Below are 57365 nucleotides of genomic sequence, written 5' to 3' on the forward strand. Positions count from 1 at the left end.
GCCAACCACAACGTCAACGATCAAGGTTGCAAAAACGGGGGTGACCATAGATTTTTTTATGGCTCCTGGCAGATTCCCGGGATAGGTCTCTGTTCGAACCGGAAGCAGACCGCCGATTCACGGATCGGCACGTTCCCTGACAAATTCGGCACGGATTCTCATGTGCACGTCATCCCCGACTGCCGAGGACCATTTCGTCAGACCGAACGCTGCCCGGCTGAAATGGCCGTCGGCGGAGAAGGCCAGCGTCTCGGGAGCGCCCGGTGGATCGTCCGGAGCTGTGTCGAAGGTGACATCGAGCGTGACGGGGCGAGTCGTCGTGCGGATCGTCAGATCCCCTGTCAACAGGCCATTGAACGGACCGATCCGGACAAGGCGGGTGCTGACGAAGCGAATGGCCGGATAATGCGCCACGTCGAGCATGCCGCCGCTTTCGACGATTCGGGTGACAAACGGCGCGTTCGCTTCGAGGCTTGTCGCGTCGATCGTCACCACCACGCGGCCCGAAGCCGCGCCCTGGAATCCATCGAGCTCGGCACCTACGCGGCTAAAGCGCATCGTGAGATTCGAGTGCCAGGCGTTCGCGACGTCGAATGTCACACCGGAACGGGCCGGATCGAGCCGATACTGTGCCAGCGGTGCGGACGTGTCGACAGGAGCGGCGCTGACCCCGACAGCTGCAATGGCAGTGCAGGCAAACATTGCGATTGCGCTTGCGTGGGGTTTGAGACAAACCATGGTCACGCCACGCCGACGGATGGGGTTGCGACCCAGCACGCTCTTTTACCTCCACTTTTCCGGGCGGGAGCCGCCCGCGGCGAGCAGCAATCGCATGTGCTCGGACGCGCGCAAAAGTTGTGCCGCCACCGTACTGACAGGTGGAGCACCCCCTTTGGTTGCCGGCATGCCCCATTCACGCGGAAAGCATCTGTCGAGATAGCACCACGGCCTTGTGACGAAATGAGGACACCGGGAAACGTTCTGCATGCTCCCTTTATTTCACTGCGCTTGAAAGCCCGATGCGCTCAACGTGATTTCGGCGTTCGTGCCTGTCGGAAAACTGAAAGGAAAAAATTCCCGGCAGCAGTGGAATAGGGACGTGAGTAGGAGGTTTACCCACCAACAAGGAGCCGACCACGGAACGATCGGGCCAGATCCGATCGCAGACGAACAACTTCCACGAAACCTGCACATGAGCCGAACGATCATTCAGCCTCTCTGGGTCCGCGCGACACACTGGATCAACGCCGTCGCGGTCGTGCTGATGGTGACCAGCGGCTGGCAGATTTACGATGCCTCGCCTATCTTTGCCGGCCTGAAATTTCCCGCGAGCATGACCTTGGGCGGCTGGCTGGGCGGCGCATTGCAGTGGCATTTCGCGATCATGTGGGTGCTGGTCGCGAATTACCTCGTCTACGTGTGCCTCAATCTCCTTTCAAGGCGCTTGTGGAGAAAGCTTCTCCCGATCCGCTTGAGTACGCTACGCCGGGACCTTGTCGCCGCGCTGCGCGGCAAGCTGGCACACGAAGATCTGGCGCGCTACAACGCCGTTCAGAAACTGGCGTATGTCGTGGTTATCGTCGACATCGCAGTCGTGATCCTTTCCGGCCTCGCGGTCTGGAAATCGGTTCAGTTTCCCCTGCTGCGAACGCTCATGGGGGGGTACGACAACGCACGGGTCGTCCACTTCTTCGCCATGAGCGTTCTCGTAGCGTTTTTCGTGGTGCACGTCGTCATGGTCGCGCTTGTGCCGCGCTCGCTGCGCCTGATGGTTCGCGGACGGTGATCGAACATGCCCTCTCGCAAAAAACCACTCAATGCGTTTCTCGTTTCAAACGCGGATTCGATCATCAAGGACGCTCGCGGCGAATTGAAGAGTCCCGCTCGCAGGTTGCTCGGCAGACACATACTCACGCTCGGCGGCATTGCGTTGCTATCGGGCTGCGATCTCTCGAACGACAAGTCGGTCAATACCATGCTGCGCAAGATGTCGTTCTTCAATGACCGCGTGCAGGCGCTGCTGTTCGATCCGAACAAGATGGCGCCGACGTATCCGGAGTCGATGATCACGCGGCCTTTCCCTTTCAACGCGTTCTATGACATCGACGACGTACCGGAAGTCGATTCTGCGACCTATCGGCTGCAAGTGGGAGGACGTGCGAACGGCAAACGCATATGGACCCTCGACGAACTACGAGCGCTGCCACAGGAAAGCCAGATCACGCGTCATATCTGCATCGAGGGCTGGAGCGCCATTGGGCACTGGGGCGGTGTGCGTTTCTCTGATTTTCTCCGCCGTGCCGGGGCCGACACGACAGCGAAGTACGTCGCGTTCCATTGTGCCGACAACTATTGGACCAGCATTGATATGCCAACAGCGTTGCACGCGCAAACGTTGCTTACGCTGACCTATGACGGGGACGTGCTGCCGCCGAAATACGGCTTTCCGATGAAGCTGCGCATGCCGACCAAACTCGGCTACAAGAATCCAAAGCATATCGTCGCCATCACGGTGACGAACGAGTATCCCGGCGGTTACTGGGAGAACCAGGGCTACAACTGGTTCGGCGGTTCCTGAAGTGCAATCGACTCTTTCCTCAACGCATATCCGCTACATGGAGCATTCATGACCATTCGACTCAAAGTTGCAGCGACCCTTGCCGCAATGGCGCTTGCCGGCAGCGCGCTGGCGCAAACGCCTGACGCGAAGCCCGTGCGTATTCGCGGCAGTATCGTTTCTCTCGATGGCGATGTTCTCAAGGTCCATCGACGCAGTGGCGATACGGTGTCGATCGACCTTGCGGCCAACGTTCCCGTCTCGTCTGTCAAGGCGATGCAGCTATCCGACATCAAGCCGGGTACGTTCGTCGGCACGGCCGCGACGACCGGTACTGATGGCAGGCTGACGGCGACCGAAGTCGTGGTCTTCCCGGAAGCCGCGCGCGGCACGGGCGAGGGACACTACGCGTGGGACCTCGGCCCGAACAGCACGATGACCAACGCGAATGTCGATACTGTCGTGCAGGGCACGGACGGCCGCAATCTGAAGCTGTCGTACAAGGGCGGCAGCAATGAGGTCACGGTACCGCCCAATGTACCGATCGTCACCTTCGTGCCGGCTGCGCGCTCCGATCTGGCGCCAGGCAAGCAAGTGTTCGTGGTCGCGAAATCCGCGTCACAGGGTGCGTATGCCGCGCAGCGCGTGGTGGTCGAAAAGAACGGCGTCGTCCCGCCGATGTAAGCGAACGCGTTCGGGTTTCCCGGAAGTTCCTGGGCAACCACACAATCCGCGCGCCGGACCGGAACGCGAACGACTTTTCAGTCCGGCGTGCCTTGTGGGCCAGGAAGTTTGCGCCCGGCGACGTACCGCGCAATGCGGCTTGCGGTGCTCAATAGCCACCGCCTGAAGAGTTGGTTGAACTGCTCGACGCGCCGTTACCGCCTTGATTCATATCGCCACTCGCGGCAACGGACCCGGAAACCGCGGCCATGCCGAGGCAGACGAGACACGCAAGAACCATCCTGAATCGCTTCATGATGATTTCCTCCTGGGTAAGCTCGCAGGAAGTCCCGCGCAGGGGCATCCGGCGAAGCATTAGCCGCGCTATTGCCAACGACGCCGACCTGCGGGTGCATTGCGGACGCGTCGCGCGGCTTGTCGCGAACGCTGGCATCGACATAGTAACTAACGCCGCGCGCCTACGACTTATTCCCCGCGGCGGGGTTTGCGTTGCTCGTGCTTTGCGTACCTTGTCCCGCGTGCGCGCGCACGCTCTTGCGATGAAGCGAAACCGAAAGCGCCACGGCGGACGCTGCGGCGATCGCGGCGAAAAGAAACACCGACCCATAGCCGAACAGATTCGCCACGTAGCCTGCGAGCGGGCCGGTAATGCCCAGCGAGAGATCGAGGAACACGGAGTAGGCCGAGAGCGCCGCGCCGCGGCTGGCGGGCGGCACGAGCCCGACCGCCTCGACGCCGAGCGCCGGGAACACGAGTGCGAAGCCGAAGCCGGTGAGCGCCGCGCCCGCGAGCGCGACTTGCGGCGTGGGCGCGAGCCACAGCAGCAAGAGGCCCGCGCATTCGCACGAGAACGAGACGATGGCGACGCGGAAGCCGCCGAAGCGCTTGATGGTATTGGCGAACAATAGACGCGCGCCGATGAACATCAGACCGAACACCGTGAGCGTGAACGCGGCGTTGGGCCAGTGGCGCGCGGCGTAGAACAGCGTGATGAAGGTCGCGATGGAGCCGAAGCCCGCCGAGCCGAGCGCGAGGCCGATGCCGTGCGGCAGCACGCGCGTGAACACGCTGCGGTACGACATGCGCTCGCCGTGCACGACCGGCACCGGCGCGATGGGGCGCGCGAGCCAGAAGCCGAGCGCGGCCATTGCGATGACCGAAATGCCGAGCATCCAGTATCCGAGGGCGTGCGCCATCACGACGCCCAGCGGCGCGCCGATCGCGAGTGCGCCATAGGTGGCGATGCCGTTCCACGAGATCACCTTCGCGTTGTGCGCGGTGCCCACGCGGCCGATGCCCCAGAGGATCGCGCCGGTGCCGCACAGGCTTTCGCCGCAGCCGAGCAACAGGCGGCTCACCACCAGCAGCGCGAGCGAGAGGCCGGGCCAGTGATCGACGAGCGTGCCGAGCAGCAGCAGCACGCCGCTCGAGCCGCAGATCGTCAGGCCGATCGTCACGGTTTTCTTGGGGCCGAGCGTATCCGCCGAGCGGCCCGCGAGCGCGCGTGAGCAGAGCGTCGCGATGTACTGCACGCTGATGGCGGCGCCCGCCACCACGGTGCTGAAGCCGAGGTCGTTGTGCACGTAGCCCGGCAGCACGGCGAGCGGAATGCCGATCGTCAGGTAGCAGAGGAAGGTGAAAAAGACGACCGGAATGATCTGCAGGGTCGTCGACGCGGCTTTGCGCGGGGGCGCCAAATCAGCGGACATGGGGAAAATGCGGATGGAAAACGGCGGGAAAGGCGTGATTGTCCCATGGAACCGGTTTTTATGCAGAAACTGAAAAGCTGTTCCGGCCCGCGGAACACGGGTTTTCTGCGCTGATGACGGCCTTTTGCAACCTGGAAGCCAGCTGCGAAGATCCCGCGATTTTGCGCGACGTTGGCGGCAATTCGCGTTGCAGCGGCGCCTTGGCCCGACCGTGCGGGCGGAGAAATCAGCGTCCGAACGGGTTAATAGTCAGTCGAATATGTCCGATATTCGCAAATTGGCCCTGAAATCGCGCAATCGAGACGCTTCGACATAAGCACAGCCGCACTGCAGCACACCGATTTATCGACTCAACGATATATCCCCCATGCTCCTCTCGCTATGGGTTGCAAATATTGGCAGTGATAGTTTTCGAACCGTCCACTCGAGCGGCATACGCCTTTTGCGAGCCGCATCCAACGACGAGCCAGAAACCATGAGCCAGCCGATCCGCTTTTACCACCGCAACGCGATTCGCGAAGTCAGCGACGCGGGCGTCACCCGCACCGTTCTCCAGTACCTGCGCGAAGACGCGCGCTGCACCGGCACCAAGGAAGGCTGCGCCGAAGGCGACTGTGGCGCCTGCACGGTCGTGGTGGGCGAGCGCAACGAGGCGGGCGGCGTGAGCTTCAAGGCCGTCAACGCCTGCATCCAGTTCCTGCCGACGCTCGACGGCCGCGCGCTCTTCACCGTCGAAGACCTGCGCCAGCCCGACGGCTCGCTGCACCCCGTGCAGCAGGCCATGGTCGACTGCCACGGCTCGCAATGCGGTTTTTGCACGCCGGGCTTCGTGATGTCGATGTGGGCGCTCTACCAGAAGCATGGCCACGAGCACGCGGGCCAGCCCAACCACGCCTGTGCCACGAAGGGCGCGTGCAGCGTGCCTTCGCGCGACGAGATCGCCAATGCGCTCACGGGCAACCTGTGCCGCTGCACGGGCTACCGGCCGATCCTCGACGCCGCCGAGCAGATGTTCAAGGCCGATGCGCCGAAGCAGCCCATCGACGTGAAGGCGCTCGCCCAGACGCTCGCCACGATCGAGCGCAAGGACACCTTCCACTACGAGAGCCGCGGCCAGCAGTACGACGCGCCGCGTACCGTCGACGCGCTCGCCGCCATCAAGGCCGCGCGCCCCAACACGCGCATCCTCGCGGGCAGCACCGACATCGGCCTGTGGGTCACGAAGCAGATGCGCGAACTTGGCGACATCGTCTACGTGGGCCAGGTCGACGCGATGCGCCGCATCGACGTGAGCGACGACTGGATCGAGATCGGCGCGGGCGTAACCGTCGAGCGCGGCTATGCGGCACTCGCGAAGCATTACCCGGAACTCGAAGAGATGTGGCAGCGCTTCGCCTCGCTGCCGATCCGCAACGCGGGCACGATCGGCGGCAACGTCGCGAACGGCTCGCCCATCGGCGACTCGATGCCCGGGCTCATCGCGCTCGGCGCGCGCGTGGTGCTGCGCGGCGGCGAGATCGAGCGCGAAATGCCGCTCGAAGACCTCTACCTCGCCTATCAGAAGAAGGACATGGCCGAGCACGAGTTCGTGCTCGCGCTCAAGGTGCCCACGCGCACCGGCGCGCGCGCGAACCTGCGATTTCGCACCTACAAGGTCTCGAAGCGCTTCGACTCGGACATCTCGGCCGTGTGCGCCGCCTACGCCTATATCGCCGATGGCGACGTGATCCGCGAGCCGCGCATTGCGTTCGGCGGCATGGCCGCTACACCAAAGCGCGCGACTCACGTGGAAGGCGTGCTCGCCGATGCGCAGTGGCACGAAGCCACCGCCCAGGCCGCGATGATCGCGCTCGGCAAGGACTACGCGCCGCTATCCGACATGCGCGCGACGAGCGACTACCGCCTCGAAGCCGCGAAGAACACGCTGTACCGTTTCTGGCTCGAAACGCGTCCGCATAACCCGCTCGCGCCGCAAGCGCTCAATGTGCGCAACGTAGCCGCAGAAACCGCTTGAGACATTCGGGAAACGGAAAAGACATACGGAGAACGAAACAATGAACCAGCAAGCCGAACCGTTCCTGGACGAACTCAAGGCACGCGAGCCCTTCGCGCAAGTGCACGTCTCGCGCCCGCACGAATCCGCGCATCTGCACGTGAGCGGCCGCGCCACCTATACCGACGACATTCCGGTCGTGGCCGGCACGCTGCACGCCGCCCTCGGGCTTTCGCAGAAGCCGCACGCCCGCATCGTGTCGATGAACCTCGCGAAGGTGCGCGCGACGCCGGGTGTCGTAGCGGTGCTCACCGCCGAGGACATTCCCGGCGTGAACGACTGCGGCCCGATCATCCACGACGATCCGGTGCTCGCCGACGGCGTCGTGCAGTACGTGGGCCAGCCCATGTTCATCGTGGTGGCGACGTCGCACGACACGGCGCGCCTCGCCGCGCGCCGCGCCGAGGTGCAGTACGAAGAGCTGCCCGCCGTGCTTACGGCGCAGCAGGCGCGCGCCGCGCAGCAGTCGGTGCTGCCGCCGATGAAGCTTGCGCGCGGCGAGGCGTCCACGCGCGCGGCACGCGCCGCGCATCGGCATGAAGGCGAGATGCTGCTGGGCGGCCAGGAGCAGTTCTACCTCGAAGGCCAGATTGCCTACGCGGTGCCGAAGGACGACGACGGCATGCACGTGTGGTGCTCCACGCAGCACCCGAGCGAGATGCAGCACCTCGTCGCGCATGTGCTGGGCGTCGCCTCGCACAACGTGCTCGTGGAATGCCGCCGTATGGGCGGCGGCTTCGGCGGCAAGGAATCGCAGTCGGGCCTCTTTGCCTGCTGCGCGGCGCTCGCCGCCTGGAAGCTCCTGTGCCCCGTGAAGCTGCGCCCTGACCGCGACGACGACATGATGGTCACGGGCAAGCGCCACGATTTCCACTACACCTACGAAGTGGGCTACGACGACGAGGGCACGATCGAAGGCGTGTCGGTCGACATGACCTCGCGCTGCGGCTTTTCCGCGGACCTGTCCGGCCCGGTGATGACGCGCGCGGTTTGCCACTTCGACAACGCCTACTGGCTGCCCGACGTGTCGATCGCCGGTTTCTGCGGCAAGACCAACACGCAGTCGAACACGGCGTTTCGCGGCTTCGGCGGCCCGCAGGGCGCGTTCGCGATCGAGTACATCATGGACGATGTGGCGCGCACGCTCGGCCTCGATTCGCTCGACGTGCGCCGCCGCAATCTCTACGGCAAGACGCAGAACAACGAAACGCCCTATGGCCAGGTCGTCGAGGACAACGTCATTCACGAACTGATCGACGAGCTGGTGGAAACGAGCGGCTATCGTGCGCGCCGCGCCGCGATTCGGGAATTCAACGCGAACAACGATGTGCTCAAGAAGGGCATTGCGCTCACGCCGGTCAAGTTCGGCATTGCGTTCAACGTCACGCACTTCAACCAGGCGGGCGCGCTCGTTCACATCTATACCGACGGCTCGGTGCTCGTGAACCACGGCGGCACCGAAATGGGCCAGGGCCTGAACACGAAGGTCGCGCAGGTGGTGGCGCACGAACTGGGCATCGAGTTCGGCCGTGTGCGCGTGACCGCGACGGACACGAGCAAGGTCGCGAACACGTCCGCCACGGCGGCATCGACGGGCACCGATCTGAACGGCAAGGCGGCACAGGACGCCGCACGCCAACTGCGCCAGCGCCTCGCCGCGCTGGCGGCGACGACCTACGGCAAGGGCGAAATCAGCGCCGCGGACGTGGGCTTTGCCAACGACTCCGTGATCGTGGGCGAGACGGTCGTGCCGTTCGAGACGTTGGTGTCGAAGGCCTACCTCGCGCGCGTCCAGCTCTGGTCCGATGGCTTTTACACCACGCCCAAACTGTACTGGGATCAGGCCACGCTGCGCGGGCGGCCGTTCTACTACTACTCGTATGGCGCGGCGGTATCGGAAGTCGTGATCGACACGCTCACGGGCGAAATGCGCGTGCTGCGCGCCGATGCGCTGCACGACGTGGGCGCGTCGCTGAATCCGGCGCTCGACGTGGGCCAGGTGGAAGGCGGTTTCATTCAGGGCATGGGCTGGCTCACCACGGAAGAACTGTGGTGGAAGCCGGACGGCAAGCTCATGACGCACGCGCCGTCCACCTACAAGATCCCGACCGTAAACGACTCGCCAGCGGAATTCAACGTGCGGCTCTTCAAGAACCGCAACGCGGAAGACAGCATCCACCGCTCGAAGGCCGTGGGCGAGCCGCCGCTGTTGCTGCCGTTCTCGGTGTTCTTCGCGATTCGTGACGCCGTGGCGAGCGTGGCCGATTACCGCTTCAATCCGCCTATGAATGCGCCGGCCACCGCCGAGGAAATCCTGAAGGGCGTGCGCGCGGTGCGGGCGATGGCGCGCGAGGGGGCTGCAAAATGAATCGTCATCCTCAGCATTGCGTGCGCGTCGACGAAACCGGGCGCGTGATCATCGGCCGCCACAGCACGCCGGTGCCGCACTACGGGCCGATGCACATCGTGCTGTTCGGCGCGGGCCACGTGGGCCATGCGCTCGTCACGCTGCTCGGTATGCTGCCGTGCGTGGTGCAGTGGGTGGACGAGCGCGACAAGCTGTTCCCCGACGAGGTGCCCGCCAACGTGCAGATCGAAGCGACGGACACGCCGGCGGCCATCGTCGACGAAGCGCCGGCGGGCGCGTACTTCCTCGTGATGACGCACAATCACGCGCTCGACTTCGAGTTGAGCGAGCGCATCATGCGGCGGCGCGATTTCGCGTGGTTTGGCCTCATCGGCTCGAAAACGAAGCGCGTGAAGTTCGAGCGGCGGCTCATGGAGCGCGGCGTGGAAGCCGAGCGCATGGACGAGATGACGTGCCCGATCGGCGTGACGGGGATCGTCGACAAGGCGCCTGCGTCGATTGCGGTGGCGGTCGCCGCGCAACTCATGCAGATGCGGGTGGTGCAGCGCCCGGCGGTGGTGAGAACGGTCGCGCTCGAGCGCGCCTGATTCCACGCGCCATACAAGCGAAACGGGCGCGCCTCGATGATGAGGGCGCCCGTTTGCGTTCGCTTTGCGTTATTTCAGGCAGCTTCGAGCGGCGGCGTGGGCGTCGCTTCGCTCTTCGCGCTCGCGGCCTTCTTCGTCGCGGCACGCTTCGTCCCGCGCTCGGCGGTCAACGATCCCGACACCTCTTCGATCAATCCGCGCAGCCATCCGACATCGCTCGGCCTGTCCGGCTGCGGATGCCACATCTGATAGCAGTGAATGCGCGGAAACGCGAACGGCGTCTCGACGACGGCGATGGGCAAGAGCCTCGCGTAGTGCTGCGCGAAGCGCCGCGTCGTCGTGAAGATCAGATCCGATTTCAGCAAGACCTGCGGCACGAGTCCGAAGTAGGGCAGCGTCGCGACGATGCGGCGCTCGGCTTTCGCCTTCGCAAACCCCAGATCGATCGCGCTCGCATGGGAGCCCGTATAGGGCGTGGGTGCGAGATGGGGAGCTGCAAGATACGCCTCGCGCGTGAGTTCGCGGCGCGCGAGCGGATGGTCCGCGCGCATCATGCAGACGACCTTGTCGGAGAAGAGGTCGCTGCGCGCGAAACGCGCCTCGGGCTTCGGCCAGTTGCCGATCACGATGTCGAGTTCGCCCGCGTCCAGCGCGCCGTGATGATCGAGCGTGGGCGAGAGTGAGAGGATCTCCAGCCGCGCCGCCGGCGCCGTCTCGCGAAAGCGCGCGATCAGCGTCGGCATGAAGAAGTCGTTGAGGTAGTCGGGGGCGGCGAGGCGGAACGTGCGCTTCGAGCGTTCCGGGTCGAAGTCGCCGTGCGGCGTGGCCACGAACTCCACGTCGCGCAGTATGCGCTGCGCGTGCTGCAGCAGCGACGCGCCGTACTCGGTCGGCACCATGCCGGCCTTGCCTCGCACGAGGATCGGATCGCCCAGGATCTCACGCAGCCGGCGCAGTGCGGTGCTGATGGCGGGTTGGGTCTGGTTCAGGCGCAGCGCGGCCTGTGTGACGCTGCGCTCGACCAGCAGCGTGCGCAACACGCGCACCAGCCAGATGTCGAGGGTGAGGGCGTTATCGTCGTCCATGGGGTGTGGCGGGCAAGGGCGCGTGCGCGACGACGCATAGCGTTGCGCGCACGGATTCAGCCATAACCATATGCCTGCTCGCGCGCCACCGCCATAGGGTGCGCGGCATGACCGGCATCAGAACGGCACGCGTTGGATGGTTCCGCGGCGCGCAGCCCGTCACTCGGTAACCGGTTTCGCGAGCCCCGAAGGCAGCGTGCTGATGCGCTTGACCTCGCGCGAGTCGAGCCAGTTCGGGCTGCGTGCGCAGTAGAGCACCATCGGCAAGGCGTCTTCGCCCCAGAAGAGCTGCTTGTTCATCCAGAACGTCGGCACGCCGAATACGCCCATCGCGATCGCGTCGTTGGTGTTGCGGCGCAACTGCGCGCGCACGACTTCTTCCTCGATCAGCGACTCGCCGTGCGGAATGCCCACGCGCTCGCAAAGCTGCTCGAAGCCCTCGTCGCTCGACGGGTCGCGCCCCTCGCGCCAGATGAAGCGGAAGATCTCGCGCACGCACGCGAACTCGCCGCCCGCCGCAATGGCGAGCAGCATCGGCCTGACCGAGTCGAACGGATGAGCGGGCGGCATCTTGAACGGAATGCCGAGTTGCTCGGCGCGAAAGAGCGCGTGCCGGTACGTGAACACGCGCTTGGCCGGGACCGCGGAGCCGAACGGCTGGCCCCAGTGGCGGTATAGCTCGGAAAGCAGCACCGGCGTCGGCACGAAATCGAAGCCGGGCCACTTGTCTTGCTGCTCCAGCAACAGATACGAAAACGGCGACACGAAGTCGTAGAACCAGGCCGGCTGGCTGGCGTCGATGCCGTCGATCATGCTGTTCCTCCTCTCCAGGGCGATATCCGGGCCATTGCTTGCATGGCCCATTGTTCGGTTCAAAATGCGTGCAGCGGCGCTAATGCGTGCGCTCGCCTGTTTCATTGCCGCCGCTTTCGTTTGCATGGCTCGCCTCTGTACCCGCTGTGCCTGCGTCGTTGCTGCCGCCTTCCGGCGCCTCTGCCTCTTCTGCGCTTTCCGCTGTCTGCTCTTCTTCTGCCCCAACGCCTGCGTCCGGCGCTTCGCGCGTGCCGGACAGCCGCGCGCGCACGAAGCCGATATGCTCGCGCAGCACGTAGAACTGCTCCGCGTAGGCGAGCGGCATTTTCATGCCGTTCACCGATTCCTCGATCTTGTCGAGCTGGCGGATCAGCGCCCGGCGCTCGGTGGGCGAGTTGTCGGCCATCGCGGCGCGCTCGAGTGCGATGAGCGAGCCGTACCAGCGGTAGATGCGCGATTTTACCCGCCACGCGTAGAGCGAAGGCACGATCCGCAAGCCCGGGATCAGCACGACGATGATCGGCACGAGCAGCACCACGAGCCGGTCGGCGAGGCTCGCCACCCAGAAGGGCAGCACGCGGTAGAGGAAGCTCTTGCCCGACTTGTAGTAGCGCGCGGCGTCGGCGCTGATCGGGAAGTCCTGGGCGCGCGGCGCGGGGAATTCGCCCGCGCGCTGCAGCAACGTGGAGCGGCCGTGCACTTCCTTGGCCGCTTCGATCAGGAGGTCGGAGAGCGCGGGATGCAGTGAGTCGCGCGCGACCAGTTCTGCCGTCGGCGCGATGAAATGCAGGGGCGCTGCCGGCAGGTTGCGGCCGAAGTCGAACGCGCCCATCGGGATCGTGATGGCCGTGAGGAACGGAAAGCGCCGCGCGTAGGCGTCGGCCTGGACGAAGTCGAAGAAGCGCACGCCCGGCATGCGCATGAGGCGGCCCATGACGGGCGGCTGCGCGGAGTCGCCCGCGAGAATCGCGACGTCGATCTTGCCGGCCACGAGTTCGCGCGCGGCGTCGTCGCCGGAAAGCGGCAAAAGCCTGGTCGGGCCGCCGGGCTCGATGCCGTTCGCCTTGAGCAGCGTGAGCGCGAGCTCGCGCGTGCCGCTGCCCTCGGCGCCGATGGCGATGCGCTGGCCTTCGAACTGCGAGAGCCGCGTGGCGACGGGGCCGTGATAGAACACCACGAGCGGCACGTAAGCCACGCTGCCGAGCGACACGAGGCCGCCTGGCACCTTGCTCGCGAGGCCGTCCTGCACGAACGCGACGTCGACGTTCGACTTCGGGTCGGCGAGACGCTGCAGGTTCTGCGCCGAGCCTTCCGATTCGAGCACTATCAGCGTGATGTTGTTGCGCGCGAGGATGGCCTTGTACTTTTCCGCGGCGTTCCAGAAGGTGCTGCCCTTGGGCCCGGCGCTCATGGTCAGCGTGCTGGGCGGCGCGGGCTGGATGAGGCGCACTGCGAGCCAGATGGCCGCCGCGCTCACGAGCAGGATGGGACCGAACGTGACAGCCAGGTCGCGCCACGAGATCGCCACGAAGCGCGCGACGAGACGGGGAGGAGGTTTGCGGCCGGTGCGGGACTTCATCGGGGTGGGGCGGGCCTCGGGTAGTTCGGGGGAGTGCGGGTCGGGTCCGCGTCGGGTCCGGCGCTGGCGCCGGGTCGGCTCAGGCGCGCGCGCCGCGCGGGCTCTGTGGTGCCGATGGTACATGAGATTCGGCGTTGCGGCGGCATGCCCGCGTGCCTCGCGGAACAGCTTAAGCGCATGCCGCATGCGCCTGAGCTAAACTCTTTGCGCTTGCGCCACAGCCAGGCTAAATTGTGGTTCGCCTGCTGCGCTTCGCAAGGCGCGCCGGGGCCCGGGAGGGGTGGAGAAGTTGAACGAGCGGGCTCGCGCGAGCATCAATTCAAAACAACAGGAAACGGGCGCAGACCTGTTCCGGCGGGTGTAATTCGACGTCCTTTCATCCTTTTGCCTCTCGCATCGCGTCCAGACCCTGGCCGTGCACACACGCATTGCGCGCTGTGCACGGCCATCGGTAGTGGTAACAGCCGTCAGACCATGGCTGACGGGCGGCCTCCGAGCCGTCCTCCGGCAAGGCAGGCGGTCCTATTGCAGACAACAACCCGCAACAACGCGAAGACACAAGGAGAAAATATGAAATCGGTCGCTATTCTGAAGACGCTGGGCGTGGCGCTGTGCCTGTCGGTAGCTTGCAGCGCGTCGTACGCGCAGGACGAGTCGGCAAGTGCTCCCGCCGCCACCACGGCCGCTCCGGCCACCTCGGCCAAGAAGGCCGACCGCAAGCTGGGCTACACGGTGCGCAAGGCGCTCTCGAAGACCCAAGGCCTCGACGTTTCCAAGCTCAACGTGCGCTCGCACGGTGGCGCTGTCACGCTGACCGGCACGGTGCCGGATCAGGGCCAAATCGACAAGGCTGGAGAAGTCGCGAAGGGTGTGCCTGGCGTGACGTCGGTCTCGAACAAGCTGACGGTCAGAGTGGAGCAATAAACGCAGCAGCGCGCCCTGGAAACGGGGCGCCTGTGCTCGAGCGACAGCAAAAAGCCCGGCCGCTACAGGCCGGGCTTTTTTTGTGCGCATAGGTCTGGCAGGCGTAAGGTTGGCGTGTGCTTCGGGGCAGTTATCGTTCGAAGCCGGCAGCTTGTCCGCGTAACGCGTGAACCTGCAGCCTGCAAACGCAAGCGGCATGCGATTGCGTCATGTTGCACTGCAGCCGCCAAAGTGTAGTTTGACACACAGTCTTCCCGCCGTTGGGGGTATACCGTGGGTATCGCGCGTCTTTCCCGAGGTCGAGCGCGGCCTCATCGCTGGAAAGCAGGAAATCGCCATGACCATTCACACCTACACCGACTTGCCGCTCGTCGACCGGGCGGCCTTCGAGCTGGCCTGTGCGCGGCACGGCTTTGCGCCCATGCAGTTCGACATTCGCGGCGAAGCCGATCCCAACGACCCGGACCATGGCGACATGCTGATCGTGCGGCGCGGCGCCTGGGCGCAGGCTTACCGCATCGACGCCCGCGGCCAGTGGCTGCGCCAGTTCGAGGTTGATCTCAACGGGAGATTTTTCCGCCAGGCGCCCCACGCCTGAGCGTGCGCGAGGTGCGCGGCGGGCGCGGCGTGTGCCGCATTCAGGAGAGCACGAGCCGCACGCCCACGAGCGAGAGTGTCGCGGCGAGCAGCACGCGCAGCAGCTTTTCGGGAGCCTTGGTGGACAGCAGGCTACCGATCGCGATGCCGGGCAGCGAGCCGCACAGGAGCGAAAGCAGCATGTGCCAGTCGATCGAACCGAGCAGCCAGTGGCCGGCGCCCGCGAGGAGCGTGAGCGGCACGGCGTGCGCGACATCGGAGCCGACGATGCGCACCGTGGGCAGCGCGGGATAGAGCAGGAGCAGTACAGTCACGCCGATGGCGCCCGCGCCCACCGAGGTGAGCGAGACGAGCGCGCCGAGCACCGCGCCCGTGAGGATCGTGAAAAAGAGCGTGCGCGCTTCGCCCGGCTCATGCCGGTGGCGCGAGGCGAACGCGGCGAGCTGCGGGCGGAAAATGAGCGCCACGGCCGTAATGAGCAGCGCCGCCCCCAGCACGGCCTGGATCAGATGCCCCGCGCGCGGCGTGTCCATGCCATAGCGGTGCAGCAGGATCAGCGTGATCGTCGCGGCGGGCACGCTGCCGGCCGCGAGCCGCAGCGTCACCCGCCAGTCCACCGAACCCTTGAGCCCGTGCACGAGCGTGCCCGCGGACTTCGTCGCGGCCGCATAGAGCAGGTCGGTGCCGACTGCCGTGGCCGGGTGCACGTTGAAGACGAGGACCAGGATCGGCGTCATCAGCGAGCCGCCACCCACACCGGTCAGGCCGACCAGAAATCCGACGAACAGGCCGGACAGCGAATACAGCAGATCGATATGGGGGAAGGACATCGCGCGCGAAGAGGCCGGTTCAGGGGGCTACGCCGTCGCCTGCCGTGTCGAGAACAGCGCGCGCCGTAAGCGGCGCGTCAGGCTGGACAACGGCCAGGGCTGGCGGCGAAAATCCGCTATTGTCGCAAAACCGGCGGCTTGGCGCTGGGTTAAGCGAAATCGGACGCGTTGCGCCTGGCTTTCAATTACCTTGACTCCGTCCCACTGGCAGGATGCGGGCCAGATGCCGGCTCGCAACTTCACGTGCCGTGAGCGTCCTTCGCGCGCAGGCACGTGCCGAACAGCGCCGCGCAGCCCTGGCGCCACCATAACCAAAACCCGACATGAATCCCGGCATCCTCTACGCGTTCGCTGCATTCGTTCTTTGGGGGCTCTTCCCCATCTACTTCAAGACGCTGCATCAGATCCCCGCACTCGAAATGCTCGCGCACCGCATGGCGTGGTCGCTCGTGTTCGTGATCGCCGTGCTCGTCGTGCGCCGTCACTGGCGATGGCTTGGGCCCACGCTGCGCGACCGTCGCCTGCTCGGGCGCTTCGTGGCGAGCGCCGTGCTGCTCTCGGCCAACTGGGGCATCTATATCTGGTCCGTCAATGCCGGGCACATCGTCGAGGCGAGCCTCGGCTACTTCATCAATCCGCTCATCAACGTGTTGTTCGGCTATGCGTTCCTGCGCGAACGCCTGCGCCCACTGCAATGGGCCGCTGTGGCGCTGGCCACCGCGGGCGTCGTGTGGCTCACCTGGCAGAACGGTGCACCGCCCTGGATCAGTCTTGCGCTCGCCGTGACCTTCGGCGGCTACGGGCTTTTGCGCAAGACCGCGCAGCTCGGCGCGCTCGAAGGCCTCGCGCTCGAAACCGTGCTGCTCTTTCCCGTTGCGGTCGTTTATCTGACGATCGTGGGTCTCGCCGGCGCGAGCCACTTCACGCATGCCTCGCGCGGGCTGCAACTGCTGCTCGCGGCCTCCGGCCCGATCACGGCGGTCCCGCTGCTTCTCTTCGGCGCGGCCGCGCGGCGCATTCCGCTGTCGATGCTCGGTCTGATCCAGTACGTCACGCCCACGCTGCAGTTGCTCACCGGCGTGCTCATTTACGGAGAGCCGTTCGGCGCGGTGCGCGCCGTGGGTTACGGCGCGATCTGGCTTGCGCTCGGCGTGTATTCGCTCGAAGGCGTGCGCAGTCTCGTGGCTGAACGGGAGCGCCGCGCGGCGTGAGGGGCTGAGTGGTGCTGCCCTGTCGGGCATTGGCTGACCTGCCGGCGGCGCGGTAGGATGCCAGCACAATGCGCTGCGAGGTCGCGGCGAATCGCGTGCCGGTTGCGCGATCCAGTCGTGACCGGCAGTGCCTGAATCCGCAGCCAATCCTCAGTGGAGTGCCCCGCGCATGAGTATCGAAGCCGTCCGCCGGTTCGAGGAAGAATTCGCACCGCGCATTGCGGCGAAGCTGGCGAAACAGTTCGGCCCTTCGGTGCACGTCGATGTCGTGCCCAACGCCGGGCACGGCCACCCTACGCGCGTGCGCCTGCGCGGCGTCGCGAACGAGCACCGGCATCCGTATGTGTATCCGCTGAACGTCTCGCTGACCTGGGACACCGAGGAGATCGAGCGCCTCATGGAGCCCGGCGGCGAAGCGCGCTTCGAGCACTACCTTGAAGCGACCGGGCGCAAGCTTGCGTCATGGGAGTCGGCGCGCTCTGTCGATTTTGCTTCGCGCACGCAAGGCGAGCCCGAGGTGCTGCTAGGCGGGCTCGATTTCGAGGGCTAAGCGCGCCTTGGCCCTCGAGGTTCATCAGCCGCGCGCAGCCCGCGTGAGCCACTCGCGGCCCTTGAGCATGCCCCACCAGTAGAAGCTCGGCAGCACACTCGCCTTGAGCAGCCACATGAGGCGGCGGGGGCGCGTGGGGTCGAGCGGGAAGGTAGGCAAGAGACGCCCGCCATAACCGAACTCGGCCAGCACGACTTTGCCCTTCTCCACGGTGAGCGGGCACGAGCCGTAACCGTCGTAGCGATACGCCAGCGGTGCGCCCGCACGCGCGGCGAGCAGGTTCTCGGCCACGATCACGGCCTGCTTGCGCGCGGCCGCGCCGGTCTTGGCGTTCGGTGCCGAGCACACGTCGCCGAGCGAGAACACGTTCGGATAGCGCGGATGCTGGAGCGTGGCGTGATCGACTTCGCACCAGCCGGCTTCGTCGGCGAGCTGGCTGTCGCGGATGAAGTCGGGCGCGACCTGCGGCGGCACGGCGTGCAGCATGTCGAAGCGCTTCTCCACACGCGTGACGTTGCCGTTCGCATCTTTGACCTCGAAGGTGGCGATACGCGCCGGGCCGTCTACGGCCACGAGATTCGACGAGAACGCGAGGTTCGCGTTGTAGCGCTTCACGTACTCCATGAGCGGCGGCACGAAGGTCGCCACGCCGAACAGCACGGCGCCCGCGAGATTGAACTCCACGTTGACCTGGCCGAGTACACCCTGGCGTCGCCAGTGGTCGCACGCGAGGTACATGGCCTTTTGCGGTGCGCCCGCGCACTTGATCGGCATGCCGGGCTGACTGAAGAGCGCGGTGCCGCTCTTCATCTGCTGCACGAGCTGCCAGGTGTAGGGCGCGAGGTCGTAGCGATAGTTCGAGGTCACGCCGTTCTTGCCGAGCGTTTCCGTGAGGCCCGCAATGCGCTCCCACGCGAGCCGCAGTCCCGGCGCGACGATGAGCTGGCGGTAGGCCACGCGCACGCCGCTGTCGAGCTGCACGACGTTCGCGTCCGGCTCGACGCGCGTGGCGGCCGCACGGAACCACTTCACGCCGGCGGGGATGACGCTCGCCATGGGCCGGCGCGTTTTTGTCACGTCGTATGCACCGCCGCCGACCAGCGTCCACGCGGGCTGATAGTCGTGGTGATCGCTCGGCTCGACGATGGCGATCTTCAGGTTCGGCTCGCGGCGCAACAGGCTCGCGGTGACGGCGATGCCCGCCGTGCCGCCGCCGATCACGACGACGTCCCAGGTTTCGCCTTCCCACGCGCAGGCCGCCGTCGCGGCGCGCGCGGCATTCGCGGCTTGCGCGGCCCGAGTGGGCGCGCCTTGCTGCGCGAGCCGATAGAGGCTCGTGGCGCGGTTGCCGCTGCGGCAGTACGCGAGCACGGGGCCGGGCAGGTCGATCAGCAACTGGGCGAAGCGCGCAGCGTCTTCGGCGGTGATCTGGCCGGGCGTTACCGGCAGATACGCGAACTGCAGACCGAGCTGCGAGGCCGCGGCGCGCAGCGCCTGCGACGTGGGTTGCGAGTCGCCGCCCTCGCCATCGGGCCGGTTGCAGATGATCGAGCGATAGCCCGCCGCCTGGATGGCGGCGAGGTCGTCGGGCGTGATCTGGTCGGCGCTCCCGAAGCGCGCGTCGTGTTGCGTGATTTGCATGTAATTTTTGTCCCGAGGCTGGTGCGGCGTAGTGCTGCTTTTATTGCGGTTTGGTATGGATCGATGCGGCTTCTTGCGAGCGGCGGCGCTGCTCCAGCACGGCGAAAATTGCCATGCCCGCGAGCATGGCGGCGACGAAGAGCCAGGCGCGCGGCTGGCCGCCGCCCGCGGCGACGAGCGCGGGGCCGGGGCAGAAGCCCGCGAGCCCCCAGCCCGCGCCGAACAGCAAGGCGCCGCCAACCAGTCGGCCATCAATTCGACGCGACGTGGGCAGCTGAATCGGGGCGCCAGCGAGGCTCGACGCACGCCGGCGCGCGAGCCAGAAGGCGGGCGCGGCGAGGGCGATGGCGCCTGCCATCACGAAGGCAAGCGACGGGTCCCAATTTCCGGCGAGATCGAGAAAGCCGAGCACCTTGGCCGGGTTGGCCATGCCCGAGACGAGCAAGCCGATGCCGAACAGCAGACCGCACGCGAATGCGCTGAGTTTTCGCATCTCAGCCTCCGATCAGGTGACGCACGGCGAACACGGTGGCGAAGCCCGCCGCCATGAACGCGCCCGTGGCAACGAACGAGCGGCGCGAACCGCGCGCGATCCCGCACACGCCGTGGCCGCTCGTGCAGCCCGAGCCGTAACGCGTGCCGATGCCGACCAGCAGGCCCGCCACGACGAGCGTGAACGCAGACGCATCGATCTGCATGGCCGGAAGCGCTGCGCGCAGCCGCCACAGCAAGGGGGCGGCAACGAGGCCGATGACGAACGCGGCATTCACGCCGCGCTCGCCGCCCGAGCCCGGCAGCAACCCACCGAGCAAGCCGCTGATCCCGGCGATGCGCCCGTTCACGAGCACGAAAAGCGCGGCGGCCGCGCCGATCATCAGGCCGCCCGCCAACGAGGCGTAGGGCGTGAAGTGAGCGAGGTCGAGACTCATGCCGGATGGACCTTGAGCCGCCCGCAATAGAGGCTCGAGAGCGTCTGCATGACCTGAATGACTTCGGGGCTCGCGAGGCGGTAGTAGATGTATTTGCCTTCGCGGCGCGTATCGACGAGACCTTCGTCGCGCAGCTTGCCGAGGTGCTGCGAAAGGCTCGGCTGATGCACGCCCACCAGCTCCTCGAGCTCGCCGACGTTGCGCTCGCCTTCGGTGAGCTGGCAAAGCAGCAGGAGACGGTCTTCGTGGGCAAGCGCCTTGAGCAGTGCGCAGCACTTTTCGGCGGATTCGCGCAGGGCCGCGAGCGCTTCGGGAGTGAGTGGTGAGTTCATGGGTCGCCTCGTGGGACGAGGTAGCAAGTCAATGCGCCAGATTATACTTTGTCTAAAAACATTATATAAATTTATAATATGTGTTTCAATAGAGGGTCATCTTTGCGGAGTCGTTGATGTCCCACCCAGCCCAGCTACCCACACCCGAGCCCACCGTCGAGCCCTTTTTCGACCCCGTCACGGCCACGGTCACCTACGTCGTGCACGCCGGGCGCGGCAGCGCCTGCGCGATCGTCGACCCGGTGCTCGACTACGATCCGAAATCGGGCCGCACCTCCACGGAATCGGCCGATCGCGTGATCGCGTTCGTGCGCGACTACGAGCTTCGCGTCGAGTGGCTGCTGGAAACGCACGCGCATGCCGATCATCTCTCGGCGGCACCGTATCTGAAGGCGCAGCTGGGCGGGCGCATTGCCATTGGCGAGCACATTCGCGACGTGCAGGGTGTATTTAGCGCGGTGTTCAATCTCGCCGAGACGCTCAGCCCGGACGGCAGTCAGTTCGACGTGCTGTTCCAGGACGGCGAGACATTCCGGGTCGGCGCTTTGGAGGCGCGCGCGCTACACGTGCCCGGCCACACGCCTGCCGATCTCGCGTATCAGATCGGCAACGCCGTGTTCGTGGGCGACACGCTTTTCATGCCCGACGTGGGCTCGGCGCGCTGCGACTTTCCGGGCGGCGACGCGCACACGCTTTACCGTTCGGCGCGCAAGCTGCTCGATCTGCCGGGCGACACGCGCCTCTTCATGTGCCACGACTATCCGCCGGCTTCGCGCGGGCCGTGTTTCGAGACCACGGTGAGCGCGCAGCGCAGCGGCAATATCCACCTGAACGAGACTGTGAGCGAAGAGGCGTTCGTGCAGATGCGCACCGCGCGCGACCGCACGCTCGCCATGCCGAATCTGATCCTGCCGTCGATCCAGGTGAATATCCGCGCGGGTCGCCTGCCGGAGCCCGAAGCCAACGGCGTGCGTTATCTGAAGATTCCGATTAACGCACTTTGAATATGTGCGGCGTGAGTTCCGCTAAGTGCCTCTGGGAGCGCGGGAAAACGTCGCTTGCTGCCCGCGCGCTTCGCTGTTCAGTTAGCAGTGAGCGTCCTCGTTGACTGGCAAGTTGCCGGCCGGTTCCTCCTGCAAGCCTGTGCCTGCATCGCTCGCGCCGGCAGCGCGCGATCTGCGCAACCGTATGGCCGGCACAGCGTGCAACAGACGACGCGCGCGCCTATGCAGCGGCCAGTCGACGAACTGGTAGAGCGCGGCGCCCATCGCCGTAGCCACGATCATCGTGAGCACCACCCCGAGCGGCGCAGTCGGATCAAAGCCGCCGAGAGCGCCCGGCAGCAGCTTGCGCGCAGCTTCCACACAGTATGGATGGCTCAGATAGATGGCATAGCTCGCATCGCCGATGAATATGGCTGCGCGTGTCAACGAGCCCGAGCCCATCGCCGGTTCCAGGCTCAGTGTGCAGCCGATCAGTACGAAAGCCGGCAGGCCGTAGTAAAGCAGCGGTGCGTTGGAAAGGTTGTGCCAGTTGATGTAGGCCATCCACGCATAGGCCGCTACCGCGATGCACCCCGCAAGCGGCAGCTTGATTCGGACTCCGGATTTCCAGATCTGGTAGGCCATGAAGCCGAGCGGGAACTCGAATAAACGCTGATTCGCATAGAACGCGGTGAATACGCCGTGCGAGTTCGATGCCTTCGCCGCGCAAAAGATCGCAAGGATCAGCGCAGAAGTGAACAGCAGGCGGCGACGGCGCACCAGCATCAACGAAACGGCTGTGACCACGTAAAACAACATTTCGTAGTTCAGCGTCCAGCCGACGAACAACATCGGGAATATCTGGCCGCTTTCCTTGCGATAGGGAATAAAAAAGAGCGACTTCAGCAGATTCCCGAGGTCCGCTGTGGTCGAATTCAACAACTCCGGCGCAATGAGTGCCCCGGCGAATACACCGAACGTCAACACCCAATACAGCGGCACGATGCGGGCAACGCGGTCCGCGAGAAAGCGCTGTGTGGTCAAATTCGGGTTGTCCAGCACGAGGGCGATGACGAAACCGCTTATCACGAAGAAAATGTCGACGCCGAATTCACCGAGCGTATGTCCAGTCGGCGACATGATGTGAAAGAAGATGACCGTTGTCGCTGCAACAGCGCGCAGCACGGTAAGAGACTTTAGCTTTTGCATGGTGGATGCGCGGTCTGCGCGTTCGCCAATGGCGCGCGGGACGGATGCTCTGCGTTTGATCGAGGCTATTCTGACATCGCCAAAACGCACGCGTGTGCGTAGTTTTGTGTGTGACCGTACACAAGTCAGCAATTAGTTAAAGAGTTACCTTGTCCGAAATTCGAAAGCGTCTGTCCACACGACCGGCCTGCAGCAAACTACATTGACAGTTCGATAACGCGTTCGCGTAAGGCGTTGCGCAAAAACTGATTGCACGGAGTCCCGCCATGAAAGCCATCCAGTTCAGGACCTTCGGCAAGCCCGAGGTGCTCGAGTATCTCGATCTGCCCACGCCCGCGCCAAAGGCCGGCAGCGCGCTCGTGCAGGTGCGCGCCGCCTCGGTCAACCCGAGCGATGTGAAGAACGTCGCCGGCCATTTCGAGCACACGGTGCCCCCGCGCGTCCCGGGGCGCGACTTCAGTGGCGTGGTGGTGGCTGGCCCCGCGGAGTGGCTCGGCGCCGAGGTCTGGGGCACGGGCGGCGACATCGGCTTCACGCGCGACGGCACGCATGCCGAGTTCATCGAGGTGCCCGAGGCTGCGCTCGTACGCAAGCCCGCGGCGCTCTCGCACGCGCAGGCCGCGTCGATTGGCGTGAACTTCGTCGTGGCGTGGCTGGGCACCGTCGATTACGCGCGCCTCGCCGAGGGTGAGACGATCGCCGTGATCGGCGTGTCGGGCGGGGTCGGCGGCGCGGTTACGCAGATCGCGAAGGCGCGCGGCGCGCGCGTGATCGGCGTGGGCCGCGAGGCGCCGCTTGCCGGCTCGCCGGCCGCGCGTCTCATCGACGCCTTCGTTCCCATGAACGAGCACACCGCCGAGCGCGTGCGCGAACTGACGGATGGCGCAGGCGCGGACGTGGTCTACGACGCCGTGGGCGGCGTGGCGTTCGAACTGGCGCTCTCGCTTGCGAAGCGGCGTGGCCGCGTGGTCGAGATCAGCGCGACGGGCAAGCGGCGCGTGGAGTTCGACCTGATCGACTTCTATCACAACGAGACGCAGCTGCTCGGCGCCGATAGCGCGAAGCTCGGCGTAGCCGAATCCGCGCCGCTCATGCGCGCGATTGCCGAAGCGTTCGACGCGGGCCAGTTCGAGCCGCCCGTCGTGGCTGCGCACTTTCCGCTCGCGCGGGCACGCGAAGCCTACGAGGCGGTCGCGGCGGGCACGCCGGGGCGCGTCGTGATCGACATGGCGTGAGCGCCCGAAGAACGAACAGGAGATAGAGATGAAGGCCTATCTGGTGTCGTTCGCGGTCGGCGCGCTCGCGGGCCTGCTCTACAACGTGCTGCAGGTGAAGTCGCCCGCGCCGCCGACCATCGCGCTCGTCGGGCTGCTCGGCATGCTGGCGGGCGAGAACGTCATCGGCGTCGTGCGCGCATGCGTCGCGCATCTGGCGGGGTGAGCGGGGCAATCCTCACTCACCGCACCGGATATCGCCTTGCGGCGCGGATTTTACCGACTGACGGGCTGGCTCACGCGCCGGCCCGCACGAGCCGCTCAGGCAAGCGCGTGCGCAGTTCACGTGCGTCGAGCGCCGCGAGATCCTTGTCGAGTTCGAGCGTGACGAGGCTGCGCGTTTGTGCGTCGATTGCCTTGCGCAACGCACCGAGGAACGCGGGCGGCGCCGCGAGGACCAGCGTGCCGTAGCGCGCGTCGTTGCGGGCCTTCGCGAGCGTCGTCGCGATCTCGGCCGCGAACACGGTGGCTTCGTGGTCGTGCTGGCTGGTGTCGGGATCGGTCGCGCTGCGGCCGAAGCCGACGCGGTCGGTGGTGCGCCCCGGCTTGTCGGTCACGAGGTTCTCGTCCGACATGCGGCCTTGCAGATGGAGCAGCGTCTCGACCTCGTCGATGGCACCCAGCGGGCTTTCGGCGGCGAAAATGCGCGCGGTCACACGGTTGGCGACAACAATCCAGATCGTTTTCGACATGTTCGACTCCCTGCCATGGCACCCGGCGCATGCGGCCGCCGGGCGGTTGAGTGGACTCGGGCCTCGCGGCGTAAACGTCAAGGGTAGCGCGCTTCGGGCCGCACGGCACGGGAAGTGCCGCCACGCTCGTCGGCGCACCGCTGGCGCTCGCGCGGGACGCGAAAGTGTCGCAACAGCGAGCCGCGTGCCCGCAGGCCGCTTGCCCTCCCAGAATTCGGAAGGATGATTCTTGCTGGCGGTGGATTATCTTTTTCTGTGCAAGCGCCTAGCCTTTAGACTCCGCAGCGCGCTGCACAGGAGTCCGCCATGAGCCCGAACGACTCGACCGCCTCGACCGCCGATCGCATCCTCCGTTATCCGAGCGACATCGCCTTCACGCCGACGGTCAAGGCGATGCAGGAGCGCCTGGGTTCGCGCGAGCTCTATGCGAGCGTGGAGCGCGATCACGCCTGGGGCGTGGCGCTCACGCCCAAAATCCAGGAATTCATCGCCGCGCAAACGAGCGTATTCCTCGGCACCGCGAATACCGAAGGGCAGCCGTACATCCAGCATCGCGGCGGCCCGGCGGGCTTTCTGCATGTGGTGGACGAGCACACCATTGCCTTCGCGGATTTCATCGGCAACCAGCAATACATCACGCTCGGCAACCTCACCGATAACCCGAAGGCGCATTTGTTCGTCATCGACTATGCGCGGCGGCGGCGCGTGAAGATTTGGGGCCGCGCGCGCGTCGTCGAAGACCCGGCGCTGGTCGAGGAATTGATGCCTGCGGGCTACAAGGCGCGCGCCGAGCGGGTGATCGTCTTCACGGTGCACGCGTGGGACATGAACTGCCCGCAGCACATTCCGCAGCGCTTTGAGGCCGCGGACGTGAAGGCCGCGTTAGACGAGCGCGACGCGCGCGTACGCGAACTGGAGGAGGCCGCCGCGCAACGCGAGGCCCGCGTACGGGAACTGGAAGCGGAAGTCGCGCGGCTGCGCGAGGGCGCCGCAGTGTGAGCGGGTGCTCGCACCGCGATTCACGCGCAGGCGGCTTACTTCGCCTTTTCCGCCGAATTGGTGATGGCCTGACCGCCCTTCGAAAGGTCCTCACCCGCGCCTGCGATGGTGTTGCAGGCGGCGAGTGTCACAGCGAAAAGTGCAAGCGCAAACGCGAGATAACGGGTCATCCTGGCTCTCCCTGAATCGAATAGGCGGCAAATAAGCGTCGAATGGAAGCGGCGGCGGGCATGGAGAATGCGCGCCGTCCTTCCTTTCAATTCTACGCGCGAAGCGGGGACACATGCGCCGAGGCTGCGCGCCGACGCGTGCGTGACATCGAGCCGTTCTCAGCGCTTGCGCGTCCTGCGCACGACGAGCCACTTGGGCGATCGAAAGCGCACGATGCTCACATAGAGCCAGACATAGGTGAGCGCGAACAGTACGACGAAACAGAACAGATGGAGCGTGTGGCGCCAGAACAGCGTGGCCGGAATCACGGCGATCAGGCAGAGCAGCCACAGGTAGGGCGAAGTGAGCGAATTGCGCCGCGTGAGTTCTCGAGCATTGCGCGCGCCCACGACCCAACGCATGAGACGCTTGTACACGAGCATGTGCAGGTGCACGCCGTCGGGGATGCCGGGCGACATGCCGCGCACGAACTTCTTCCGGTAGATCGAGAAACATGTCTCGAAGATCGGATACATGAAGAGCAGCACCGGATACCAGGCCGACACATCGCGGTTGCGCATGACGAGCAGGATCGACAGCTCGGCGAGCATGAAGCCGATGAAATACGCGCCACCGTCGCCGAGAAAGATCAGGCCGGCGGGGAAATTCCACATGAAAAAGCCCAGCACCGCGCCCATCATGATGAACGACGCGGAGAGCACCACGGGGTCGTGCACCTGGAAGGCTACGTAGGCGAGCGAGGCGAACATCATGAACGCGACCATCGAGGCGAGGCCGTTGAAGCCGTCGATGATGTTGATCGCGTTGGCGAGCGCGGCGACCGCGAGCACGGTGATGACGAATGAAATTGCGGCGTAGGAAAGCAGAAAATCGAGCGGCGGCACGCTGATGCGCGTGACCGCGATGCCGAGGAACCAGAACGCGAGCGCGGCGGCGGCCATCGTGCACAGGAGGCGCGCAAGCGGCGAGACGCGCTTGGTCAGGTCTTCGATGAGCCCCGAACCGAACGCCGGCAACCCGCACGCGACAATCCCGAGTATGCCGCCGGAGACGGCCGGATACGCCCCGTGCAACTGCGCGGCCGCCACGATCAGCCCCGCGAGGATGCCCGTTCCGCCGATGCGCGGCACGGGACGCACGTGGAATTTCTGCACGCCGACGAGATCGGAATCGACGGAAAACCTTTCATGCAGATGCGCGTAACGCACGATCAGCAGCGTGACCAGCAAGGAAACGAGAAAGCCGAGGGCAAAACTGAGCATGAAAGGAAACCGCGACCGGAAGAAGGAATGCGCGATTATACAAAGGCGGACAGGCTGCCCGCCCCGAACCTCTTGCGGCCGGCGCCGCGCTCAGGTTCCCGGCGCGTTCGCGGGTGTGACTTCGAGCAGGATGACGTGGTCGGGTACTTCCACGGTGAGTTGGCGCACGTCGCGATGGATTTTGCGCGGCTCCGCTGAAGCGAGCGGATCGTAAAGCTCGACGCGTTTTGCTGTTTCGCCAAAGTCGAGATCGACGCGCGCGGGCGGGCTGGTGAGCGGCTTTCCTGTCGCACGGTCCCAGATGAGCGTTTCGTTCCAGAGCACCAGCACGAAGCGGCCATCCTTTTTCTGCAGCAGCAGACTATTCGCCGATTGCGGCATATCCGAAAGCGTATAGGCGAGCGTGTTGCTCGCCGCTGCGCTTGCGCGCCGTGAGATGTTGGCGTTCAGGATCGACGTGAGATTGCGAATGGCATAGGCCACCGGCTTAGGACTGTTGTCGTTGCGAAAGAGCCCGTAGTGCATTTCATCGTTCTTGTGCGCCGGATCGGGCTTTTGGTCGAGCAGTTCATAAACATAGAGCCGCTTCACGCCCGCCGACGCCGCATCCATATAACCGTTGAGAATGCCCTTGGCCTGCGTGTCCTCGTCGACGCCGAGCATGTACCAACCCGCTTGCGGCAATGAAAAGTAGCCGAACTCGGTGATGACGAGCGGCAACTGAAATCTCTGGCCCAGGTGAATCGCCGCAAGCATCCACTTGTCGCCGTTCGCGTTCCAGAGGGGCTGCTCGCCGTTTTGCGGGTAGACATGCTGATTCGCAAAGTCGGCCGAAGCTGCACGCGTCTCGACTGACTTGGGGTCGAAGCCGGTCGCGTCGTATACGGGCACTGCTTTGAGCTCCGGCATGCCGTGTACGCGTGCGTAGAGGTCGCGCTGCACAGCGAGCCCGGCTGCAGCGCCGGTCAGCCCCTGGTAAGCGACTGGAAAGTTGTTGAGTTCGTTGGGGCCTTCGATGGCCGCAACGCTGCCGGGCACCTCGGTATTCAACTGCGCGACCTGCCCGATGTGTTTCTCGAAGTCCGCGCCCATCAGGAAGTTGAATTTCACCCCGCGCTGCGCGAGATAGACATAGCTGGAGAACGGGATGGAAGAGCCGGGCGGGTAGTCGCGGACGTGGTGAATACCGAGCCACGCCATATCGTCGGCGACGTTGTGCACGTTGACGTACGCGCCGTCGGTATAGCTGACGTGGGTGTCGACAGCGAGCGTCTGGAGGAATTCGTCGGCTGGCATGGCGTGCACAGCGTCGCTCGCGTGCACCGCCGATACACATGCGAGTGCGCAGATACCTGCCGCCAGGCTTTCAATGGTACGTATGCCGAACGGCCAGGTCCGTTTCGCGTGTCTCGCGTCTCGCGAACGGGCGGTATCGGTGGGCAGACGATGGGTGCTTCCTGCGGAATGCATCACGGCGTATTCCTCGCGTGGAGCGGTTGCCGGCTACCGATTACGCGCGCTTGCTCGCTCCACGCCGGCATTTTCAATTGGCTTACCCCGGTTGGAGGCGCAGCCAGAAAGCATTTTGCCGTGTCATTGGCCACTTCATGTGTGCGACGGCGAACGGATAGGCACTCCGCGGGAGACTAGATTCCGTCTATCACAGATGTCGCGATCAGATAATGAAAATAGAGTCGATTGTCGCGATCTCCAGGGTAAACATTAAGGAATCCTTTATATCAATCAGGCGAACCGGGTCCGAGAGCCGTTGCGTTATGTGCGGTTGCGCACATAACGCAACGCTCGCATTGTGACTTGCAGAGCGTCCCCAGCGCGGTTCGCATCATGAGGCAGCGGCGATCGGAAACTGTTGGTGGGATTGCGCACGGTTCCTGCGTCGCTCGCGCCGTAATGTGTTGTCGTGGGTTATCGGGGCAGGCGGCACGTGACGTAGGGATCGCCTGAGACGGGGATTTCCGTGCGTTCGCCGATGGCGGACGACTGCCAGCCCATGAATGTCTGACGAACACGACACGCACTGGGGTAGGGAAATGTCAGAGTTAACGCAACGGTCAGAGTTTGCGCAACGTACGGTCGACATCGTGCTGCAACGTACGGTCGATGTCGTGCTGATCGTGCTGGGCGCCATTTGCGCCGTACACCTGAATCTGAATTCCGGACAGGTGGCCGAGGTGCATCACCCCGATCCCACGCTGGTGGCATTTTGCGCGGCACTCGCGCTCTCGGTCTTTCCCGCTTGCGGGACCTATGGCACGCGCGGCAGCCGGTCGCTTTTCAGCGTCGCGGGCCGCACGGCGTTCGCCTGGCTCGCGGTGCAGCTTTGCGGACTCGTGCTGCTTTATGCGATTCATCACGATCATCTGCTGGCGTTGCCGTGGTTCATGTACTGGACACTGACGACGGGTATTTCGCTGTTGCTGTCGCACACGCTGTTCTTTTCGGAATTCAGCGTGCTGCGAGTGACCCGTGAATGGTGGCGCGGGGAAGCTTACGAAATCGGTTCGCGCGACAAGGTTCGCAGCGCTGTCATCGGGCACGCCTTGAAACGCGTCTTTGACATTGTGGCGGCAGTGAGCGCGATCGTGCTGCTCTCGCCGCTGCTCGCCGTGCTCGCGCTGCTGGTCAAGCGCGATGGCGGTCCGGCGCTGTACGGCCATACGCGCGTAGGCCGCCATGGCAAGAAATTCCGCTGTCTCAAGTTCCGGTCGATGGTGGTGAACTCGGAGCAGGTGCTCAAGGATCTGCTCGAGCGTGACCCCGAAGCCCGCGCGGAATGGGAGCGTGAATTCAAGCTCAAGAACGACGTGCGCGTAACGCGGATCGGCCACTTTCTGCGCCGCTCGAGCCTCGATGAACTGCCGCAGCTCTGGAACGTCCTGCGCGGCCAGATGAGTTTTGTCGGCCCGCGCCCGATCATCGACCAGGAGCTGGAGCGCTATGGCGAGGCGAGAAAGTACTACCTGATGGCCACGCCGGGTATCACGGGTCTGTGGCAGGTGAGCGGACGCAACGATATCGACTACGCGACGCGCGTTCTGCTCGACGTTTCCTATGTGGAGAACTGGACCTTCCGGAAGGACATCGGGATTCTGTTCAAGACGTTTTTTGTCGTGATTCGCGGAACTGGCGCGTATTGAGCTGCGAGCGAGCCGAAAAAGAGGGTGAAAGCGGGCTGCAAACGTGTTAGCACGAGACGCGGTTGACATATCAGGTATCCGGTTCACACGGCATGACCCGGGACGCATGTAACGGATTGGGGGTGTTGCGATGGGACTGATTGCGATGAACTGGATCGGGAGTGCGCACGCGCGTGTCGGGCGGGATTTTGGACTCGCGGGCGCGCTGCGCCGCGGGGCTGCGTGCGCCGTTTGCCTGGCGCTCACGGCGCTGAGCGGCTGTGCTCTGGCGCCGGGCATGACCTACTCTTCCGGAGCGGCGGGCTCCACGGCGAACCCGGGTGCCGTTGCGGCATCTGGCGCAGCGGTGCCTGATAGCGTGGCGGCCAAGGGAATCGCTGGTGCACCGACCGGTACGCTCGTCGAGATCACGAGGGACCTCGTCGACAAGGAGGCCGCGGCGCGGCCCAAGGGCATTCCGGCAGACGTGCAGCAGATGTTCGCCAAAGCCACGCCGTATGAAATCGGCCCCGGCGATATTCTCACCATCGTCGTCTGGGATCACCCCGAACTCAACCTGCCCGCGGGCGGCGGCGGCGGCGACGGTCCTTCGGGCGCCAGTTCGGTTGCGTCCGGCTACACCGTCGATAACAACGGCTTTATTCAGTATGCCTATATTGGTCCGCTGAAAGTCGCGGGTCTTTCGGAAATGGGTGTGCGCGACATCCTCGCGGAGAAGCTCGCGAAATACGTGCGCCAGCCGCAGATCACCGTGCGCATCGAAACCTATCGCAGCAAGCGCGTGTATCTCGACGGCGAGGTCAAGACGCCGGGCGTGCAGGTGCTCAACGACCGGCCGATGACGTTGCCCGAGGCGATCAATCGGGCCGGCGGCTTCACGAGCAATGCCGACCGCTCGCATGTGTCAGTGACCCGTGGAGACACCACAGTGGATATCGATATGCCGGCGATGATCCGCAAGGGGTTCAATCCCGATCGGATCGTGCTACACGATGGTGACCTTGTGCGGATCTTCGCGCAGACGGACAGCAAGGTTTTCGTGGTCGGCGAGGTCGAGCGTCCTGGCGGCGTGATGTTCAATAACGGACGCATGTCGCTGAACGAGGCACTTGGCAATGCGGGAGGGATCAACCAGTCGTCGGGCGACGCCTCGCAGGTGTATGTCGTGCGTGGACGCGATACCAGCCAGCCGACCGTGTTCCATCTCGACGCGAGCAGCGCGTCGGCAATGGCCACGGCCGATTCGTTCGAGCTCAAGCCCAACGATGTCGTATTCGTCGATACGTCTACTCTCGTGAAGTGGAGCCGTGTCATCAGCCTGATTTTGCCGACGACCCAGGCCGCTGCGACGAGCCGAGCGATTGGATACTGATGCGTACATGAACGATATAAACCACACGAACCGCGTCGATCGACCTGTTCGCTTTCGGGGGCACAAGATGAATAACCGCGACTATCTTCTTGAAGGGCCTGCGGAGACGATCATGCCGATCGCCCCCGACGGCGGTCATATGGGCAATATGCTGGACACGCTTTACGCGGGCCGCAAGACGATTCTGATCGTTACGCTGATCTTTACGCTTATCGGCACCCTCTACGCGGTACTGGCGTCCCCCGTCTATCAATCGGACATGCTCATTCAGGTGGAGGAGAGCCCGAACGGTGCAAAATCGGCGCTGGCCGATCTTTCCTCCCAGTTCGCGGTCAAGACCCAGGCATCGGCGGAAATGGAGGTATTGCGTTCGCGGATGGTCGTGTCGTCCGCCGTGGATGCGACCAAGCTCTATATCAAGGCGACCCCACGCTATTTCCCCGTGGTGGGCCGCTGGGCTGCGCGACATCTGAGCCTCGGCAACTGGTCGGGATGGGGCGGTTACGCCTGGGGCGACGAGGCGATCGAGGTCACGCAATTCGACGTGCCGACGCGCCTCCAAGGCAGACCGTTTGTCTTGACCTACCGGGGCGAGGGAGCCTACACGCTCGAGGGGGGCGGCATCACGCTCGAAGGCAAAGTGGGAGAAGCGCTGCACGCGCCGACGGTGGGTGGCGCCATCGACCTCGTCGTCGGCAGGATCGACGGGCAGCCGGGCACGGTCTTCAACGTGATGCGCCTGTCCGAACTGAGCGCGATCCAGGGGCTGCAGACGGCAATCGCCATTACGGAAAAGGGCAAGGAATCCGATGTCATCGGCGTTGCGCTGGATGGCGAAGACCCGGTACTCACCAGCAACATTCTCAACGCGGTCGGCAACGAATACATCCGGCAGAACGCTCAGCGCACGCAGGAAGAAGCGCAAAAGCAGATTGCCTTCCTCGACCGTCAGTTGCCTCTGCTCAAGGCCCAGCTGGAGAAAGCCGAGGACGAGTTCAACGCATTCCGCTCGGCGCACGGCGCCGTCAATCTGGATGCCGAAGCTTCGGCACTGTTGCAGAGTTCGGCGCTGGCGCAGCAGCGTATCGCCGATCTACAACAGCAACGCGCGCAGGCGATGGCCCGTTTCACCGACGACAACCCGGCTCTCGTCGCCATCAATGGGCAACTGGCCGAAGCGCAGAAGTCGCTGGAACACCTGGCCGGCCAGACTCGCGCCCTGCCGCCGGTGGAGCAAGAGGTCGTGCGCCTGCAGCGGGAAGTGACCGTCGATACGAACATCTACACGAATCTCTTGAACAACCGCGAGCAGCTGCGTCTGATCAAGGCAGGCCGCGTGTCGAATGTCCGCATGATCGACGCCGCGGTGCCGCCTGAAGGACCGATTCGGCCGAAGCGAGCCATTATCGTGGTCGCGGCCGTGTTCACCGGCTTGTTTGCCGGCGCCGCGCTCGTGCTGCTGCGTCAGAGGCTCAACCGCGGCGTCTCCGTCGTGGACGAGATCGAAGCGGGCACCGGGCTGGCAGTCTTCGCGGCCGTACCGCGCAGCCGCATTCAGCATTCGCTTGCGCGCCGTTTGCCGTACGGCGCGCCGGGTGCGAACACGGTGCTCGCGCATACGGCCGTTTTCGACCCGGCGGTCGAGAGCCTGCGCAGCTTCCGCACCGCGCTCGAGCATTCGCTGGAGGACGCGGATAATCGTGTCGTGCTGCTGGCAGGGCCGACACCGATGGTCGGCAAGTCGTTCGTCTCGGTCAATCTGGCCGCCGTATTCGGTGCGTCTGGCAAGCGTGTGCTCCTGATCGACGCGGATCTGCGGCGCGGCTCGCTGAACCAGCATATGGCGGTGCCGAGCATGCCGGGCGTCACCAACATCTTTGAACCCTGCCAGAGCTACGACCACGTGGTGAATCGCGACGTGATGCCGGGCGTCGACTTCGTTGCGACCGGGGGTTATGTCACCAATGCCAGCGAGCTGCTGCAAAAAGATGCTTTCCGGAACTTCGTGGCGTGGGCCAATTCGACGTATGAGCTCGTGCTGATCGACGCGCCGCCGATTTTGCCGGTGGCCGACGCCGGGATCATCGGAAGATTGGCGGGCACCGTGTTCGTGATCGCGCGCCAGGGCGCGACGAGCGTGAGCGATCTGCGCGAGTCCGTGCGTCGCTTCGAACAGGTTGGCGTGCCGATTCGCGGCGTGATCTTCAATGACATGACATCGCGTCCGGGGCGCTATGGCAATGAATATGCCGCGTACGGCTATTCGAGCTACGGCTTTGCCAAGGATACGGGGAGCACCAAGGCGGAGTAGCGCACTGCGAGGTGTGCAAAATCGCCCGATCTTTTCGTCGATGACTGCGCCGCGGTCCATCGAATTGCCAGTCAAGCGGCGCCTCATGGGCTGGAGCGAATTCGCCCTGCTTCAGCCCGCTTCACCGGCGGCAGTGTGATTGTCCGCCCGCATGAGGCGCGAACTCATCACGCGCTTCAGTCGTCCGTGACTTGACCGTATCCGTCAATCGCATTAGCGGCGACTTTCCATCGCAATTCGCCACCGACTCTCCGGGACCGGCTTCGGATGCGTGAGTTGGCGTGACATGAGCGACGGCGAACATTCGCCGGTGCGAAGACCGGCCACACTTCAAGACATACGAATTGCATGGCGCGGCCCGTTGAATCCGGCCGTGCCTTCTACCTTGGGATGAATCACGTGCTTGCCCCCAATCTGATGATTAACGGCCGCTTCCTGGGTCGCCGCGCGACGGGTGTCGATCGCTTTGCGTTCGAGACGATCCGCGCACTCGACCAGCTGATCGAGCTGCGCGATCCACGCGTCGCCGGATTGCGGACAGAGATCATCGTTCCCGAAGCGCTGGCCGCCATGCCGAATCCGTTCCGGCACGTCGCGTTGCGCGCGAGCGGAAAGGGCGGTGGCCTGCGTTGGGAACAGCTCGCGCTGCCGCAAGCCGCACGCGGCCGGTTGCTGCTCAATCTCTGCAACTCCGGGCCCCTGTGGTATCGCCGTCAAATCACGGTGCTGCACGACGCGGCGCCCGCGCGCGTGCCGGACAGCTACAGCCGGTCCTTTGTTGCCTGGTATCGCCTGATGGCGCCGCGTCTTGGCCGCATATCGCGGCGTGTCATTACCGTGTCGGAATTCTCGCGGCGTGAACTAAGTGACGCTTACCGGATTCCGGTAGACAAGATCGGCGTTGTGTCGGAGAGCGGCGAGCACATGTTGCGTGTGCAACAGGATGCGGCTCCAACGTCAGTCACGCGCGACGAGCGTCCATTCGTGCTTGCGGTGGGAAGCCTCAATCGTCACAAGAATTTTCAGCTCGTGGCCGAGGCGGCGCGCCTCATTCGTGACGCGCAGTTCGACATCATCGTGGTAGGCGGGGGCGACGCACGAGTCTACGGTACGGGCCAGGATGCGTTGCCTGCGTTCGTGAAGCATCTCGGCTACGTAAGCGATAGCGAACTCGCGGCGCTCTATCGGCGCGCGGCGTGCTTCGTGTATCCGTCACGCTACGAGGGCTTCGGCTTGCCGCCCGTCGAGGCGCTGGCGCTTGGCTGCCCGGTCATCGCTTCGCGGCTGCCGGCTGTCCAGGAAGCATGCAGCGACGCCGTGCTCTACACCTCGCCAGACGATCCTGCGGAACTGGCGAGCTTGCTCGAGCGAATCACGCGCGATGCCGCGTTACGCGAGAATCTGCGCGAACGGGGCCGCGCACGGACTGCGGAGCTCACCTGGCGAGCGACTGCGACCAGGTTGATCGAGGAGATCTCGCCGTGGCTAATGTGACGCTTGCATCCAATCTTGCGAAGGACACTCGCCGTTTCGGCCGTGTCGCGCTCGTGCATGAGTGGCTTGTCACTTACGCGGGGTCGGAGAAGGTCGTGGGGCAGATTCTTCAGCTCTTTCCACAGGCCGATCTATACAGCGTTGTCGACTTCTTCCCGGAGTCGCAGCGGGGCGTGCTGGGCGGCAGGCATGCAACGACTTCGTTCATTCAGCATCTGCCGCGGGCGCGCAAATCGTTTCGCACTTACCTCCCGCTCATGCCGCTGGCGATCGAGCAGTTCGATCTCTCGTCCTACGATCTCGTGATCTCGTCTAGCCATGCTGTGGCCAAGGGCATTTTGACCGGTCCGAACCAGGTGCATGTCAGTTATGTGCACTCGCCGATCCGGTATGCGTGGGATCTGCAGCATCAATATCTGTGCGAAGCCGGGCTGCAGCGCGGTATGAAAAGCTGGATCGTGCGCGCGTTGCTTCACTACATGCGGATCTGGGACCAGCGTACGGCGCATGGCGTGGATGCGTTCGTCGCCAATTCTGCATTCGTGGGGCGACGCATTCGCAAAGCGTACGGCAGCGAGGCCACGGTGGTCTACCCGCCGGTCGATGTGGAGCGGTTCGAATTGGGTGACCAGCACGAAGACTTCTATTTGATTGCCTCGCGCATGGTGCCATACAAACGCATACCGCTCATCGTCGAGGCATTCGCCACGATGCCATCGCGGCGTCTCGTGGTGATCGGTGATGGCGCCGACTTTGCGCGTGTGAAGGCGTGTGCCACGCCCAATGTGACGTTGCTCGGCTATCAGCCCGATGAGGCTCTGGTCGACTACATGCAGCGTGCGCGGGCGTTCGTCGTCGCCGCGGAGGAAGACTTCGGTATTTCAGTTGTCGAAGCACAGGCCTGCGGCACGCCGGTCATCGCTTTGGGTCGTGGAGGCTCGCGGGAGATCGTGGTGGATTCGCCGGACCCCGAACGCGGCACGGGGCTCTTCTTCAGCGAGCAAAGCGTGGAATCAATTGTCGATGCGGTGGAGCGCTTTGAGCGTCAGCCGCCGCTCAAAGCGGAAGTTTGCCGTCGTAACGCGATGCGCTTTACGGAAGAGCGGTTCAAGCAGGAGTTTCTCAGTGTAGTGGAACGCGCGATGGATGCCGACAAAGTGCTCGCCGACACGCCACCTGTGGTGCGGCGCTGGCATTCAGCCTGAGTTGACACAATAACGAGATCGTTCACGCACGAATGCTGCGTGAACGCATAGGGGTTTCGGCAAGTGGAACTGACGATATTCGGAGTCATCGTGTTCGTCGCCGGACTGGCGGCGCTCTACGTGTCGTATCGCGGCGCGATTTACGGCATGGCGGCGTTTTCCCTGTTTGGATGTACGCTCGCGCTCGGCCTGGGCGGCATCGGCATTTTGCCGGCGCAAGTCTTTCTCGCGTTCTTCGCACTCAGGGCGTTCAATCTCGTGGGCGGGAAGGGGCTCGCTGACGCGGTCTCGCAGGGCAAGCCCGGCTTCTGGCTGTTCTGCACCTGCCTCTGGGGCGTTACGGGTGCCATCATGCTGCCACGCTTGCTGAGCGGCGCGACACTCGTGTTCCCTGTCGACCGCAGCAGCCAGTTCATCGTATTGCAGCCGCTTGGCCCTGTCTCCGGCAATCTGTCTCAGACGATCTATTGCATCGCCGACGTCATAGTGTATTGCTCCATGTTCGCGTTCCTGCAATATCGCGGTGTATACCGGACGCTCGCCAACGCCATCTTTCTACTCGCCTCGCTTGACGCGCTTGCCGGCGTGATCGATATCGTTGCGCACGCGGCGGGCCTCGACGTTCTCTCCGCTATCAAGACGGCGCAGTTCGCCGATTTGACCGGCCAGGAAATGGCCGGGATGGTTCGCATCAGCGGCACGTTCAGTGAAACGTCTGGCTTTGCGGCTTTTACGCTGCCGATCTTTGTCTTTTGCCTGAATCTCTGGCTCGTCGGCTATCGCCCGAAACTGGCCGGTCCGCTTTCGATTGCAACAGGAAGCCTGCTGCTGCTGTCGACTTCGGGAACCGCCTATGTCGGTTTAGGCGCGTATCAGCTGGTACTGCTCTTTAGCCGGCCCGCGGTGATCTCGCGTTTCGCCCCGGTACGCAAGCAACGGCTGTGTGTTATTTCGGCATGCGCGGGTCTGTTGGGCGTTCTCTACGTGATCGTCTTTTTGCCGGGGGTGGTGAAAGTGCTCAGTGATTTCGTCGATGCCGCGATCCTGAGCAAGGCAGGTAGTGACTCCGGTGTCGAGCGAATGGGCTGGAATTCGCAGGGCATCACCAACTTCTTCGATACGTACGGAATAGGCGTTGGACTGGGAAGCATTCGTGCGTCGAGCTTTCTGGTGGTGCTGGTGGCAAGCCTTGGCGTCGTGGGTGTGGTGTGTTACGGGACGTTCCTTGGCAAGACGCTGCTGACGCCGGTGCCTGGCCATTACCCGTTCGCGGAGCGGGCCATCGCCTATGCGGCGCGTCACGCCATGATCGCGACGTTGATCGTCGCCTCCGCTTCGCTTAGCGTCTTCGAACTCGGTACGTGTTTTTATTTATTTGCGGCCGCAGCGGGCGCACTCTCGCCGCGTGTGCCGCGACGTGTGCCCGCGCGCGGCGGATGGGTTGCCAGGGGGGCTCATGAATAAGGTGCATTCGTCGCTGTCAAAGCTTGAACTGCTGGCAGTATATTTTTCGTACGCAATACGCTACCTCTACCCGCTCGTTCTCATTCCTTATTACGGAAGAGTGCTGGGCTCGAGTGGTTACGGAGTGGTATTGGCCGGACTGTCGCTTTCCAGTGCTCTCTGGCTGCTCGTCAACTTCGGATTTTCTACCATCGGCGGGCGGGATATCGTCCACACCGAAGTCGCGAGCGAACGCGATACGATTTTTCGGGATCAATTCACGGCCCGGCTGCTATTGTCCGTTCCCGGTGCGATCGTCGGAGGCATCGCGGTTTGCAGGTCGGACATCATTGCCAATGTGCCGCTTGCGGGGTTTTTCGTCGTTGCCGGAGGGCTGCTGTCCGCCTTTAACATTGGCTGGTATTTCACCAGCACGGGACGCCCGCGCACGAATGTTCTGATCGAAGTCATGGGGCTCCTGCTTTCGCTCGCACTGATCTTTACCTTCATTCGCAAACCGGCTGATGTCGACCGGGCGTTTCCTGTGATTTTTACCTCCAGCATGATCCAGACGCTGGTGGCATATTGGCTTGTTCGAAAAGAATACACGGGCTTCATTGCACCCATGCGGGCGGCCGTGGGTCTGATCAAGCGGTCGGCCACGATCTTCATCTACAGCGGAACAGCGGTCCTGGTGCTGGATGCCTCCACCTACATTCTGTCGCTGCTGGCCGCGGCCCCGGAAGTGAGTGCCTTTGGTCTCTCCGAGCGCCTGGTGGGTGCCGCGTTGAGCATCATGGCGCCCGCCGCCCAGATTCTGGCGCCGAAGGTCATGTATCTGGTTACCCGTAACCCGGACCGAGCGAATCTGCTTGCCCGGCGAACATTTGCCGTCTTCTTTGTCGGCGCGGTGGCGGGAGTGATCCTCACGAGACTGCTCTCTGAATGGCTCATACCGCTGGTATTTGGACCGGAGCTCGGCCATGCCGTCCCGGTCCTGAATATCATGATCTTCATTCTGCCGCTTACCGTTTGCACGCGGGTACTCGGTATCTATTTCCTGATTCCCCGAAAACTCGAAAGGCAGCTTGCCTGGAGCGGTGTGATCAGCGCGGTGGTGAACCTGATGGTGGCCATTCCCCTTGCCAGCCACTGGGGGGCCACAGGTATGGTCTACGCGCGAATCCTCGCGGAAGGATCATTGCTGGTCATGCTGATTTTCGGAATCTGGAAAGCCGGCTTGTTTCGCGAGATTCTCGGAATCAACGAAGGTTTCTCTTTGCCGGGGAGATTTGGAAGATGGCTCGAATGACGAGCGCCGCGAATCGCTTTGCGCATGCGTTGTGGTGTACGCGCGAGATCTGCGGGTGCATGCGGCAGGCAGGAGTGCGATGCCTCGCGCGTCGATGCCGCGTCCCCCGCATTCCTGCAGGCAATGATCGATGAGGTCAATGATGGAATCGAGCTTCAGTTCACGAGTCACGATGGCCGAGCCGATGAGTCAGCCTTCACCTGACAAAGATCCGAGAATCTGCCTGATCTTCGCCACTCGTGGTCGCGCAGACATTCTCAAGGACGTCGTTGCCTTCGTCGACTTGCAAACGGTTAAACCCGATCTGATCATCGTCTCCTGCGTCTCGGACGAGGACGTTGGCGACCTGTCAGTCCAGCCTGGAATGATCGTGCTGAAGGGGCGGCCTGGACTGACGACGCAACGCAATCACGCGTTGAACCATGTGCCGGACGACGTCGACGTCGTGATTTTTCTGGACGATGACTTTCTGATGCACAGCGAGTGGATTGCGGAAGTCCTCAAGGCGCTGGATAGCGATCCATCCATTGCCTGCGTCACCGGAACCGTCATCGCCGATGGCATTCATGGGCCGGGTTATTCCTTCGAAGAAGGGCAGGCCATCGTTGCCAGGATCGGCGAACTTCCGGAACGGTTGATCGTCGCGCCGACCGGTGGCCCCTACGGGTGCAACATGGCATTCCGCGCCAGCAGCATCGCTGGTCTGCGCTTTGATGAGCGCCTCGTTCTCTATGGCTGGCAGGAGGATCGTGATTTCGGAGGTCAGATCTGGAACCGAGGCTATCTCGTCGTGCGTATCAATACAGCACTAGGCGTGCACATGGGAGTCAAACGCGGCAGGGTATCCGGATGCAAACTAGGTTATTCGCAGGTCATCAATCCGTTCTATCTGGTGAAAAAGAAGACGATGCCTCTGCGCCCGGCGGTCGACCATGTCATACGCAATATCGCGAGCAACATAGTGCGAAGCTTTGCACCGGAGCCATGGATCGACCGGCGAGGACGACTAATGGGGAATCTGATCGGATTGTGGGACTTCTTTCGCGGAAGGCTCACGCCTGAGCGACCCGAGAGCTTTTAGCAATCTGATGAACAAAGATTCTCATTTCGCGGTGCCCGATTGCCTGCGCGGCCTCGCAGCCATATCGGTCCTGCTCTTTCACTTTAATCACTGGCTGGGGATTCCGTGGTTGGCCCCCAACGCCGGTATTGCTGTTGACTTCTTCTTTGGCCTGTCGGGTTACGTCCTGTGCGTGGCGTATCGTGGCCGCTTCGAAAGAGGGCTGAGCGGTGCGCTTTTCGCGCGTATCAGACTCATACGGCTGATGCCGATGATCGTGATCGGAACGCTGTTGAGTGCATCGTATCTGGCGGCGAGATATGTTCTGCTTCGCGATTCCGACATCTCTCCGCGCTGGCTCGCGGCCGCCACGCTCTTTGGTCTATCGTGCATTCCGGTCTTCGGTGCTCCGCATGCAATTGGAGGGCCGCAGGTGTTTCCGCTCAATGGCCCCGAATACACGCTGTTCCTCGAGCTGGTGGTCAATCTCTTCTGGATGCTCACACGCCGAGTCGACGGAATAAAGTTCGCGCTCACCATGGCGATCGCGGGCTACGCGCTTACCGCGGTATCCGGTATGGGAGGCGATACGCCGCAGACTTTCCTTTCCGGCTTTCCACGTGTATTCGGCGCCTACTATCTGGGCGTCCTGCTTTATCACGCTCATATGAAATTCGGGCTGCTCTCGTTGAAGATCTGGAGGTCGCTATTTCTTCCAGCGTGCGTCGCAACGATGGTCATTATGGGGTGGAATGGCCAGATCCCATTTTTCGTACAGTGGCTGTGGGCTGCCGCTGTGATGCCGTTGCTGATCCTCGGCGGATCTTCGATTGCGCTCACCGGGCCCGTACGGACGGTCGCGCTCGTTCTTGGGGAACTGTCGTATCCCGTGTACGCGTTGCATTACCCCACGTTTGTCTGGCTCAACGGCGTCTATCAGGAGTTGATGCACAGAAAGGATCCGATTCTGGAGGCCGCCGTGTTCTTGCCCGCGATTCTGCTGACCAGTTATCTCATCATGCGTTTCATCGATACGCCCATCCGTGCGTGGCTCGTGTCCCGATTTGGCCGATCGACGCCTAAACCGGTTCTCGACGCCACGGCCGCCGATACACCCGTTTGAGCCGGTGCGCGGAGGCTGGCTATGCACGCGTTTGCGTGCGGTATCCAGCAGTGCTGCGCCGCGTGCGTCGATAGCATACCTGTCGAAGCAAGCGGCACTTTCCTGCGGAAGGACGGGAATCGCGTAGCGCGAATCTTGCTCGAAACCTCTGGGCTAACGTTGCTGCCGCTTGAGTTGGCATCTGATCGATTGCCGGGCCATTGACTGAAGAGCACTGACGCTTGAACGTGGAGGGGTTTATGAAAACGATCGCGTCGAAGACGATAGCGTTCAATGGCAAGTTCTTCGGGGCAGCGCCGACGGGCGTGCACAAGGTTGCCGAGCAACTCGTCGCCGCGACCGATGCGCTGATTGCCGGGCAGGCTGGCAGCGGCGTCGATTGCACCCTCGTCGTCAGAGACCGCGTCGAGATTCCGCGTTACCGAAACATTTCGTGCGTTCGCGAGAGTCGCTGGGTTCGCAGGATTCATCGGATCGCGTGGGAGCAATGCTATCTTCCACTGGCTCGCAGAAGGGATTTCATTCTTAATCTATGCAATCTCGGGCCTTTGCTTCATCGGGATTCGGCGACGATGATCCACGACGCACAGGTGTATTCGGCCCCAGAATCCTATTCGCTTCCTTTCCGGCTTTGGTACAAATCGCTCTACTTTTTTATCGGTAAACGTCACAAGATCATCTTTACCGTATCCGAGTTCTCAAAAGCCGAGCTTGTGCGCTATGGCATTGCCAACGCCGACAAAATTGTCGTCGTACATAACGGCTGCGACCATGTTCTGCAGGTCCAGCCGGACGCGCGACAACTCGCGGCGTTGAGCCTGAACCCGCGGCGCTACGTGCTCGCGCTCGCGAACACCCAGAAACACAAGAACGTCGGCATTTTGCTCAAGGCCTTCGCAAGCGCACAGCTGAGCGACGTCGAACTGGTACTGTTCGGCAATGCGACGCAGGCCGACTTCGAAGGTCTCGGGCATGTCGTGCCTCCCAACGTGCGATTTACCGGCCGCATTAGCGATGCCGAGCTCGTTGGGCTGATGACCCACGCCGGCGCACTTGCCTTTCCCTCACTGACAGAAGGGTTTGGTCTGCCGCCGCTGGAGGCAATGGCGCTGGGTTGCCCGGTCATCGCCGCACCGTTTGGCGCGCTTCCGGAAGTTTGTGGCAAAGCGGTGCTTTATGCGAATCCGTTCGACGCGGACGCCTGGCGAATGAATATTTTGGCGGTACTCAACGATGAGTCCGTGCGGCAGTCACTGATATCCGCCGGACGCCGGCAGGCTGGTGGCTTCACCTGGAGACAGGCGGCGCGCAGCATGTTCGAGACCGTGAAGGCCGTGAGCGGCTGAATTCCTTATAGAAAAGCGATGTTGGGGGGCACGTAATGTCTATTGATGTCGACTTCTCATTGGCGCTCAATGATCGAACCGGCAAGCTCTTTTTGGGGAAGGACATCATTTCAACGCTCGGCGCCAGGGTGACGAGGGTCCACTACGGCCGATTTCACGAATTTCCCCATAGTGATCTGATGCGCCGGATTGCGGGCCGCTTGACCCAGAAGGAAACCATTGCGCGAGTGAACAGGTCGCGGCTGGTTTCACTTTTGCCCGTTATTCGTGATCCACGCCCTACGCTGCATCTCGATCCGCTGAGCGTCGTGCGCCATCGCCTGGAAGCACGCGACATCGTGCTCTGCCACGATGTGGGTCCGATCACCCATCCAGAATATTTCGCGCCGGGTGTCAACGAACTGTACGTTCGGGCTTATGACGAGATCCGGCGAACGAAGCCCCATATGGTTTTCGTCAGCAAGACGTCGCAGCGGGAATTTCACGCGCTGTACGGCAATGACTTTGCCTCGTCGAACGTCATCTATATTCCAACCCGTTTGGGAGTCAAGAAAGGAGAAGGTCGTCCGGTGGAAGGCGTTTCGCGTCGTTTTCTGCTGACGGTGGGCAGTATCGGCGATCGGAAGAACCAGGCCCGTTCTATCGAGGCCTTCTCGGCAAGCGGGCTTGTGGAGAAAGGGTGGCAGTATGTCCTTGTCGGAGGGCGCGAGTCTGGCGCCGACGTCGCGATTGAACTCGCCAGGCAATCACCGGGTGTGGTGATGCCAGGTTATACGAAAGACGAAGAGCTTCGCTGGCTTTATCGCAACGCATCCGGCTTCGTTCTGATGAGTCTGCTGGAAGGATTCGGAATGCCGGTGATCGAGGCGATAGAGCACGACCTGCCATGCCTCGTTTCCCGCGGGAGCATTTTGACGGAAGTTGGCGGCGGCGCGATGCTGTGCGCCGATCCGCTTGCTCGCGAATCCATCGCGTATGGTATGCGGTCGCTAGCCGAAATGCCGGACGAGGAGCGTGGTCGGCGGATTTCGGAGGCGCGTGCGCATCTCGCGCTTTTTGCGCGCGAACCGATACTCGCTAGCTGGCGAGCACTGGTTGAAAAGGTCGGGTGATTCGCTGGGTCGGGTCCGCGGGCAGCATGTGCGTACAACGACAAGGCCCGCCGTGGCGGGCCAGGGCGACGTAAGACTAGTCGCTTCCTTGCAGGGGCGACTTCGCAACGCGGCGGGCGGTATTCACCGCCGAGAAAGCCGCAGCCTTGGCGCGATCCCGCACGCCGCTTCGTCCAGGCGGCGTGGGGTTGAGACCAAGCTTGCGCAGGTAATAGTTGGCCCGATAGACATCCGCGCGCAGCGTGTTGAGAAACTGAAAGTTCACGCTCAAGGTCACCGAGATATTGTCGCCGTTCTTCAACCAATGGGGGCAGTTGACAGGAACGTGAACGCCGTTTCCGGGTGCCAGTCTGTACGTCTTCGCCCTGTCCTGCAACTCGGGTCGATAGTTCGGCGCGTTGTGGTCGATCGTCCAGAATCGCTCGAGTTCTTCTTCCGGAAGCACCTGCCGGTCTTCCCGATCAAAGACGTACAAATCCTTTTTCCCGTGGATTTGAAGAATGAAATTGCATTCCCGATCGATGTGATACGCCGTCACACGCTTCGGTGACGTCACGAAAATGATGAGGTCTTCGCGCTTGATCTGCGATTCGATGTCACCGCCAGCCATACCCTTGATCTCCGCCATCGCATGCCTGTACAGCTCGGCGTAGGCCGGGTCTTGTTGCGGGCCTCTGAAAATGAACCAGGCGTTGGAGTCTTCCAGCTGCTTTAATGCGTTGAGCGGCGAGAACGCACGATTCGTATCTTTCCATTTCTGACCGGGCGCGACATCACCCATGTCGAAGTAGAGGTCATCTGGACGTGTTTTCAGGGTTCGCTCCGCCAATTCCAGCAATTGAGGAAGCTCAAAGAGCGGATGAGACGCCAGGTGGTGGGAGACGTCGAAGCTCTTCCGCTCGAAATTGTCCCGAAACACCGAGGAATCCGCGTCGATCCATTTATCCGGCAATTCCGCTTCGAGAGCGGGGGGAACCGCAGTAGTCTCCATGTGATCGCTCCTCTTGGTCAAATGGGGGATAAGCAATACCCCTTGGCACCGTCGAGACGTCGGATAACGAATTACTTGCGATCGTGGATTTATTGACCACATCGTCGAACTTGTAAAGCCACGCGGGCGTTCCCTTCAGGGCTACCCAGCCAGGACCGGGCTGAATATTCGGCATTGCGAGGGACACGACCGCTCGCGCTCCGGTTTGATGGAACGCTTGCATGATCTCTTCACGCTGTTGCGCCGTAAGCTTCGTCCAGAATGTTTCACTAAAATTCGGCCAGAGGACTTCGTCTTTGCGATCAAGGCGGTTGCGATCCTGCGGCTCGATACGGTACGGGAGACCGCCGAACTCGGCGACGATGCGCAAGCGTGAGACATAGGCCCAGCTGACCCTGACAGTGGGATAGCTATCCCGGATCACGGCAACTGGATCCCCCGGCTGCAACCCTGAGGCAGTGAGCGCGTCAGCAATCCGCCATTTCGGGTCGTCGTGAAAGTCCGATCGATTAATCGCCGCCACGAACGAAGGCCCATCGGTCATCGCAAGCTCACCGAGAGCGCCTGCACCATAGATGATGACGAGCGCTGTCGCGAGCAGGCGGCGCGATTGCAGGGTTGCGTCGAGCAATGGCGCCCATGTCAGGAGCGCGATAACCATAACGAACGCACTGAGATAACGATCTTCAACGTGGACAATAAAATAGGTGGCGAAGCCTCCGACGGTTGGCAGCAGCAATGGCCAAACGCGGATTATTGTCCTGAGGAGCGATGCTCGCCATGACCGCCTGGCAACGGTAAACAAGAGCGCCGCGGCGAGCGAAAGCACTGTTGGGTGTTGCTTGAGTATCTGCTGCAAGCTCCACAGAGACCGGCCCATCGCTATCAATTGCATCTTCAAACTGAAGAACGTCTTGAAGCCTTTGTACCAATATGCGACGTCGTTATAGGGTGGGTACGTCGTGTGGAAAGGCGTACCGAAGCCGAACACCGGCAAGCCCGCTACAAGTTGACTGGTCGGGTGGATTGGCCGACCGAACTGCGCCGGTCCGCCTTGCCAATTGGTCAGGTGAGGAAGCTCGTTTACGTGCCAGGGGACATTCAAGGCACCCGAGGCGCCAAGCGTAAATTCCCCATAGGACCAGGAAATCCCGGCGATGTAGACGGCAAAGAGAACACCGAAGGTTCCCGCAACCGCACCGAATGACTTCCACAAGCCGCCCCTCATGCAGCAATAGATGAAAAGCGTCAACATGAAGAGACAGGCAAATGGAGTGAATACCCCTTTCACCCAAACACCGAGACCAAGGACCAGACCGAGCAAAGTAGCGGTCAAAAGGTCTTTGCGACGAATCAGGGAGAGAAGCAGGCCGGAAGCCAGGAGGAAGCCGGTGGTCACAAGCAAGTCTGGACACGCGGCTGAAACGGAATCGAGCGCGAGACAGGCGCCAAGAAAAACGCAAACCCCAATCCAGACGGTGAAAGGGTGCTTGCCCAGCGCAAGCGAACCAGGCCAATACAGCGCGAGCGCACTCCGGATCAGTCCGCGCCAGGCGGCATAGGCAACGAGATAGATTACCCAGTTGACTGCCGTAATGGCATACCACTCGCCGTCCGGCGTGGGCGCGGCCAGTGCCCGGGCGCCGGCAACCAATGCGGGATAGCCGGGATTCCAGAAGGGGTTGAAAATTTCGCGCCAGTCGAGGTGCGTGACGGCCCAGCTGACATTGAGATAGGAAATCCAGTCGCCATAATATTGCGTCCGACCGTAGAGGCCTTCGACGATACCGAGTATGCCGACGACGATCCAGGACAGGATCAAATGCACATTCCCCCGTGACCACTTTATTGTCATGTAGCACCTCCACGCTTGCAGCTAGAAGATCAGTAGATAAGGGAGTTAACCGCCCAGTGGCCCAATCAGCAAAATGAGCTATTAACGCCCAATATCAGTCGAGGTGTGAGCACGGGCCGCTGTTCGCCTTGTCGGACGCAAACGCCGGTACGGTCCGGAGCGATCCAGCACAATGTGGCGAATCCTCGGAATGGATGGCGTGTTTCTACACGCCCGTTCGTCGCTCGATGTCGTCCCGGCCGTCACATGACAGCAGGGCGTCTCGCTTACGGTCGTGCAGGCAAGTCACGCGATGAATTTAGCCGGTCGAATCGAACCTCTCTGTGCGTTGGGCAACGCGGGCTTTCGATCGAGCGAGGCAGATTCATCGGCGTGTGCGTGCGCACAGACAATTCCCAGGTTCGCCGAAAGGGGAGTGGCGTTCAGGACGGCGGTGCATCGCCTGCCGTCGGGACCTGATTCGACGCATTGGAGGCCGCTCCGGAAAAGCGCGCCTTTTCGTTGAACGTCCACGCCGAGTTGAGCAGATAAGTCAAGCCGAGAACGAGGGCAGTCGTGACCAGCTGCGCAATGAGATAGTTCAAACCAAGACTGGTGACGAAGAACTTCATGCACACACCGTTCATCAATACGCCGAGCAAGGCGATGATGGCGAACTTCGGTGCGGTCGACAGGGGATTGCTCTTGCTTCGGAACGTGATCTGGCGGTTGAGGCTGTAGTTGACGATCGCGCCGACGGTCGCCCCGGCCATGGAACTGACCGCCGGGGAGGCAAGACCGGAGTGGACCATCGCAATCAAAATCGCATACTGTGCGACGGTGCCGATCGCACCGACGCACGCATAGACCACAAACCTTCTTGCCACGCGCAGATCAGGCATCGCTCGTGCCCGCGGATTGATAGCGGTGGCGGATCAGGTAAACCGGCCGATTTTTCGATTCGTAGTAGATGCGGCCGATGTATTCGCCAAGTACGCCTATACCGATCAACTGAACTCCGCCGAGCAGGAGCACGGCCGAGATCAATGACGCGTAGCCAGGTACGGCGACCCCTTGAATCAAGGTTCGCACAATGAGAAACGATGCATACAGTATCGCGATACATGCCACGAAGCTGCCGACGTAAGTCCATACGCGAAGCGGCAGCGTGCTGAAACTCGTGAAGCCCTCCAGCGCGAAGTTCCACAGTTTCCAACCCGAAAACTTCGATCTGCCGGCGAGGCGAGGCTCACGCACATACTCGACGACTGCGGTCCGGTAGCCAACCCAGGCAAACAACCCCTTCATGAACCGCCGCGTCTCGGGGAGTTGTTTGAGGGCGTCCACGACCTCCCTCGTGATCAAACGGAAGTCACCCACGTTCTCCGGGATCTTCGTGTCGCACATCGCGTTGTGTATGCGGTAAAAGGTTGCCGCGGTCTGGCGCTTGAGGAAGGAATCCGTGAGCCGGCTCACACGTTTGGCAACGACGACATCGTGGCCTTCGCGCCATTTCTCGACCAATAGCGGAATGATTTTCGGCGGGTCCTGCAAATCCGCGTCGAAAGGAATCACAATGGCGCCGCGCGCTTCGTCGAGTCCTGCCGAAAGTGCAGCCTCCTTGCCGAAGTTGCGCGTCAGGTCGATGACACGGATGCGGCTGTCTTGCTTCGACATGCGAATCAGCATGCCCAGCGAATCATCGCGGCTGCCGTCATTCACGCAGACGATTTCAAACCCGGTTCCGTCGATCGATTCAAGTACAGGAATGACCGTGCTGAAGAACGCGCCGATCATCTCCTCCTCGTTATAGAACGGCACGACGAGCGACAACAGGCAGGGCTCACTAACCGAGGGAACATCCGCAAGCGCAGGGTTGGACCGCGCCGTCGTCTCGCGCGCGCCTGCCGGCGAGGTTGACGCTTCCCTCAGGAGAGGCTCCGGAGCCAGAAAGTGAGGGCGGCCGATATAGTCCATGATTACCTCGCGCAGATGCCGCGGTTGTCCGACTGGCGTAACGATTTCATCGCGGGCGTTCAGCGTTTGACCAGACGCCGAACCGCGTTCAGCGGGGACTTCAATCGGGTTACCGGCGAGTGAACGACTTCCGCAAATGTTTTGGGATGGCGATGTTCGAGCGTCGAGATGACCTTTCTTTTCAAGCTGTCGCGCAACGGTGAAACGCCGGGCGGCAACGGCTTCAGCCCAATCATGCGCAGAACGTAATTAGCCTGATAAACCCGCGCGCGTCGCTCGAGCGACTTCATGCAGTAGTTGATGCTGATACTCACCGAAATGTTGTCGTCGTTCTTGACCCAATGCGGCGCCAATGGAGGGTGATGCACCACTTCGCCCGGGTTGAGCCGGAAGATCGTGCCGCGACTCTGCAGTTGACGACGATAACGCGCGGCCTCGAAGTTGCCCGCGTAGTAGCGTTCCACTTCCTGGTCCGGAACCAGTTCGCGATCGGTAGCCGGGAAGAGGCATACGTCTTTCGAGCCTTGCAACTGGAAGAGGAAGTTGGTTTCGTGATCGATGTGGAAGGGCGTCGAGATATTCGGCGACGAGACCAGCAACGTCATCGTCACCAGGGTGATGTCGCTGCGCAGCGGGTAATCGGACAACGCCTCGAGCTCGGCTGTAATCGTGTCAAGGACCTGGGCGTAGTCCGCGTCGTAAAGGTGTGCCTGAGTGAGCTTGATCCAGGAGTCGTTTTCGTGAACGCTCGCAAACGCTTCTTTCAGCCGCGTGCTGTGGGGCATGGCGCTGAATCTGGCTTCCAGCGAACTATTCTTGAAGTTGATCGCGCGGACGTTGCCATTCTTTTCAAGCATCCGCAGGGCGACCTCCTCGATCCTTGGGATCTCGAACAAGCCGCTTTCATGCAACAGGTGATTGAATTTGAACGGATGCAGATTGAAGTTGCTTTTGAATTCCTTGTTGCAGGCGTGCAGGATTTTTCCGTCTGAGGCGAGTTGGGGTGATGCATCGTCCAACGCCGCACTATGGCTAGTCACAGACATGGCACACCTTTGCAGGTTAGAGGATATTGCTTGCAGGCTACTATCGCGCCCGTGGGCCAGATGTGCGTTGACGAACATCCAGGCCGATTTAGGGCGTTTACCCGCGATGAGCGGTCTAGTTGACAGCTTCCTGCCTGGTCGCCGAAGGTGTGTCGGCGGCTCTGAAGCTTGGCCGGAGAAAATCGACGACCTCGGCGTCCGTGATCGGTTTGATATGCAGCCCGAAAGCGGCGTTCAGTGAAGTGACAAGGTACTGTGCCCAAAGGGTATTCCAGACGACGCCGGCATGAGTGTCTGAAAGGTAGGTGTTGTGCGGATCGTCGCCAGTGGTATTGGTGATTGCCCAGCCAGGCCCCAGATGCACGGTCTTGTAATTCGGGCGCCCATGATCATCGCGATTGCCCCACAGGCTTCTGAACCACAAGCCAGCGTCGAGAACATGGACATGGCGGTTCGCCGAGGCGAGCGCGCGCAAGCCATTGTTGAAACGATCAATGCCGGCATCGATATTGGCGATCTCCCTGGCGGACTGCCAGCTGTTGAACTCGCCAGGCCAATCGGCGTCGCTGCCCCCGGTCACAAGCACGACGTAGGTATCCGGATGATATTTTTGGATTAGCGCGACGGCTTCGCCAATGGACTTGATGCAGGCATTGATTGCGCTCGCGGGGCGCACTGCATCGGGATCGCGGGACAGCTCGTCAAAAAGCTCGTGGCTGCTGAGATCGTTGTCGCCAATCTGGATCAGTACGACGCCGCCTCGCCACGCTTGGGGTTCCATGTCCATCAAATCGACGAGTCGGATCGCCTGGCGCTGCGATTGCCCCATCAACTGGCTGCAGGTCGCGCCGCTAACCGCAAAGTTATAACGGTAGTCCTCTTTGGGAGGCGTGCGGGCGAGCGCACCCAAAGCTTCGCTGGCAATGGCCCGATACTTGCCGGTTCCCCAAACGCCCCATTTGCCCTGGTCGATCTGGTCTCCCCGCAACTGGGCGAGCACCTCGGTCCACTGCCACGTGGTCGCGCGCCACTGGCCTCCTCGCGCGTGCGGATCGCTCAACATGACCGTGTCGTGGTAGGACTGGCTATTGGAGTCACCGAGCACGGCTAATCGCACCCTTCCAGATGGCGATTCCGACGCGCTGGCGACGGCGACCGGCACACGGCGAAACAGGCCGGGAACGGCTAACCTGACAAAAAGGCCGGTGACGGACAGTACGCCGAACAGCGCGATCAGCAACACCCTACGCGAACGAGACATAGGCCATTTACCCTATCGTGGCGCACCGAGATCATGACCCTTCGAGGGCGTTTTCCTTTTCGTCGTGAGAGGTTTCGGCAAAGCGGTCGAGCAGTTGCTTGCCCATCACCGCCGCGCCGGCCGCGCGGAACATCTGGTTGTGCATGCCAGGAACCTCGGTGACGACCAGTTTGCCGCTGATCACTTCACCCCAGCCCATGTCGTGCGCAAACAGGCGGCCCTTGAGCACCTGGCCGCTGCGGAAGATCTGGACATTGCCGTCGTAGGGCTTCGGACGGTATCGCACCTGCTGCTCGCGCAGATAGCCGATATTGCGGCCATACCAGAGATTGTCGTCGATCATGTTGTTCGCGCTGTCGTTCTTCAGGAAGCCGAACTTCACCGCAAGCTGCGTCAGACGAAGCCAGCGAACGGTCCGAAACTGCTGGAGGAACGCAATCATGGACATCTCGCCACGCTTCGCCAGGCGGTAGTCGCGCGGAATGTCGTCCATACGCACCTGGACTTTGCGCAAAAGGCGATCGTACCAGGGCATCGATTCCCGATACCCCGGACACCAGGAGTCGGTGAGGACGACGAGTTCCACCGTTTCGCCTTCGCGGCGCAACTGGTGAGCCGCCTCCAGCGCCATCGCGCCCAGCACACAATAGCCCATGAGAATATAAGGGCCGCTTGGCTGGATCAGTCTGATGAGTCGCACGGCGTCCGCGGCGAGATCCTCGAAAGCGCGCAACGGGAAGTTGGGCTGAGGCGTCTTCGGCACCATGGGAACGTCGACGATGGGCCGCACGTCGCCGACCTGTTTGGCCAGTTCATACAGGACCGCGATGTTGTTGAGCACGATGACGGGCGTTTGCGAACCCTCCTCGTTGAAGCGCACGACGTTGTGCGCTTTCGCCTCCAGCTCCGCACGGCTCATAAAACCGCTCACGCCCACGCCCCCCGCGACTTGCGCCGTGTCGTTTCCGGCGGCGGGCGTGGGCGCTCGCTGCGGCATGACTTCGGCGGTTTCCAGCACCTCGCGCCATTGGGCCAGATGCCGGTCGATCGTCTCGATGTCGTAGAGGTCGGTGTCGCCCTCACAGGAGATGCGCCAGCCCTCCGGGCGCCGCACCATGAAGAAGTTGAGGTCGTAGAGCGCGCCCGCGTTGAAGGAGGGCGAAGTCGTCGCGGCGAAATCCTGGCGTCGGACCTCGTCGCCCATGCCGACGAAGCTTTGCTGCAAAGCGAAGTTGACCGAGCATAGCGGCGGCCGGTTCATATCCGACACTTCGCCGGCCATCTCCATCATCTCTTCGAACGGCACGTGCAGATGTTCGATAGCGTCGCTGAGTTTCGCGCCACACTGTGCGGTGATATCGGCAAGCGTGCTGCCCTGGGTCACATCGAGGCGCAGGATCACCGTGTTGATGAGCGGCCCGATTACACCTTCGAGTTCCTGCTGATCGCGCACCGACATCTGCGTGCCCATGGCGACTTTGGGCTGCCCAGTCGTCTTTTGCAGCGACATCGCGAGGCCCGCGGCCGCCACGCTGAAGAGCGTCACGCCTTGCGCCTTGGCTGCCGTGATCAGACGCTCGCTCAAGTCGCCCGGCAACAGAATCGAGCGAATGACGCCCTGGAAGCGCCGCTGCGGCGGCCGGGGGCGGTCGCCCTTTACGTCGAAGCGGCTGAACCCTTTAAGCTCCTGGCGCCAATGGACGCGAGCGCGATCGATCGCCGCACTGGCCAGGAACTCACCCTTCCATAGCGCGTAATCGCCATGGTGCAGCTCGACGTCTGCGTACTCGGGATCATGGCCCGCGTGCAACGCCGCGAGTCCTTCCACGAGTTCGCGCGCGAGGATCGCGAAGGACCAGCCGTCCATCACCAGCGAATGGAAGGTCAGCTGCAACTCGCCTTGCGTGCTCGACCTCGGCAACCACACGGCGCGGAAGAAGGACGCCGACGACACGTCGAAAGGCGTGCGTGCCTGCTCTTGACCCACACGCTGCGCCTCGGCCAGCGCGGCTTGTTCGTCCAGACCGCCGAGATCCACCACCGCGAGCCGGAAGGGGGCGCGGCTCCAGACCTGCTGGCGCAGCCCCGCGCCCGTCATCAGGAAGCCGGTGCGCAAGATCTCGTGCCGCGCGACCAGTTCGCTGAGCACCTGCTCGATGCTCGCGGCAGTGAGCGGCCCCGACAATTGCAGCCGGAAGGCGATGTTGAGCGCGGAGGCCTTAGGCGACGCCTTCTGCTCGTGCCAGTAGCGTACCTGGCAGGCGGTCGCCGGGAACAGGGCGTGGCCCGCCTCGACCTCCTGCACAGGTGCGATATTCAAGGCTATCGAGTTCATCGCTCAGGCTCCCTCGGCAATCCTGCGCTTGAAGTTGAGGATCGACGGCCGCGCCGCCGCGGGCGCCTCGACCGGCTCGTCCGTCTGCGTGCCGTCAAGGCTCGCGGCCAGCTGCTCGATCGTGACGTTCTTCATGAGCTGACGCGCATCCACGCCGAGCCCGCGCTCGTTCATTCGTGCAACGATGCGGAACAGCTGCAGGCTGTCTGCACCGAGGCTGAAGAACTTCTGGTCGATGCCTACCTGCTGCAGGCCGAGCACCTCGCCCCAGATCGCGGCGATGGTGGCCTGCGTCGGCGTCATGGCCGCGGGTTCGGCTGCGGCGACCACGATTTGCGCGGCCTCGCGCGCCGCCGGTTCGATCGGCACCGGCGCTTGCGGCACGACCTTGAGCGCGGCATGCGGCTGGCGCACCGGCGCGGCCACCATGTCCGCCGTCGGCACGGGCAGGGCCTTGCGGTCGAGCTTGCCGTTGCTGGTCTGAGGCAGCGCGTCGAGCGTCATCCACAGTGTCGGCACCATGTAGGACGGCAGTTGACCGGCGACATGCGCTGCGACTGCGCTCTGATCCGGTTTGTCGGAGCCAGCGCCAACCAGGTAGCCCACGAGGCGCGCGCTGTCGGCCACGGTATGCAGGGCGACGGCGGCTGCGGCAACACCGGGAGCCTTGCGCAGGGTGGCCTCGATATCCTCGATCTCGATGCGGAAGCCGCGCAGCTTGATCTGCTGGTCGCGACGGCCCAGGTGCTGGAGCGAGCCGTCGGCGAGCCGCTTCGCAAGATCGCCGGTGCGGTAGAGCCGGCGCGGTGCGGCGCCTTCGATGGCAACCGACTTGAAGGCGGCATCGGTCAGGTCGGGGCGGTTGAAATATCCCTTCGCCAGGCCTTCACCGCCAATCCACAGTTCGCCGCTCACGCCTTCGGGCGCCAGATGCAGGTCGTCGGTCAGCACGTGCAGGTCGGTATTGGCGAGCGGCGCGCCGATCACCACCGGTGCGTTCGCAACGACACGCGAGGCGGAGGACCAGATCGTCGTCTCGGTCGGGCCGTAGAGGTTCCACACCTCCGCGCCGGTCGCGAGCAGGTCGTCGGCGAGATCGCGCGGCAACGGCTCACCGCCGCACAGGATCTTGAAGCCCTTCGGCGCCTTGAAGCCGGCCTCGAGCAGCATGCGCCACAGCGAAGGCGTCGCCTGGAGCACGGTGGCGGCTTCTTCCTTCAGGCGGCTCACCAGTTCGAAACCGGTGCGCACTTCCGCGTGGCCGGCGATGAAGGTCCGCCCGCCGGCGATGAGCGGCAGGAACAGCTCGAGACCCGAGATATCGAAGGAGAACGTCGTCACCGCGACGATGGTGTCCCTGACCGTAAAGCCCGGCGCGTGCGCCATCGAGAGCAGGAAGTTGCTCAGCGCGCGATGGCCGATCTCCACGCCCTTGGGCTGACCCGTCGAGCCCGACGTGAAGATCACGTAGGCCGAATCCGCGTCCGTTACGGCGGGCAGCGCCACAGTCTCGTCATCGTCCTGCGCGAGGAGCGCCTCCACGTCCAGCACGCGATGCGCGCCCGGTTCCAGCACCGTGAGGCTTTGCTCATCGCTGAGGATCGCGGCGATGCCAGCGCCATCGAGAATCTGGCGCAGGCGTGCAGGCGGCATCGTCATGTCGAGCGGCACGTAGGCGCAGCCCGCGCGCCACACGCCGATCATGGCGGCCACGACCATGGCGCTGCGTTCCATCGCGAGGGCGACGCGTGAGCCCGACGCGATACCCGCCGCCATGAGCCGGCGCGCGATCTGGCTGGCGCGCGCATCGAGTTCGCCGTAGGTCAGGCTCGTCGAGTCGTCCGACACGGCCGTCGTATCGGGAGCCTGCCAGGCCTGCGCGGCGATCAGCGCGGGCGTCGTCTGCGAGAGATCGTAGTCGCGCTGGGAAGCGTTCAGCTCGTCACGCAGATGGTGGATTTCCGCATCGCTCAAGAGCGGCAGGGCTGCGACAGGCGTTTCGGCGTCGCGGGCGATCGCCGTCAGCAAGGTTTCGTAGTAGCCGAGCCAGCGCTGGATCGTCGTTTCGTCATAGACGTCGGTGTTGAAGTCGCAATCGAGCCGCAAACCTTGTGCCGATTCGATCACGTTCAGGAACAGATCGAAGTTGCTGTAGGCCTTCGCGTTCGGCGCGAAGTGCGTGGTGACGCCTGCCATGTCGAGTTCGCCGTCGACCTTTTCCAGGTTGAACTGTAGATCGGTCAGCGGCAGCCGGTTGAGATCGCGCTTGATGCCGAGGTCGCGCACGAGTGCGCCGTAGGTGTAGTTCTGGCGGTCGCCTGCGTCGTACAGGTGATCGCGCACCGCCTTCATGTGCGTGGCGAAAGGCTTCTCGCGGTCGAACTTCACGCGCAGCGGCAGGAAGTTCACGCAGTGCCCGACCAGCAGCGCTTCGCCCGCTTGCGACTGGCCAGCCATCGGCGCGGCGATCACCACGTCGTCATTGCCGGACAGACGGCCGAACAGCACCTGGGCCGCGCCGAACAGCGTGGCGAACAGCGAGCAGCCCTGCTTCGAGGAAGCGGTCTTCACCTGCTTGAGAAGATCGGCTCCCAGATGGCGGGTCGTCGACGCGCCGTTGAAGCTCTTGCGTTCCGGACGCGGGCGGTCGCCGGGCAAATCGGGTTGCGGCGCCGGGACGCGATGGACGTTCATCCAGAACTCGCGCGTTTCCTTGTCGACACCGATTTCGTCCTGCGCCTTGGCGAAGGCGAGGAAGCTCTGCACCTCGTCGAGTTCCGGCTGCGTACCCCAGACTTCTGCGGCGTAGAGCGCAGCCAGATCGCGCAGGATGATGTTGATCGACCAGCCGTCGCAGACGATGTGATGCGCCGTGAACACGAACGCCCACTTCTGTGCTTCGAGGCGAACCAGTGCGGCGCGCGCGAGCGGGCCTCGGGTCAGGTCGAAGACCTCGCGGGCTTCCGCGTCGATGATGGCCTTGAGCTCGCCCGCCGGATCGGCGTGGCTGGAAAGGTCGATCGGGACCAGCGGCACGGTCGTCGTCTGTTCCGCGAACATCCTGTCGCCCACGCGCGAGAAGTGCACGCGCAGCGCATCGTGGCGGGCAACCGTCGCGGCGAAGGCGCGTTCGAAGGCGGCCTCGTTCAGCTTGCCATTGAGTTCGAGCGTGAACGACTCATTGAACGCGAGCGAGGCTTCATGGCCTTGCTGGGCCGACATCCAGATTTCCTTCTGCGGCTCGGTGAGCGCGGACTGCGTGAGTGCCGGTTCGACCTGCGTCAGCGCCGCGGTGTCCTGCGCGCCGCCGAGAATGCCGACGCGCTGGAGCGCATCGATGCTCGCGATGAAGGCGTCGCCGATCTTGCGGATGTCCTCGTCCGAATGGCTCGTCGTCAGGAAGCAGGGGAAGCCCTCCATGATATGCACGCCGAGGTAGCGCATATACGGATAGAAGAGACTGCCCAGCCGATCCTCGCCCGAGAGATTCACATAGAACCAGCTCGAGAAGGATTCGGCCCGCGTAGCGATGCCGACCTTCTCCAGATGCGCGTTGACGCGCTGCACGAGGCCGGCCATGCGTTCGCCGAGGCCTTCCTGCAGCGCCGGGCCCGCTTCCTTGAGGTGCAGGAGGACGGCTTTCATTGCGGCCAGCACGACGGGGTGGCGCACGAACGTGCCGGCGAAGAACGTCGGCGGAACTTCGGGCACCGAAGCATCGCCAAATTGCCACTGACCGCCGTCGAGCGCGTCCATGTACTGCGTGGTGCCGGCGAGCACGCCGATGGGCAGGCCGCCGCCAACCACCTTGCCGTAGGTCGCCATGTCGCCCTGGATGCCCCACAGGCCTTGCATGCCGGCCGGATGGACGCGAAAGCCCGTCACGACCTCGTCGAAGATGAGGGCCGACTCATTGGCGGCCGTCACGTCGCGCAGCTGCTGCACG

48 protein-coding genes (1 of these 48 running past the window's edge) are annotated in these 57365 nt (G+C 63.2%); 25 read left to right on the top strand and 23 right to left on the bottom strand.

From position 1 onward, the window contains the following. Nucleotides 1-117: 117 nt before the first annotated feature. On the bottom strand, nucleotides 118-702 hold the full coding sequence (locus tag ACOJB8_RS34470; protein ID WP_256094964.1) for a YceI family protein: 585 nt from the start codon (nucleotides 700-702) through the stop codon (nucleotides 118-120). Between the two features lie 490 nt (nucleotides 703-1192). Between ACOJB8_RS34470 and ACOJB8_RS34475 the strand changes: the two genes are divergently transcribed. The 3 genes from ACOJB8_RS34475 to ACOJB8_RS34485 are packed head-to-tail and all read left to right on the top strand — an operon-like array spanning nucleotide 1193 to nucleotide 3241. Further along, on the top strand, nucleotides 1193-1786 hold the full coding sequence (locus tag ACOJB8_RS34475) for a cytochrome b/b6 domain-containing protein (RefSeq protein WP_368683785.1): 594 nt from the start codon (nucleotides 1193-1195) through the stop codon (nucleotides 1784-1786). A 6-nt stretch (nucleotides 1787-1792) separates the two neighbouring features. Further along, the gene (locus ACOJB8_RS34480) at nucleotides 1793-2578 is read left to right on the top strand and encodes a molybdopterin-dependent oxidoreductase (protein ID WP_069267742.1); all 786 of its coding nucleotides are present in this window, start codon (nucleotides 1793-1795) and stop codon (nucleotides 2576-2578) included. Nucleotides 2579-2626: 48 nt separating this feature from the next. Further along, the gene (locus tag ACOJB8_RS34485) at nucleotides 2627-3241 is read left to right on the top strand and encodes a hypothetical protein (protein ID WP_069267741.1); all 615 of its coding nucleotides are present in this window, start codon (nucleotides 2627-2629) and stop codon (nucleotides 3239-3241) included. 458 nt (nucleotides 3242-3699) lie between these two features. Here ACOJB8_RS34485 and ACOJB8_RS34490 read toward each other — a convergent pair whose 3' ends face one another. Beyond that, nucleotides 3700-4950, bottom strand: a complete 1251-nt coding sequence (locus ACOJB8_RS34490) for an MFS transporter (protein WP_475016636.1) — start codon at nucleotides 4948-4950, stop codon at nucleotides 3700-3702. Between the two features lie 475 nt (nucleotides 4951-5425). On the opposite strand from ACOJB8_RS34490, the gene xdhA reads away from it, so the two are divergent. From xdhA to xdhC, 3 genes are read left to right on the top strand one after another with little or no spacing between them, the layout of a single operon-like run. Then, entirely contained in the window at nucleotides 5426-6964 is a 1539-nt protein-coding gene (gene xdhA / locus ACOJB8_RS34495; protein ID WP_475016637.1) for a xanthine dehydrogenase small subunit, read from the top strand. A gap of 40 nt (nucleotides 6965-7004) precedes the next feature. Then, nucleotides 7005-9371 (top strand): xanthine dehydrogenase molybdopterin binding subunit, encoded by a 2367-nt coding sequence (gene xdhB, locus ACOJB8_RS34500; protein ID WP_475016639.1) that lies wholly within the window; start codon nucleotides 7005-7007, stop codon nucleotides 9369-9371. Then, the gene (xdhC, locus tag ACOJB8_RS34505) at nucleotides 9368-9958 is read left to right on the top strand and encodes a xanthine dehydrogenase accessory protein XdhC (RefSeq protein ID WP_475016641.1); all 591 of its coding nucleotides are present in this window, start codon (nucleotides 9368-9370) and stop codon (nucleotides 9956-9958) included. The genes xdhB and xdhC overlap by 4 nt, the downstream gene beginning before the upstream one ends. Before the next feature lie 74 nt (nucleotides 9959-10032). Here the strand turns inward: xdhC and ACOJB8_RS34510 are convergent, their stop codons facing one another. From ACOJB8_RS34510 to ACOJB8_RS34520, 3 genes are all read right to left on the bottom strand, one after another. Continuing rightward, the gene (locus ACOJB8_RS34510) at nucleotides 10033-11043 is read right to left on the bottom strand and encodes a LysR family transcriptional regulator (protein WP_475016643.1); all 1011 of its coding nucleotides are present in this window, start codon (nucleotides 11041-11043) and stop codon (nucleotides 10033-10035) included. A gap of 159 nt (nucleotides 11044-11202) precedes the next feature. Continuing rightward, nucleotides 11203-11856, bottom strand: coding sequence for a 2-hydroxychromene-2-carboxylate isomerase (locus ACOJB8_RS34515; protein WP_342947738.1), 654 nt, complete (start codon nucleotides 11854-11856; stop codon nucleotides 11203-11205). Nucleotides 11857-11935: 79 nt separating this feature from the next. Continuing rightward, entirely contained in the window at nucleotides 11936-13435 is a 1500-nt protein-coding gene (locus tag ACOJB8_RS34520; RefSeq protein ID WP_368603934.1) for a TAXI family TRAP transporter solute-binding subunit, read from the bottom strand. A 570-nt stretch (nucleotides 13436-14005) separates the two neighbouring features. Between ACOJB8_RS34520 and ACOJB8_RS34525 the strand changes: the two genes are divergently transcribed. Next, the gene (locus ACOJB8_RS34525; RefSeq protein ID WP_069267735.1) at nucleotides 14006-14359 is read left to right on the top strand and encodes a BON domain-containing protein; all 354 of its coding nucleotides are present in this window, start codon (nucleotides 14006-14008) and stop codon (nucleotides 14357-14359) included. A gap of 337 nt (nucleotides 14360-14696) precedes the next feature. Further along, nucleotides 14697-14957 (top strand): hypothetical protein, encoded by a 261-nt coding sequence (locus ACOJB8_RS34530; RefSeq protein ID WP_158757093.1) that lies wholly within the window; start codon nucleotides 14697-14699, stop codon nucleotides 14955-14957. A 40-nt stretch (nucleotides 14958-14997) separates the two neighbouring features. Here the strand turns inward: ACOJB8_RS34530 and ACOJB8_RS34535 are convergent, their stop codons facing one another. Further along, on the bottom strand, nucleotides 14998-15786 hold the full coding sequence (locus ACOJB8_RS34535; protein ID WP_069267734.1) for a sulfite exporter TauE/SafE family protein: 789 nt from the start codon (nucleotides 15784-15786) through the stop codon (nucleotides 14998-15000). A gap of 323 nt (nucleotides 15787-16109) precedes the next feature. On the opposite strand from ACOJB8_RS34535, the gene rarD reads away from it, so the two are divergent. After that, nucleotides 16110-16997 (top strand): EamA family transporter RarD, encoded by an 888-nt coding sequence (gene rarD / locus ACOJB8_RS34540; RefSeq protein ID WP_342947740.1) that lies wholly within the window; start codon nucleotides 16110-16112, stop codon nucleotides 16995-16997. Between the two features lie 169 nt (nucleotides 16998-17166). Next, nucleotides 17167-17547, top strand: a complete 381-nt coding sequence (locus tag ACOJB8_RS34545; protein WP_069267732.1) for a DUF5594 family protein — start codon at nucleotides 17167-17169, stop codon at nucleotides 17545-17547. Between the two features lie 24 nt (nucleotides 17548-17571). Here the strand turns inward: ACOJB8_RS34545 and ACOJB8_RS34550 are convergent, their stop codons facing one another. Genes ACOJB8_RS34550 through ACOJB8_RS34565 form a run of 4 tightly spaced genes read right to left on the bottom strand, consistent with a single transcriptional unit; the run spans nucleotide 17572 to nucleotide 20449 of the window. After that, the gene (locus ACOJB8_RS34550; protein ID WP_475016645.1) at nucleotides 17572-19188 is read right to left on the bottom strand and encodes a bifunctional protein tyrosine phosphatase family protein/NAD(P)/FAD-dependent oxidoreductase; all 1617 of its coding nucleotides are present in this window, start codon (nucleotides 19186-19188) and stop codon (nucleotides 17572-17574) included. Nucleotides 19189-19228: 40 nt separating this feature from the next. After that, the gene (locus ACOJB8_RS34555) at nucleotides 19229-19681 is read right to left on the bottom strand and encodes a YeeE/YedE family protein (protein ID WP_069267731.1); all 453 of its coding nucleotides are present in this window, start codon (nucleotides 19679-19681) and stop codon (nucleotides 19229-19231) included. Between the two features lies 1 nt (nucleotide 19682). Then, nucleotides 19683-20117, bottom strand: coding sequence for a YeeE/YedE family protein (locus tag ACOJB8_RS34560; protein WP_475016646.1), 435 nt, complete (start codon nucleotides 20115-20117; stop codon nucleotides 19683-19685). Beyond that, the gene (locus ACOJB8_RS34565) at nucleotides 20114-20449 is read right to left on the bottom strand and encodes an ArsR/SmtB family transcription factor (RefSeq protein WP_028202089.1); all 336 of its coding nucleotides are present in this window, start codon (nucleotides 20447-20449) and stop codon (nucleotides 20114-20116) included. Before ACOJB8_RS34565 ends, ACOJB8_RS34560 begins: the two co-directional genes overlap by 4 nt. A 116-nt stretch (nucleotides 20450-20565) precedes the next feature. On the opposite strand from ACOJB8_RS34565, the gene ACOJB8_RS34570 reads away from it, so the two are divergent. Further along, a complete protein-coding gene (locus ACOJB8_RS34570; RefSeq protein ID WP_475016648.1) occupies nucleotides 20566-21453 on the top strand; it encodes an MBL fold metallo-hydrolase in 888 nt (295 codons plus the stop codon). 81 nt (nucleotides 21454-21534) lie between these two features. On the opposite strand, the gene ACOJB8_RS34575 is transcribed toward ACOJB8_RS34570, so the two are convergent. Further along, nucleotides 21535-22731, bottom strand: a complete 1197-nt coding sequence (locus tag ACOJB8_RS34575; RefSeq protein WP_475016650.1) for an acyltransferase family protein — start codon at nucleotides 22729-22731, stop codon at nucleotides 21535-21537. A gap of 176 nt (nucleotides 22732-22907) precedes the next feature. Here ACOJB8_RS34575 and ACOJB8_RS34580 point away from each other — a divergent pair, with 176 nt between their 5' ends. Then, a complete protein-coding gene (locus ACOJB8_RS34580; RefSeq protein WP_406953142.1) occupies nucleotides 22908-23876 on the top strand; it encodes a quinone oxidoreductase family protein in 969 nt (322 codons plus the stop codon). Between the two features lie 28 nt (nucleotides 23877-23904). After that, nucleotides 23905-24081, top strand: coding sequence for a DUF1427 family protein (locus ACOJB8_RS34585; protein WP_342947748.1), 177 nt, complete (start codon nucleotides 23905-23907; stop codon nucleotides 24079-24081). Nucleotides 24082-24151: 70 nt separating this feature from the next. Here ACOJB8_RS34585 and ACOJB8_RS34590 read toward each other — a convergent pair whose 3' ends face one another. After that, on the bottom strand, nucleotides 24152-24607 hold the full coding sequence (locus tag ACOJB8_RS34590) for a host attachment protein (protein WP_028202093.1): 456 nt from the start codon (nucleotides 24605-24607) through the stop codon (nucleotides 24152-24154). Between the two features lie 306 nt (nucleotides 24608-24913). Between ACOJB8_RS34590 and ACOJB8_RS34595 the strand changes: the two genes are divergently transcribed. Further along, nucleotides 24914-25606, top strand: coding sequence for a pyridoxamine 5'-phosphate oxidase family protein (locus ACOJB8_RS34595; protein WP_368683798.1), 693 nt, complete (start codon nucleotides 24914-24916; stop codon nucleotides 25604-25606). A 35-nt stretch (nucleotides 25607-25641) separates the two neighbouring features. Here ACOJB8_RS34595 and ACOJB8_RS34600 read toward each other — a convergent pair whose 3' ends face one another. The 3 genes from ACOJB8_RS34600 to ACOJB8_RS34610 all read right to left on the bottom strand — a co-directional run bounded on the left by ACOJB8_RS34600 (nucleotide 25642) and on the right by ACOJB8_RS34610 (nucleotide 28335). Beyond that, the gene (locus tag ACOJB8_RS34600) at nucleotides 25642-25776 is read right to left on the bottom strand and encodes an entericidin A/B family lipoprotein (RefSeq protein WP_069267714.1); all 135 of its coding nucleotides are present in this window, start codon (nucleotides 25774-25776) and stop codon (nucleotides 25642-25644) included. Nucleotides 25777-25935: 159 nt separating this feature from the next. After that, nucleotides 25936-27039, bottom strand: coding sequence for an MraY family glycosyltransferase (locus ACOJB8_RS34605; RefSeq protein ID WP_069267713.1), 1104 nt, complete (start codon nucleotides 27037-27039; stop codon nucleotides 25936-25938). Between the two features lie 90 nt (nucleotides 27040-27129). Next, nucleotides 27130-28335, bottom strand: a complete 1206-nt coding sequence (locus ACOJB8_RS34610) for a calcium-binding protein (protein ID WP_475016653.1) — start codon at nucleotides 28333-28335, stop codon at nucleotides 27130-27132. Between the two features lie 755 nt (nucleotides 28336-29090). Between ACOJB8_RS34610 and ACOJB8_RS34615 the strand changes: the two genes are divergently transcribed. From ACOJB8_RS34615 to ACOJB8_RS34665, 11 genes are all read left to right on the top strand, one after another. Next, nucleotides 29091-30197: a sugar transferase gene (locus ACOJB8_RS34615; protein ID WP_368603924.1), complete on the top strand. Its 1107-nt coding sequence runs from the start codon at nucleotides 29091-29093 to the stop codon at nucleotides 30195-30197. 277 nt (nucleotides 30198-30474) lie between these two features. Continuing rightward, nucleotides 30475-31569: a polysaccharide biosynthesis/export family protein gene (locus tag ACOJB8_RS34620; protein WP_475016655.1), complete on the top strand. Its 1095-nt coding sequence runs from the start codon at nucleotides 30475-30477 to the stop codon at nucleotides 31567-31569. 112 nt (nucleotides 31570-31681) lie between these two features. After that, entirely contained in the window at nucleotides 31682-33880 is a 2199-nt protein-coding gene (locus ACOJB8_RS34625) for a GNVR domain-containing protein (RefSeq protein ID WP_475016657.1), read from the top strand. A gap of 390 nt (nucleotides 33881-34270) precedes the next feature. Further along, on the top strand, nucleotides 34271-35374 hold the full coding sequence (locus ACOJB8_RS34630; protein ID WP_368603976.1) for a glycosyltransferase family 4 protein: 1104 nt from the start codon (nucleotides 34271-34273) through the stop codon (nucleotides 35372-35374). Continuing rightward, nucleotides 35362-36579, top strand: a complete 1218-nt coding sequence (locus ACOJB8_RS34635; RefSeq protein ID WP_475016695.1) for a glycosyltransferase family 4 protein — start codon at nucleotides 35362-35364, stop codon at nucleotides 36577-36579. The genes ACOJB8_RS34630 and ACOJB8_RS34635 overlap by 13 nt, the downstream gene beginning before the upstream one ends. Before the next feature lie 258 nt (nucleotides 36580-36837). After that, nucleotides 36838-38043 (top strand): hypothetical protein, encoded by a 1206-nt coding sequence (locus ACOJB8_RS34640; RefSeq protein WP_475016659.1) that lies wholly within the window; start codon nucleotides 36838-36840, stop codon nucleotides 38041-38043. Continuing rightward, nucleotides 38036-39334 (top strand): oligosaccharide flippase family protein, encoded by a 1299-nt coding sequence (locus tag ACOJB8_RS34645; protein WP_368616837.1) that lies wholly within the window; start codon nucleotides 38036-38038, stop codon nucleotides 39332-39334. Before ACOJB8_RS34640 ends, ACOJB8_RS34645 begins: the two co-directional genes overlap by 8 nt. Before the next feature lie 172 nt (nucleotides 39335-39506). Continuing rightward, nucleotides 39507-40415: a glycosyltransferase family 2 protein gene (locus tag ACOJB8_RS34650; protein WP_475016662.1), complete on the top strand. Its 909-nt coding sequence runs from the start codon at nucleotides 39507-39509 to the stop codon at nucleotides 40413-40415. A gap of 7 nt (nucleotides 40416-40422) precedes the next feature. Continuing rightward, the gene (locus tag ACOJB8_RS34655; RefSeq protein WP_475016664.1) at nucleotides 40423-41517 is read left to right on the top strand and encodes an acyltransferase family protein; all 1095 of its coding nucleotides are present in this window, start codon (nucleotides 40423-40425) and stop codon (nucleotides 41515-41517) included. 239 nt (nucleotides 41518-41756) lie between these two features. After that, on the top strand, nucleotides 41757-42863 hold the full coding sequence (locus tag ACOJB8_RS34660; protein WP_475016666.1) for a glycosyltransferase family 4 protein: 1107 nt from the start codon (nucleotides 41757-41759) through the stop codon (nucleotides 42861-42863). Nucleotides 42864-42898: 35 nt separating this feature from the next. Continuing rightward, a complete protein-coding gene (locus ACOJB8_RS34665) occupies nucleotides 42899-43975 on the top strand; it encodes a glycosyltransferase (protein ID WP_475016668.1) in 1077 nt (358 codons plus the stop codon). Between the two features lie 76 nt (nucleotides 43976-44051). On the opposite strand, the gene ACOJB8_RS34670 is transcribed toward ACOJB8_RS34665, so the two are convergent. From ACOJB8_RS34670 to ACOJB8_RS34705, 8 genes are all read right to left on the bottom strand, one after another. Further along, a complete protein-coding gene (locus tag ACOJB8_RS34670) occupies nucleotides 44052-44966 on the bottom strand; it encodes a transcriptional regulator (protein ID WP_475016670.1) in 915 nt (304 codons plus the stop codon). Further along, the gene (locus ACOJB8_RS34675; protein ID WP_475016672.1) at nucleotides 44917-46821 is read right to left on the bottom strand and encodes a hypothetical protein; all 1905 of its coding nucleotides are present in this window, start codon (nucleotides 46819-46821) and stop codon (nucleotides 44917-44919) included. Before ACOJB8_RS34675 ends, ACOJB8_RS34670 begins: the two co-directional genes overlap by 50 nt. A 422-nt stretch (nucleotides 46822-47243) precedes the next feature. Then, the gene (locus ACOJB8_RS34680) at nucleotides 47244-47702 is read right to left on the bottom strand and encodes a GtrA family protein (protein WP_475016674.1); all 459 of its coding nucleotides are present in this window, start codon (nucleotides 47700-47702) and stop codon (nucleotides 47244-47246) included. Next, a complete protein-coding gene (locus ACOJB8_RS34685; RefSeq protein ID WP_475016676.1) occupies nucleotides 47695-48777 on the bottom strand; it encodes a glycosyltransferase family 2 protein in 1083 nt (360 codons plus the stop codon). The genes ACOJB8_RS34680 and ACOJB8_RS34685 overlap by 8 nt, the downstream gene beginning before the upstream one ends. Nucleotides 48778-48836: 59 nt before the next feature. Further along, nucleotides 48837-49823, bottom strand: a complete 987-nt coding sequence (locus ACOJB8_RS34690; RefSeq protein ID WP_475016678.1) for a cupin-like domain-containing protein — start codon at nucleotides 49821-49823, stop codon at nucleotides 48837-48839. Nucleotides 49824-49938: 115 nt separating this feature from the next. Beyond that, the gene (locus ACOJB8_RS34695) at nucleotides 49939-51066 is read right to left on the bottom strand and encodes an SGNH/GDSL hydrolase family protein (RefSeq protein ID WP_475016680.1); all 1128 of its coding nucleotides are present in this window, start codon (nucleotides 51064-51066) and stop codon (nucleotides 49939-49941) included. A 49-nt stretch (nucleotides 51067-51115) separates the two neighbouring features. Further along, the gene (locus ACOJB8_RS34700; RefSeq protein ID WP_475016682.1) at nucleotides 51116-53419 is read right to left on the bottom strand and encodes a condensation domain-containing protein; all 2304 of its coding nucleotides are present in this window, start codon (nucleotides 53417-53419) and stop codon (nucleotides 51116-51118) included. A gap of 3 nt (nucleotides 53420-53422) precedes the next feature. Next, a protein-coding gene (locus tag ACOJB8_RS34705) for an amino acid adenylation domain-containing protein (protein ID WP_475016684.1) crosses the window boundary here: on the bottom strand, nucleotides 53423-57365 show its 3' end. The gene runs 5975 nt beyond the window's last position; 3943 of the gene's 9918 nt are visible here — the last part of the coding sequence; its start codon lies beyond the right edge, outside the window; the stop codon is at nucleotides 53423-53425.

It is taken from the genome of Paraburkholderia sp. BR10141, assembly GCF_056155635.1.

What these genes read in the sequence shown, in the direction of transcription:
- ACOJB8_RS34645 (WP_368616837.1), top strand. Translation starts at nt 38,036, where the DNA reads ATGAATAAGGTGCATTCGTCGCTGTCAAAGCTTGAACTGCTGGCAGTA.
- ACOJB8_RS34595 (WP_368683798.1), top strand. Translation starts at nt 24,914, where the DNA reads ATGAGCCCGAACGACTCGACCGCCTCGACCGCCGATCGCATCCTCCGT.
- ACOJB8_RS34685 (WP_475016676.1), bottom strand. Translation starts at nt 48,777, where the DNA reads ATGGACTATATCGGCCGCCCTCACTTTCTGGCTCCGGAGCCTCTCCTG.
- ACOJB8_RS34515 (WP_342947738.1), bottom strand. Translation starts at nt 11,856, where the DNA reads ATGATCGACGGCATCGACGCCAGCCAGCCGGCCTGGTTCTACGACTTC.
- ACOJB8_RS34480 (WP_069267742.1), top strand. Translation starts at nt 1,793, where the DNA reads ATGCCCTCTCGCAAAAAACCACTCAATGCGTTTCTCGTTTCAAACGCG.
- ACOJB8_RS34700 (WP_475016682.1), bottom strand. Translation starts at nt 53,419, where the DNA reads ATGAACTCGATAGCCTTGAATATCGCACCTGTGCAGGAGGTCGAGGCG.
- ACOJB8_RS34675 (WP_475016672.1), bottom strand. Translation starts at nt 46,821, where the DNA reads ATGACAATAAAGTGGTCACGGGGGAATGTGCATTTGATCCTGTCCTGG.
- ACOJB8_RS34625 (WP_475016657.1), top strand. Translation starts at nt 31,682, where the DNA reads ATGCCGATCGCCCCCGACGGCGGTCATATGGGCAATATGCTGGACACG.
- ACOJB8_RS34585 (WP_342947748.1), top strand. Translation starts at nt 23,905, where the DNA reads ATGAAGGCCTATCTGGTGTCGTTCGCGGTCGGCGCGCTCGCGGGCCTG.
- ACOJB8_RS34545 (WP_069267732.1), top strand. Translation starts at nt 17,167, where the DNA reads ATGAGTATCGAAGCCGTCCGCCGGTTCGAGGAAGAATTCGCACCGCGC.
- ACOJB8_RS34560 (WP_475016646.1), bottom strand. Translation starts at nt 20,117, where the DNA reads ATGAGTCTCGACCTCGCTCACTTCACGCCCTACGCCTCGTTGGCGGGC.
- ACOJB8_RS34520 (WP_368603934.1), bottom strand. Translation starts at nt 13,435, where the DNA reads ATGAAGTCCCGCACCGGCCGCAAACCTCCTCCCCGTCTCGTCGCGCGC.
- ACOJB8_RS34580 (WP_406953142.1), top strand. Translation starts at nt 22,908, where the DNA reads ATGAAAGCCATCCAGTTCAGGACCTTCGGCAAGCCCGAGGTGCTCGAG.
- ACOJB8_RS34660 (WP_475016666.1), top strand. Translation starts at nt 41,757, where the DNA reads ATGAAAACGATCGCGTCGAAGACGATAGCGTTCAATGGCAAGTTCTTC.
- ACOJB8_RS34620 (WP_475016655.1), top strand. Translation starts at nt 30,475, where the DNA reads ATGACCTACTCTTCCGGAGCGGCGGGCTCCACGGCGAACCCGGGTGCC.
- ACOJB8_RS34555 (WP_069267731.1), bottom strand. Translation starts at nt 19,681, where the DNA reads ATGCGAAAACTCAGCGCATTCGCGTGCGGTCTGCTGTTCGGCATCGGC.
- ACOJB8_RS34655 (WP_475016664.1), top strand. Translation starts at nt 40,423, where the DNA reads ATGAACAAAGATTCTCATTTCGCGGTGCCCGATTGCCTGCGCGGCCTC.
- ACOJB8_RS34490 (WP_475016636.1), bottom strand. Translation starts at nt 4,950, where the DNA reads ATGTCCGCTGATTTGGCGCCCCCGCGCAAAGCCGCGTCGACGACCCTG.
- ACOJB8_RS34690 (WP_475016678.1), bottom strand. Translation starts at nt 49,823, where the DNA reads ATGTCTGTGACTAGCCATAGTGCGGCGTTGGACGATGCATCACCCCAA.
- ACOJB8_RS34615 (WP_368603924.1), top strand. Translation starts at nt 29,091, where the DNA reads ATGTCAGAGTTAACGCAACGGTCAGAGTTTGCGCAACGTACGGTCGAC.
- rarD (WP_342947740.1), top strand. Translation starts at nt 16,110, where the DNA reads ATGAATCCCGGCATCCTCTACGCGTTCGCTGCATTCGTTCTTTGGGGG.
- ACOJB8_RS34485 (WP_069267741.1), top strand. Translation starts at nt 2,627, where the DNA reads ATGACCATTCGACTCAAAGTTGCAGCGACCCTTGCCGCAATGGCGCTT.
- ACOJB8_RS34630 (WP_368603976.1), top strand. Translation starts at nt 34,271, where the DNA reads ATGAATCACGTGCTTGCCCCCAATCTGATGATTAACGGCCGCTTCCTG.
- ACOJB8_RS34680 (WP_475016674.1), bottom strand. Translation starts at nt 47,702, where the DNA reads ATGCCTGATCTGCGCGTGGCAAGAAGGTTTGTGGTCTATGCGTGCGTC.
- xdhC (WP_475016641.1), top strand. Translation starts at nt 9,368, where the DNA reads ATGAATCGTCATCCTCAGCATTGCGTGCGCGTCGACGAAACCGGGCGC.
- ACOJB8_RS34550 (WP_475016645.1), bottom strand. Translation starts at nt 19,188, where the DNA reads ATGCAAATCACGCAACACGACGCGCGCTTCGGGAGCGCCGACCAGATC.
- xdhB (WP_475016639.1), top strand. Translation starts at nt 7,005, where the DNA reads ATGAACCAGCAAGCCGAACCGTTCCTGGACGAACTCAAGGCACGCGAG.
- ACOJB8_RS34530 (WP_158757093.1), top strand. Translation starts at nt 14,697, where the DNA reads ATGACCATTCACACCTACACCGACTTGCCGCTCGTCGACCGGGCGGCC.
- ACOJB8_RS34650 (WP_475016662.1), top strand. Translation starts at nt 39,507, where the DNA reads ATGGCCGAGCCGATGAGTCAGCCTTCACCTGACAAAGATCCGAGAATC.
- ACOJB8_RS34525 (WP_069267735.1), top strand. Translation starts at nt 14,006, where the DNA reads ATGAAATCGGTCGCTATTCTGAAGACGCTGGGCGTGGCGCTGTGCCTG.
- ACOJB8_RS34600 (WP_069267714.1), bottom strand. Translation starts at nt 25,776, where the DNA reads ATGACCCGTTATCTCGCGTTTGCGCTTGCACTTTTCGCTGTGACACTC.
- ACOJB8_RS34665 (WP_475016668.1), top strand. Translation starts at nt 42,899, where the DNA reads ATGTCTATTGATGTCGACTTCTCATTGGCGCTCAATGATCGAACCGGC.
- ACOJB8_RS34510 (WP_475016643.1), bottom strand. Translation starts at nt 11,043, where the DNA reads ATGGACGACGATAACGCCCTCACCCTCGACATCTGGCTGGTGCGCGTG.
- ACOJB8_RS34590 (WP_028202093.1), bottom strand. Translation starts at nt 24,607, where the DNA reads ATGTCGAAAACGATCTGGATTGTTGTCGCCAACCGTGTGACCGCGCGC.
- ACOJB8_RS34475 (WP_368683785.1), top strand. Translation starts at nt 1,193, where the DNA reads ATGAGCCGAACGATCATTCAGCCTCTCTGGGTCCGCGCGACACACTGG.
- ACOJB8_RS34470 (WP_256094964.1), bottom strand. Translation starts at nt 702, where the DNA reads ATGTTTGCCTGCACTGCCATTGCAGCTGTCGGGGTCAGCGCCGCTCCT.
- ACOJB8_RS34535 (WP_069267734.1), bottom strand. Translation starts at nt 15,786, where the DNA reads ATGTCCTTCCCCCATATCGATCTGCTGTATTCGCTGTCCGGCCTGTTC.
- ACOJB8_RS34565 (WP_028202089.1), bottom strand. Translation starts at nt 20,449, where the DNA reads ATGAACTCACCACTCACTCCCGAAGCGCTCGCGGCCCTGCGCGAATCC.
- ACOJB8_RS34570 (WP_475016648.1), top strand. Translation starts at nt 20,566, where the DNA reads ATGTCCCACCCAGCCCAGCTACCCACACCCGAGCCCACCGTCGAGCCC.
- ACOJB8_RS34610 (WP_475016653.1), bottom strand. Translation starts at nt 28,335, where the DNA reads ATGCCAGCCGACGAATTCCTCCAGACGCTCGCTGTCGACACCCACGTC.
- xdhA (WP_475016637.1), top strand. Translation starts at nt 5,426, where the DNA reads ATGAGCCAGCCGATCCGCTTTTACCACCGCAACGCGATTCGCGAAGTC.
- ACOJB8_RS34670 (WP_475016670.1), bottom strand. Translation starts at nt 44,966, where the DNA reads ATGGAGACTACTGCGGTTCCCCCCGCTCTCGAAGCGGAATTGCCGGAT.
- ACOJB8_RS34605 (WP_069267713.1), bottom strand. Translation starts at nt 27,039, where the DNA reads ATGCTCAGTTTTGCCCTCGGCTTTCTCGTTTCCTTGCTGGTCACGCTG.